General features: G+C 69.6%; 49 protein-coding genes (1 of these 49 running past the window's edge). 28 read left to right on the top strand and 21 right to left on the bottom strand.

All coding sequences use genetic code 11. From position 1 onward, the window contains the following. On the top strand, positions 1–458 hold a 458-nt coding region (locus CHC08_RS26375), incomplete at its 5' end, for a discoidin domain-containing protein (RefSeq protein WP_143653355.1). A 72-nt stretch (positions 459–530) separates the two neighbouring features. Here CHC08_RS26375 and CHC08_RS26370 read toward each other — a convergent pair. From CHC08_RS26370 to CHC08_RS26360, 3 genes are all read right to left on the bottom strand, one after another. Then, the gene (locus tag CHC08_RS26370; RefSeq protein ID WP_245878585.1) at positions 531–2,873 is read right to left on the bottom strand and encodes a molybdopterin cofactor-binding domain-containing protein; all 2,343 of its coding nucleotides are present in this window, start codon (positions 2,871–2,873) and stop codon (positions 531–533) included. After that, entirely contained in the window at positions 2,873–3,334 is a 462-nt protein-coding gene (locus CHC08_RS26365) for a (2Fe-2S)-binding protein (protein ID WP_245878583.1), read from the bottom strand. Before CHC08_RS26365 ends, CHC08_RS26370 begins: the two co-directional genes overlap by 1 nt. Before the next feature lie 189 nt (positions 3,335–3,523). Then, positions 3,524–4,759, bottom strand: a complete 1,236-nt coding sequence (locus CHC08_RS26360) for an NAD(P)/FAD-dependent oxidoreductase (protein WP_089210051.1) — start codon at positions 4,757–4,759, stop codon at positions 3,524–3,526. A 34-nt stretch (positions 4,760–4,793) separates the two neighbouring features. Between CHC08_RS26360 and CHC08_RS26355 the strand changes: the two genes are divergently transcribed. Further along, positions 4,794–5,288, top strand: coding sequence for an SDR family oxidoreductase (locus tag CHC08_RS26355; RefSeq protein WP_218825490.1), 495 nt, complete (start codon positions 4,794–4,796; stop codon positions 5,286–5,288). On the opposite strand, the gene CHC08_RS26350 is transcribed toward CHC08_RS26355, so the two are convergent. Beyond that, entirely contained in the window at positions 5,285–6,706 is a 1,422-nt protein-coding gene (locus CHC08_RS26350) for a sensor histidine kinase (RefSeq protein WP_245878582.1), read from the bottom strand. The genes CHC08_RS26355 and CHC08_RS26350 overlap by 4 nt on opposite strands. A gap of 220 nt (positions 6,707–6,926) precedes the next feature. Continuing rightward, positions 6,927–7,901, bottom strand: coding sequence for an aldo/keto reductase (locus CHC08_RS26345; protein WP_089210050.1), 975 nt, complete (start codon positions 7,899–7,901; stop codon positions 6,927–6,929). A gap of 127 nt (positions 7,902–8,028) precedes the next feature. On the opposite strand from CHC08_RS26345, the gene CHC08_RS26340 reads away from it, so the two are divergent. From CHC08_RS26340 to CHC08_RS51700, 3 genes are all read left to right on the top strand, one after another. After that, positions 8,029–8,652, top strand: coding sequence for a TetR/AcrR family transcriptional regulator (locus CHC08_RS26340; RefSeq protein WP_089210049.1), 624 nt, complete (start codon positions 8,029–8,031; stop codon positions 8,650–8,652). A 149-nt stretch (positions 8,653–8,801) separates the two neighbouring features. Beyond that, the gene (locus CHC08_RS51705; protein WP_245878581.1) at positions 8,802–9,173 is read left to right on the top strand and encodes a hypothetical protein; all 372 of its coding nucleotides are present in this window, start codon (positions 8,802–8,804) and stop codon (positions 9,171–9,173) included. A gap of 54 nt (positions 9,174–9,227) precedes the next feature. Next, positions 9,228–9,455, top strand: a complete 228-nt coding sequence (locus CHC08_RS51700) for a hypothetical protein (protein WP_245878580.1) — start codon at positions 9,228–9,230, stop codon at positions 9,453–9,455. A gap of 81 nt (positions 9,456–9,536) precedes the next feature. Here CHC08_RS51700 and CHC08_RS51695 read toward each other — a convergent pair whose 3' ends face one another. Beyond that, positions 9,537–10,172 carry an ArsR/SmtB family transcription factor gene (locus CHC08_RS51695; RefSeq protein WP_245878579.1) on the bottom strand — a complete coding sequence of 212 codons (636 nt, stop codon included), beginning with the start codon at positions 10,170–10,172 and terminating at the stop codon, positions 9,537–9,539. 54 nt (positions 10,173–10,226) lie between these two features. On the opposite strand from CHC08_RS51695, the gene CHC08_RS26325 reads away from it, so the two are divergent. Next, positions 10,227–11,195: a cation diffusion facilitator family transporter gene (locus CHC08_RS26325; protein ID WP_218825489.1), complete on the top strand. Its 969-nt coding sequence runs from the start codon at positions 10,227–10,229 to the stop codon at positions 11,193–11,195. A gap of 35 nt (positions 11,196–11,230) precedes the next feature. Here the strand turns inward: CHC08_RS26325 and CHC08_RS26320 are convergent, their stop codons facing one another. The 4 genes from CHC08_RS26320 to CHC08_RS26305 all read right to left on the bottom strand — a co-directional run bounded on the left by CHC08_RS26320 (position 11,231) and on the right by CHC08_RS26305 (position 17,136). Then, entirely contained in the window at positions 11,231–12,061 is an 831-nt protein-coding gene (locus tag CHC08_RS26320; RefSeq protein WP_089210046.1) for a class I SAM-dependent methyltransferase, read from the bottom strand. 127 nt (positions 12,062–12,188) lie between these two features. Continuing rightward, positions 12,189–12,716 carry a DinB family protein gene (locus tag CHC08_RS26315; protein ID WP_089210045.1) on the bottom strand — a complete coding sequence of 176 codons (528 nt, stop codon included), beginning with the start codon at positions 12,714–12,716 and terminating at the stop codon, positions 12,189–12,191. Positions 12,717–12,967: 251 nt separating this feature from the next. Further along, positions 12,968–13,972: a YihY/virulence factor BrkB family protein gene (locus CHC08_RS26310; protein ID WP_089210044.1), complete on the bottom strand. Its 1,005-nt coding sequence runs from the start codon at positions 13,970–13,972 to the stop codon at positions 12,968–12,970. Positions 13,973–14,292: 320 nt separating this feature from the next. Beyond that, positions 14,293–17,136: a M14 family zinc carboxypeptidase gene (locus CHC08_RS26305; RefSeq protein ID WP_218825488.1), complete on the bottom strand. Its 2,844-nt coding sequence runs from the start codon at positions 17,134–17,136 to the stop codon at positions 14,293–14,295. Between the two features lie 349 nt (positions 17,137–17,485). Here CHC08_RS26305 and CHC08_RS26300 point away from each other — a divergent pair, with 349 nt between their 5' ends. The 3 genes from CHC08_RS26300 (at position 17,486) to CHC08_RS26290 (ending at position 21,479) form a co-directional block, all read left to right on the top strand. Then, on the top strand, positions 17,486–18,205 hold the full coding sequence (locus CHC08_RS26300) for a transglutaminase domain-containing protein (protein WP_089210043.1): 720 nt from the start codon (positions 17,486–17,488) through the stop codon (positions 18,203–18,205). Between the two features lie 242 nt (positions 18,206–18,447). Then, entirely contained in the window at positions 18,448–20,016 is a 1,569-nt protein-coding gene (locus CHC08_RS26295; protein ID WP_089210061.1) for an LCP family protein, read from the top strand. A 110-nt stretch (positions 20,017–20,126) separates the two neighbouring features. Next, a complete protein-coding gene (locus tag CHC08_RS26290) occupies positions 20,127–21,479 on the top strand; it encodes a S1 family peptidase (protein ID WP_089210042.1) in 1,353 nt (450 codons plus the stop codon). A gap of 157 nt (positions 21,480–21,636) precedes the next feature. On the opposite strand, the gene CHC08_RS26285 is transcribed toward CHC08_RS26290, so the two are convergent. Further along, positions 21,637–22,026 (bottom strand): winged helix-turn-helix transcriptional regulator, encoded by a 390-nt coding sequence (locus tag CHC08_RS26285; protein ID WP_089210041.1) that lies wholly within the window; start codon positions 22,024–22,026, stop codon positions 21,637–21,639. A 186-nt stretch (positions 22,027–22,212) separates the two neighbouring features. On the opposite strand from CHC08_RS26285, the gene CHC08_RS26280 reads away from it, so the two are divergent. Next, positions 22,213–22,869, top strand: a complete 657-nt coding sequence (locus tag CHC08_RS26280) for an NAD(P)-dependent oxidoreductase (protein ID WP_089210040.1) — start codon at positions 22,213–22,215, stop codon at positions 22,867–22,869. 174 nt (positions 22,870–23,043) lie between these two features. On the opposite strand, the gene CHC08_RS26275 is transcribed toward CHC08_RS26280, so the two are convergent. From CHC08_RS26275 to CHC08_RS26265, 3 genes are all read right to left on the bottom strand, one after another. Continuing rightward, positions 23,044–24,045 (bottom strand): RNA polymerase sigma factor, encoded by a 1,002-nt coding sequence (locus tag CHC08_RS26275; RefSeq protein ID WP_275937212.1) that lies wholly within the window; start codon positions 24,043–24,045, stop codon positions 23,044–23,046. Positions 24,046–24,186: 141 nt separating this feature from the next. Then, positions 24,187–24,654, bottom strand: coding sequence for a hypothetical protein (locus CHC08_RS26270; RefSeq protein ID WP_089210039.1), 468 nt, complete (start codon positions 24,652–24,654; stop codon positions 24,187–24,189). Positions 24,655–24,936: 282 nt separating this feature from the next. After that, positions 24,937–25,911: a tyrosine-type recombinase/integrase gene (locus CHC08_RS26265; RefSeq protein WP_089210038.1), complete on the bottom strand. Its 975-nt coding sequence runs from the start codon at positions 25,909–25,911 to the stop codon at positions 24,937–24,939. A gap of 102 nt (positions 25,912–26,013) precedes the next feature. Here CHC08_RS26265 and CHC08_RS26260 point away from each other — a divergent pair, with 102 nt between their 5' ends. Both CHC08_RS26260 and CHC08_RS26255 read left to right on the top strand, forming a co-directional pair. Next, on the top strand, positions 26,014–26,559 hold the full coding sequence (locus CHC08_RS26260) for an MOSC domain-containing protein (RefSeq protein ID WP_179282219.1): 546 nt from the start codon (positions 26,014–26,016) through the stop codon (positions 26,557–26,559). A 107-nt stretch (positions 26,560–26,666) separates the two neighbouring features. Further along, positions 26,667–27,464, top strand: coding sequence for a GNAT family N-acetyltransferase (locus CHC08_RS26255; protein ID WP_089210037.1), 798 nt, complete (start codon positions 26,667–26,669; stop codon positions 27,462–27,464). A gap of 107 nt (positions 27,465–27,571) precedes the next feature. On the opposite strand, the gene CHC08_RS26250 is transcribed toward CHC08_RS26255, so the two are convergent. Next, a complete protein-coding gene (locus CHC08_RS26250; RefSeq protein ID WP_179282218.1) occupies positions 27,572–28,312 on the bottom strand; it encodes a helix-turn-helix transcriptional regulator in 741 nt (246 codons plus the stop codon). Positions 28,313–28,330: 18 nt separating this feature from the next. Here CHC08_RS26250 and CHC08_RS49750 point away from each other — a divergent pair, with 18 nt between their 5' ends. Both CHC08_RS49750 and CHC08_RS26245 read left to right on the top strand, forming a co-directional pair. After that, positions 28,331–28,519 (top strand): hypothetical protein, encoded by a 189-nt coding sequence (locus tag CHC08_RS49750; protein WP_179282217.1) that lies wholly within the window; start codon positions 28,331–28,333, stop codon positions 28,517–28,519. 371 nt (positions 28,520–28,890) lie between these two features. Beyond that, positions 28,891–29,985 carry a winged helix DNA-binding domain-containing protein gene (locus CHC08_RS26245; protein ID WP_089210035.1) on the top strand — a complete coding sequence of 365 codons (1,095 nt, stop codon included), beginning with the start codon at positions 28,891–28,893 and terminating at the stop codon, positions 29,983–29,985. Positions 29,986–30,151: 166 nt separating this feature from the next. Here the strand turns inward: CHC08_RS26245 and CHC08_RS26240 are convergent, their stop codons facing one another. After that, the gene (locus CHC08_RS26240; RefSeq protein WP_089210034.1) at positions 30,152–31,156 is read right to left on the bottom strand and encodes a ketopantoate reductase family protein; all 1,005 of its coding nucleotides are present in this window, start codon (positions 31,154–31,156) and stop codon (positions 30,152–30,154) included. Positions 31,157–31,289: 133 nt separating this feature from the next. Continuing rightward, on the bottom strand, positions 31,290–31,706 hold the full coding sequence (locus CHC08_RS26235; protein ID WP_089210033.1) for an SRPBCC family protein: 417 nt from the start codon (positions 31,704–31,706) through the stop codon (positions 31,290–31,292). Between the two features lie 139 nt (positions 31,707–31,845). On the opposite strand from CHC08_RS26235, the gene CHC08_RS26230 reads away from it, so the two are divergent. Together CHC08_RS26230 and CHC08_RS26225 are read left to right on the top strand one after the other, a co-directional pair. Further along, positions 31,846–32,259: a MarR family winged helix-turn-helix transcriptional regulator gene (locus CHC08_RS26230; protein ID WP_089210059.1), complete on the top strand. Its 414-nt coding sequence runs from the start codon at positions 31,846–31,848 to the stop codon at positions 32,257–32,259. A 135-nt stretch (positions 32,260–32,394) separates the two neighbouring features. Continuing rightward, the gene (locus CHC08_RS26225) at positions 32,395–33,030 is read left to right on the top strand and encodes a hypothetical protein (RefSeq protein WP_089210032.1); all 636 of its coding nucleotides are present in this window, start codon (positions 32,395–32,397) and stop codon (positions 33,028–33,030) included. A gap of 107 nt (positions 33,031–33,137) precedes the next feature. Here the strand turns inward: CHC08_RS26225 and CHC08_RS26220 are convergent, their stop codons facing one another. After that, on the bottom strand, positions 33,138–33,728 hold the full coding sequence (locus CHC08_RS26220; RefSeq protein WP_089210031.1) for a TetR/AcrR family transcriptional regulator: 591 nt from the start codon (positions 33,726–33,728) through the stop codon (positions 33,138–33,140). 72 nt (positions 33,729–33,800) lie between these two features. Here CHC08_RS26220 and CHC08_RS26215 point away from each other — a divergent pair, with 72 nt between their 5' ends. The 4 genes from CHC08_RS26215 (at position 33,801) to CHC08_RS26200 (ending at position 37,815) form a co-directional block, all read left to right on the top strand. Beyond that, positions 33,801–34,628, top strand: coding sequence for a class I SAM-dependent methyltransferase (locus tag CHC08_RS26215; RefSeq protein ID WP_089210030.1), 828 nt, complete (start codon positions 33,801–33,803; stop codon positions 34,626–34,628). A gap of 235 nt (positions 34,629–34,863) precedes the next feature. Then, entirely contained in the window at positions 34,864–35,508 is a 645-nt protein-coding gene (locus CHC08_RS26210; RefSeq protein ID WP_089210029.1) for a LysE family translocator, read from the top strand. A 270-nt stretch (positions 35,509–35,778) separates the two neighbouring features. Further along, positions 35,779–36,999 carry a cytochrome P450 gene (locus tag CHC08_RS26205; RefSeq protein WP_089210058.1) on the top strand — a complete coding sequence of 407 codons (1,221 nt, stop codon included), beginning with the start codon at positions 35,779–35,781 and terminating at the stop codon, positions 36,997–36,999. A gap of 78 nt (positions 37,000–37,077) precedes the next feature. Then, positions 37,078–37,815: a TetR/AcrR family transcriptional regulator gene (locus CHC08_RS26200; RefSeq protein ID WP_089210028.1), complete on the top strand. Its 738-nt coding sequence runs from the start codon at positions 37,078–37,080 to the stop codon at positions 37,813–37,815. A gap of 55 nt (positions 37,816–37,870) precedes the next feature. Here the strand turns inward: CHC08_RS26200 and cpt are convergent, their stop codons facing one another. Beyond that, positions 37,871–38,404, bottom strand: a complete 534-nt coding sequence (gene cpt / locus CHC08_RS26195) for a chloramphenicol phosphotransferase CPT (protein ID WP_245878577.1) — start codon at positions 38,402–38,404, stop codon at positions 37,871–37,873. A 194-nt stretch (positions 38,405–38,598) separates the two neighbouring features. Here cpt and recD2 point away from each other — a divergent pair, with 194 nt between their 5' ends. The 3 genes from recD2 to CHC08_RS26180 all read left to right on the top strand — a co-directional run bounded on the left by recD2 (position 38,599) and on the right by CHC08_RS26180 (position 42,322). Further along, the gene (gene recD2, locus CHC08_RS26190) at positions 38,599–40,815 is read left to right on the top strand and encodes an SF1B family DNA helicase RecD2 (protein WP_089210026.1); all 2,217 of its coding nucleotides are present in this window, start codon (positions 38,599–38,601) and stop codon (positions 40,813–40,815) included. 102 nt (positions 40,816–40,917) lie between these two features. Next, the gene (locus CHC08_RS26185; RefSeq protein ID WP_089210025.1) at positions 40,918–41,754 is read left to right on the top strand and encodes an alpha/beta fold hydrolase; all 837 of its coding nucleotides are present in this window, start codon (positions 40,918–40,920) and stop codon (positions 41,752–41,754) included. After that, positions 41,747–42,322, top strand: coding sequence for a TetR/AcrR family transcriptional regulator (locus tag CHC08_RS26180; protein WP_089210024.1), 576 nt, complete (start codon positions 41,747–41,749; stop codon positions 42,320–42,322). Before CHC08_RS26185 ends, CHC08_RS26180 begins: the two co-directional genes overlap by 8 nt. Positions 42,323–42,446: 124 nt before the next feature. Here the strand turns inward: CHC08_RS26180 and CHC08_RS26175 are convergent, their stop codons facing one another. Both CHC08_RS26175 and CHC08_RS26170 read right to left on the bottom strand, forming a co-directional pair. Then, a complete protein-coding gene (locus tag CHC08_RS26175; protein WP_089210023.1) occupies positions 42,447–43,385 on the bottom strand; it encodes a MerR family transcriptional regulator in 939 nt (312 codons plus the stop codon). 276 nt (positions 43,386–43,661) lie between these two features. Continuing rightward, complete coding sequence (locus tag CHC08_RS26170) at positions 43,662–44,141, bottom strand: hypothetical protein (protein ID WP_143653354.1); 480 nt, start codon at positions 44,139–44,141, stop codon at positions 43,662–43,664. A gap of 158 nt (positions 44,142–44,299) precedes the next feature. Between CHC08_RS26170 and CHC08_RS26165 the strand changes: the two genes are divergently transcribed. From CHC08_RS26165 to CHC08_RS26145, 5 genes are all read left to right on the top strand, one after another. Then, positions 44,300–44,755: a MarR family winged helix-turn-helix transcriptional regulator gene (locus CHC08_RS26165; RefSeq protein WP_089210021.1), complete on the top strand. Its 456-nt coding sequence runs from the start codon at positions 44,300–44,302 to the stop codon at positions 44,753–44,755. Beyond that, the gene (locus tag CHC08_RS26160; protein WP_089210020.1) at positions 44,752–45,624 is read left to right on the top strand and encodes an ABC transporter ATP-binding protein; all 873 of its coding nucleotides are present in this window, start codon (positions 44,752–44,754) and stop codon (positions 45,622–45,624) included. Before CHC08_RS26165 ends, CHC08_RS26160 begins: the two co-directional genes overlap by 4 nt. Continuing rightward, positions 45,584–46,444 (top strand): ABC transporter permease, encoded by an 861-nt coding sequence (locus tag CHC08_RS26155; RefSeq protein ID WP_089210019.1) that lies wholly within the window; start codon positions 45,584–45,586, stop codon positions 46,442–46,444. The genes CHC08_RS26160 and CHC08_RS26155 overlap by 41 nt, the downstream gene beginning before the upstream one ends. Before the next feature lie 114 nt (positions 46,445–46,558). After that, positions 46,559–46,990 (top strand): ester cyclase, encoded by a 432-nt coding sequence (locus CHC08_RS26150; protein WP_089210018.1) that lies wholly within the window; start codon positions 46,559–46,561, stop codon positions 46,988–46,990. Positions 46,991–47,481: 491 nt separating this feature from the next. After that, positions 47,482–47,698, top strand: partial view of a helix-turn-helix domain-containing protein gene (locus tag CHC08_RS26145; protein WP_245878576.1) — the 5' end (the start) only. The gene runs 1,082 nt beyond the window's last position; only the first 217 of its 1,299 coding nucleotides appear in the window; it begins with the start codon at positions 47,482–47,484; its stop codon lies beyond the right edge, outside the window.

Below are 47,698 nucleotides of genomic sequence, written 5' to 3'. Positions count from 1 at the left end.
TGAGCGTGGCCCTGACCGGCACCGGCGGCTCGGCGCCCGTCACCAACCTGGCGCAGGGCAGGTCGACCACGGAGACCAGCCATTCTCAGACCTACGGCTCGGGCAACGCCGTCGACGGCAACGCGAGTACCTACTGGGAGTCGGCCAACAATGCCTTCCCCCAGTCGGTCACCGTTGATCTCGGCTCGTCGGTGAGCGTCGGCCGGGTCGTTTTGAAGCTGCCGCCGGCCACCGCCTGGGCCACTCGTACCCAGGCGGTCGCGGTGCTGGGCAGCACCGACGGATCGGCCTTCACCGGCGTGGTCGGTTCGGCGACCTACACCTTCAATCCCGCCACCGGTAACACGGCGACCATTACCTTCTCGGCCACCAGCAGGCGCTATCTGCGTCTGACGTTCACCGCCAACAGCGGCTGGCCCGCCGGTCAGCTCTCCGAATTCGAGGTCTACGCCTCGTAAGCAATTCTCTGCCTCCGGGGGATGAAGTCCGTTCCTCCGGAGGCGGAGAGTCCCGCCCTGACAGACCACCGACTAGTCGTCCATGGCGGCGACGACGCGCTCGGCGGTGATCGGCAGATCCCGGACCCGCACGCCGACGGCGGCGGCCACCGCGTTGCCGATGGCGGCCGCGGTGGGGCCCTGCGCCGCCTCGCCGGAGCCGACCGACGGCTCGTCCGGCCGGTCGATCACCTCGACCACGACCTCCGGCACCTCGGTGAACCGGAGGATGGGGTAGCTCTCCCAGTCGTCGCTGGTGATCTGCGTGCGGTCGAACCGCACCTGCTCCTTGAGGGTCCAGCTCGTGGACTGGACCGCCCCGCCCTCGATCTGGTTCGCGACGCCGTCGGGGTTGACCACCCGGCCGACGTCGACGGCGATCGTGAGGCGGCGCACGCGGATGTCGTGCACCGCCTCCACCTCGGCGACCACCGCGCAGTACGCGCCCCTGTCCTTGTATCTCGCGAAGCCGATCCCGAGGGCGACGCCGTCCTCCGTGGGCTGTCCCGGCCAGCCGGCGGCCCGGGCGGCCCGATCCACGACCTCCCGCGCCCGCGGATCGGTGAGATGCGCCAGACGGTACTCGAGCGCGTCACGCCCGGCCGCGGCGGCGATCTCGTCGATGAAGGACTCGATCGCGAAGACGTTGAGGTAGGCGCCCAGGGTCCGCAGCGCGGACGTGCGGATCGGCGTCGTCAGGGCGCGATGCGCCCTGATGGAGCGGCGCGGGATCACGTAGAGGGGAACGGCGTTGCGCCCGGTGCCGCCGCCGCCCGCGAGCGCCGGGTCGGCGGACGGAGGCAGAGGGTGGGGCCGCTCGGTGTGCGCCGCGGCGAGCAGCCCCGGAGATCCCGCGTACCCCGGACGTGCCGTGTGCCCGTAGCTCCACACGTCGTAGGACCACGACAGGAGCCGCCCGTCAGGGGCCAGGTCCGCGGCGACGTCCGCGACCATCGCGGATCCCAGGGGACTCCAGGTCAGCTCGTCCGCCCGGCTCCACACCACGTGCACCGGCCTGCCGGGGACCGCCCGGGCGAGGAGTACGGCGTCGTAGGCGGCGTCGTCGGCGCCGTTGTGCCCGTAGGCGCCGGCGCCCTCGACATGGTGAACGGTCACGGTGGCGACGTCGACGCCCGCCGCCTGGGCGATGGCGCGGCGCAGCGGGTGGACGCCCTGGCTGTGCGACCAGACGGTGAGCCCGTCCTCGTCCCAGAGCGCGGCGCCGCAGCTCGGTGCGATGGAGGCGTGGGCGAGGAAACCACGCGTGTAGGTCGCTGACATCGAGGTGGCCGCCACCGGGGTCTCGCCGTCGGTGCCGTCGGTGCCGTCGGTGCCGTCGGTGCCGTCGGTGGTGCCAGCGGTGCCGGTGGTGCCGGCGGGTGCTGTGGTCGCCGTGGGTGCCGCGGATCCGGCGCCGCTCCCGCGCGTCGCGGCCGGCCCGGGCTCGGCGCCGTCGTCGCGGACCACGGTCGTCTCGGTCTCCGCACCGCGCAGCACCGCCTGCATCGACTCCTCCGGGGGCAGGGACTCCTCCTCCCGCCACCGGCAGGCTTGGCGCAGCGCGACGGCCGCACTCTCCGCCCCGGTCTCCGTCTCGGCCACGACCCCCAGGAAGTCTCCGTCCCGGACGACCGCGACGACCCCGGGCAGCCGCTCCACGGGCGCGGGGTCGACCTCGAGCAGTCGCGCGGCCGGAGACGGCGGCCGTACGACACGGCCGGCGAGCCGGCCGGGCAGGGAGAGATCGTGGATGAAGCGCGGCCGCCCGGTCAGCTTGTCCGGCAGGTCGACGCGGGCGGCGCTCGTGCCCACCACGGCGCGTCCGGCCACGGGCCTCGGGGAGGCGAGGCCCAGGATCTCCCGGTCGAGATCGACGCACGCCGCCAGGTCCCAGTAGGAGGTTTTGCAGGTGCCGTCGCGGTCCCGCAGGACGCCGTCCGCCACGACCATCTCGTCCGCGTCGACTCCGAGCCTCGCCGCGGCCTCCCGGAGGAACAGGGCGCGGGCCTCGGCGCACGCCATGCGCAGCGCCTCGGAATCGGCGACCGACATGCTCCCGGCGGTGAAGCCCTGATCCGGTCCGGAGGCGGTCGTGGCCGCCAGGACCAGGACGCGGTGCGGTGCGACCCCGAGCTCGTCGGCCGCGATCTGGCCCAGGGCGGTCAGGATGCCCTGCCCGAGCTCGGCCTTGCCGCTGAACACGTGGACGGTCCCGTCGCCGTGGATCGCGAGCCACTGCGACACCCGGGGGTTCGCCGTGACGCCTCGCGGCAGGGAGACGGCCGCCCCCGACGGCTCAGGATGACGGCCGGCGGGGGCGCTCCCCGTGCCGTGGGTGCTGTGATCCGGCACGGCCGGCCTGGCGGACATGGACATCACGGGTGCTCCTTCGCGGCCCGCATCACGGCACGGATCATGCGCCGCTGGGCGCCGCAGCGGCAGAGGTTGCGGTCCAGCGCCTCGGCCACCTCCCGCTCGTCCGGCGCGGGGTTGCGGGTGAGGAGCGCGGCGGCGCTGATCAGGATTCCCGACAGGCAGTACCCGCACTGGCCGGCCTGTTCGTCGAGGAAGGCCTGCTGCAGCGGGTGGGGGGAGTCGAGATCGCCGAGGCCCTCGACGGTGACGACGTCCTTGCCCTCGGCCGCCCAGAGCGGGGTGTCGCAGGACGGCGTCGGATACCCGTCGAGCAGCACGAGGCACGCGCCGCACAGCCCGGCACCGCACCCGAATCGCGGCCCCTTGAGACCGAGATCCTCCCGGAGGACGTGGAGAAGGCTCGTCTCCGCGTCGGCGCCGACCGAACGCTTGACCCCGTTGACGGTCATCTCATGCGTCACGTCGTCTCGGACCCCTCTTCAAGCGCCTTGGCACATTTCTGCAAACGATTGCTAACGATGTCGCGGGAGGACGCCACACGTCAAGGGGCCCCTGCGAACACCACTCGATCGCCGCATCTCCTCAGGGTAGATGAACGAACCCCTCGGGGCCGTGGTCGTTCCCGGGGCGGGCGCGACAGCCGGAGGGCGTCAGCCGATGACCGCCTCGTGCAGCGGGACGTCGGGATCGGCGAGCCTGTCCCGGTCGACGGTGCCGCCCGAGCCGATCAGGGCCTTGATCTGGTCCGTGACATCCCAGATGTTGACGTTCATGCCGGCCGCCACCTTGCCGTCGTCGAGCCAGAACGCGATGAAGTGGCGGGAGGCGAGATCGCCCCGGACGACGACGTCGTCGTTGCGGTCGGGCGGAATGTAGCCGGTGTACTCCATGCCGAGGTCGTACTGGTCGGTGTAGAAGTAGGGCAGCCTGTCGTAGGCGACCTCCTGCCCGAGCATGGCGCGGGCGGCGACGGCGGGCTGGTTGAGGGCGTTGGCCCAGTGCTCGACCCGGATGTGGGTGCCCAGCAGCGGGTGGTAGGCGCTGACGACGTCACCGGCGGCGAAGATGTCGGGATCCGAGGTGCGCAGATCGGCGCCGACCCGTACGCCGTCCTCGACCTCCAGTCCGGCGGCGGCGGCGAGATCGGTGTTGGGGGCCGCGCCGATGCCGACGATGACCGCGTCCACCTCCAGGCGGGTGCCGTCCGCCAGCCGTACCCCTCGCACCTTCCCGTGCTCGCCCGTGATCTCGGAGACCTGCACGCCCAGCCGCAGGTCCACGTCGTGGGCGCGGTGCAGGTCGGCGAAGACGGAGGCGATCTGGGAGCCGAGCACGCGCAGCAGCGGCTGCCGTTCGGCCTCCAGGACGCTCACCCGCACATCGGCGGCCCGGGCCGCGGCGGCGACCTCCAGGCCGATCCAGCCCGCTCCGATGATCGCGACCCGGGACGCGGTGGCCAGGGTGTCGCGGATGCGCTCGCTGTCCTGCACGGTACGCAGGTACAGCACGCCGTCCAGGTCCGCACCCGGGACGGTCAGGCGGCGGGGCGTGGCACCGGTGGCCAGTAGCAGCTTGTCGTAGCCGATTCGCTCGCCGTCGGACAGGATGACCTGATGGCCGCCCCGGTCGATGCCGGTCACCGCGGTGCCGGAGCGCAGTTCGATGTCATGATCGCGATACCAGGCGCCGTCGTGGACGATGAACTTCTCTCGTCCGGACTTTCCCTGCAGGTAGTCCTTGGACAGCGGCGGGCGCTCGTACGGCAGGTGGGACTCGTCGCCGATCAGCAGGATCCGGCCGTCGAAGCCCTGCTCGCGCAGGGCCTCGGCGGTTTTGGCCGCGGCGAGGCCGCCGCCGGCGATCACGAATGTGGCGGGTGCGGACATGACGTCATGCTCCTGTCGGGTTTATGGGTGCCTCATGGTCGGTGTCCGGTTCGACGAGAAGCCGGAACGGGACTTCGATCCGGCCGGCGAGCAGGGTGGGATCGGCTTCGGCGAGCGCGGTGGTACCGATCACCTTACGCATCATCCAGGCGCCCGCGATGAGGGACGGCAGGAGCTCGGCGCGCCCCACTACAACGCCTCCCTGGCCGCCCGGCACAACCTCGCGGTCTCTCTCGCGAGGGACCTCAAGGACTCGGGTGTGACCTCGAACGTCGTCTCGCCGGGAGCGATCCTGGCGGGGCCGGTCCAGGAGTATCTCACCGGCGTCGCATCGGCCCGTGGCTGGGGCGAGACCTGGGAGGAGATCGAACGCGCCGCCGCGGAGGACTTCGTCCCGAACGACGTCGGACGGCTGGGCCGGCCCGAGGAGATCGCGGCCGCCGTTCTCTACCTGACGGGCCCGCTCGCGGACTACGTGAGCGGCGCGACGATCCGCGTCGACGGCGGAACCATCCGCTCCGTCCACTAGCGGGAACCATCTGCTCCGTCCGGCTGCAGGGCCGGGGCGGAGACGGGGTCGGGCGCGCGAAGGGGGAGGCGCAGGACAAAACGCGCGCCGCGGGGGCTGTCCTCGATCTGGAGGCTGCCCCCGCTCGTCTCGGCGATCTGCCGGGCGATCGGCAGGCCCAGCCCGGTGCCCCCGGCGTCCCTGTTGCGGGCGGCGTCCAGCCGGGCGAAGCGCTGGAACACCAGTTCGCGCTTGTCCGGATCGATGCCCTGCCCGTCGTCGACCACCTCCAGCACCGCCATGCCGTGCGGGAAGCGCTGCCCGTCGCCCGGCGCGCGCCGTACGGTGATGGTGATCATGCTGTCGGCGTGCCGTTCGGCGTTGTCGAGGAGGTTGGTCAGCAGGCGACCCAGCCGCAACCGGTCACCGATCACCACGACACCGGGTTTGAGCGGGCATTCGCATCTTTTTCTCATGTGGTGGCGCGTCTGGCACTCCGCGGTGGCGAGTTCGGCCAGGTCGATCGGCTCGCGGGCGCCCGGACTTCCCGCGTCCAGTCGGGCGATGATCAGCAGGTCCTGGACGATCGCCTGAAGCCGCTCCAGGCTGCCCAGGATGGTGTGCCCCAGCTTGGTCACGCTGGTTTCCCGAGGCGCGAGCAGGGCGTCCTCCACCTCGGCGCGCATGGCGGCGATGGGGCTGCGCAGGTCGTGGGAGGCGTCCGAGGCGAACTGGCGCTGCTGTTCCACCGCGGCCTGCAGGCGGCCCAGCGTGTGGTTGACGCTGACGGCCAGATCGTGGATCTCGTCATCGCTGGGCGGCACGGGCACCCGGCGGCCCAGGGAGGTCGCGTTGATCTCGTCGAGTTCCGCCCGGATGGCGTTCACCGGCCGCAGGGACGCGGCGGAGATCCGGCGGCCGAGGTAGGTGACGGCCGCGGCGGACAGCAGCGCGGCCCCGCCCACCACCGCGGCCAGTCGGGGATCGATCCACCAAGGGATCACCGGGGAGGCGCTGTAGACGATCCATTCCCCGTCCGGCCGGTGAGCCCGCTGCGCGGCCACGATGTTGCATTCGTGGGCAGGAAAGACTCCGCCGCACACGATGGAGGTGGCAAGGCTCTTGTCGCCGGGGGTGAACGTCGCCATGGGCGGCTTGCCCTGAAGTATCTGGGTCGAGGCGATGACCTGGCCCTTTGTGTCGACGATTTGGAGCCTGCGGGACTGGCGCCGCGCAAGCGGGTAGTCCACCCGGCCCCGCTCCACCTGGATGGCTATGCGGCCGCCGTCCGCGACGATCTCCTCGGTGAGGGACGCCGTGGCGAAACGGTGAATGGCGACCATGAGCACCGTGGCCATCAGCGCGCACAGCAGGGCCGCCACCACTCCGGTGAACAGAGTGATACGGGTTGTAATCGAGATTCGGCGTCTCTCGTTCATCCTCCGACCCCCCCTTGGCCAGTGGACCACATAGGTCACAAGACCCTGTGAAGGGGGTGAGCATTGGCCTCGGACAGGGTTGCCCTCCGCCGCGCGACGTTCGCCGAGTGGTACCCGAACCGGCTCTCGCATGCGGAGCGCCAGGCCAGGGGTGAGGCCGGGAAGAGATTGCCCTCCGAGTGATCGTTTGAGATCTCACGCACCCGGTTGTCGTGGTGGGTCAGTCCCAGGTGGGGAGGTGCGCCTCGGGGTAGCGGGCGCCGAAGCCGCCGGACGGGAGGATTTCGGCGATGAGCTTCAGATCGGCGTCGTTGAGGGTGAGGTCGGCGGCGGCGACGTTCTCCTCCAGTCGCTGGGAGCTGCGGGTGCCGGGGATGGGGACGATGTCGTCGCCCTGGGCGAGAAGCCAGGCCAGGGCGAGCTGGGCGACGGTGGCGTCCTTGACGGCGGCCAGTTCGGCGAGCCGGTGGGTGGCCTCCAGGTTCTTCTCGTAATTGCCGGGCTGGAAGCGGGCGTCCCAGCTGCGCATGTCGGTGTGGTCGTATTCGGCGCCGGGCTTGGCCTGGCCGGTGAGGAAGCCCCGGCCGAGCGGCGAGTAGGGGACGAACCCGATCCCGAGTTCGCGCAGGGCGGGGAAGAGGATCTCGGCGTCGCGCTCGAACAGGGAGTACTCGGTCTGCAGAACCGAGACGGGCTGGACGGCGTGCGCGCGGCGGATGGTGTTCTCGCCCGCCTCGCTCAGGCCGAAGTAACGGACCTTGCCGGCGTCGACGAACTCCTTGACCGTCCCGGCCACGTCCTCGATCGGCACGCTGGGATCGACGCGGTGCTGGTAGAGCACGTCGATGACGTCGACGCCGAGGTAGCGCAGGCTGTTGTCGACGACCTCGCGGATGTGCTCGGGACGGCTGTCGACACCGCCCTGCCGGGTGCCGGTGAAGTCGAACCCGAACTTGGTGGCGATGACGACCTCGTCCCGGACCGGTGCGAGCGCGGCCCCGACGATCCGCTCGTTCTCGCCCTGCCCGTACAGCTCGGCCGTGTCGAAGAACGTCACGCCCAGCTCGTGGGCTCGGCGGATCGTCGCGGCCCCCTCCTTCTTGTCCGAGGGGCCGTACGCCAGGGAGATCCCCATCGCGCCGTATCCCAGCGCCGACACCGTCAGGCCCTGCTGTCCGAGGTCTCGCTGCTGCATGGTGCGTCCTCTTTCTCCGCGGCCGGGGCCCGCCCTCGTAAAACGGGCTCCGACCTCTGCTTTTTTTGATGTTAAAGTGTTCTTACATTAAGTAAGAATACTCTAACATCGGGGAGAGGCATCCGCCGTGAGCAGCCCCACGACACCACGACGTGGCTACCACCACGGCGACCTGCGTGCCGAGTTGATCCGCGAAGGCATCGCGCTCCTGGCGGAGAAGGGCGTCGAGGGTTTCTCCGTGGCCAAGGTCGCCGTCCGGGCGGGTGTGTCGTCGGCCGCGCCCTACCGTCACTTTCCCGATCGTGAGGCGCTGCTGGCCGCCTGCGCGGCCGACGTCATCGCCACCCTCACCGAGGTCCTCGCCCGGGCGGCAGAGGAGGCGGGGCCCGACCCGGTCGACCGGCTCGCCGCCACCGCGGGCGCCTACACCCGTTACGTCCTGGACCATCGCGCCGGCGTCGACCTCCTCTACGTCTACGTCTTCAAGGGCCCCCACCACCAGATCGTCCAGGAACAGAGCCGCCGCTTCATGGACACCCTCATGGCCCTGGCCTCGGCCGTCCTGCCCGCCGACACCTCCTGGGCCGACACCGCCGACTTCGTCTATGTTCATCTGTCCACCACGCACGGCTACGCCACCATGCTCCCGAGAGGCGCCCGCCCGCCCCGGGACACCGACGGCCTCGCCGCCCGCGCCGCCACCGCCGCCCGCGACCACATCACCGGCTATCTCCTGCGCCTGCGTGGGTGACGGAAAAGCGGACGACGGACGGCTGAAGATCGAATTTCGACGCTGAAGGAAATCTTCGCAGCGCCCCCGGGCCCGGCACGTCGAAAATCCATCTTGTATCTGTGATCCTTCGTCGGCCGTCGAAGTAATCCGCTCGTACGGTCGAGCCCATGAACATCGCGCCACATCGCGGCATCACCACTGACCTGGCAGCCGACCACGTGACCATCACGCCGAGCATTCTGTACTTCGGGACACCGGTCGTGGTGCTCTCGACCGAGAACGAGGACGGCTCGTTCAACCTCGCTCCGATGTCCTCCGCCTGGGCGCTCGGGCAGGTGGTCGTCCTGGGTCTGGGGGCCGAAGGCCAGACCGGGCAGAACCTGGCCGCCCGGCCCGACCTGGTGATCAACCTGCCGCAGCCGCGGCAGTGGCCGGCGATAGAACGCCTCGCTCCGCTGACGGGGCGCGACCCGGTCCCGGCGCACAAGCAAGGCGCGTTCCGCTTCGAGCCGGACAAGTTCGAGGCCGCCGACCTGTGACCTGAACCTTCCGACCTGGTTCGCCCGCCTCGGGTCGCCGAATGCCCGATCCAGATGGAGGCCCGCACCGTACGGGTCCGGCCCGACGCCTCCGACGATTTCCTCATCGTGGAAGCCCACGTGCTCAAGGTCCACGCGGACCCGCGCATCGTCGTGCCCGGCACCCAGCACATCGACCCAGCCCTGTGGAGCCCGCTGATCTACAATTTCCGCCACTATTTCGGGCTCGGCCCCGAGCTCGGCCAGAGCTTCCGCTCCCAGACACCGCGACCGGGCCGATGAGCCCCTCCGCCGAGGATCGGTGCGCCCACGCGCTCCTGGGGCGGAGGCGATCCTGAGCCTGGGACGGGCGAGGTGATCGCCTCAGTCCTCGTGGCGGGGGATGCCGGAGACCTCGTGATCGGCGTGAAAGAGCGCCTCCCCGATGAGGTTGCGCACATGGGAGTCGCGAGCGCGATACAGCACGCGGCGGCCGTCCCTCCGGGCATGGACCAGACCGGCGAGACGGAGTTTGGCCAGGTGCTGGGAGACCGAGGGGCGTGCGACGGAGATGGCCTCGGCGAGCGAACCCACGTCGTACTCGCCGGAGGCCAGCAGCCACATCAGGCGCAACCGGGTGGCGTCGCTGAGCATCCGGAAGGCCTCGACGGCGGCCTCCACCTGGGCGCCGGTGGGTTGCTCCTGCAACAGGTTGGCACCTAATTCGTTGTCGCGTGCATACATGACTACATATACTCCGGGCGAAGGCCACCGATCGCAAGTGAGGTAGCGATGTCCGACCAGCAGGACGCCGGTTTTTTGTCCCCTCATGGACACGACGAGTACGGCCACGGGCGTGGCCATGGGAACGAGCACGGCCACGATCACGAGCACAGCCACGATCACGAGCGCGGCCATGAGCATGAGCACGGCCACGGGCATGAGCGCGGCCATGAGCATGGGCGCGGCCACGGGCATGAGCGCGGCCATGAGCATGGGCATGGCCCTGAGCATGGCCATGGGCATGAGCATGGACGCGAAGAGCCGGTCGGAGGCGGCCGGTTCAGGCGCTTGATGACGCGAGCCGGTCACGCCCTCACGCCGCACAGCCACGACAGCGCCGACAAGACCGACGCGGCCCTGGAATCCAGCAGCCGCGGCATGCGCGTGCTGGCCATCTCCTTTGTCGTACTCACGGCCACCGCGCTCATCCAGGCGGTGATCGTGGCGTTCTCCGGCTCGGTGGCGCTGCTGGGCGACACGTTGCACAACTTCGCCGACGCCCTGACGGCGGTGCCGCTGGCGATCGCCTTCTCCCTGGGGCGGCGGATGGCCACCCGGCGCTTCACCTACGGCTACGGCAGAGCCGAGGACCTGGCGGGGATCGTCATCGTGGCCGTCATCGCGGCCTCGGCCGCGTTCGCCGGGTACGAGGCCGTCAAGCGCCTGATCGACCCCCAGGACGTGCAGGCGCTCGGCTGGGTCGCCGCCGCCGGAGTGGCCGGTTTCCTCGGCAACGAGTGGGTGGCCCGCTACCGGATCAGGGTCGGCCGCCAGATCGGCTCGGCCGCGCTGGTCGCCGACGGGCTACACGCCCGCACCGACGGCTTCACCTCCCTGGCCGTGCTGCTCAGCGCGGGCGGCGCGGCACTGGGATGGCCGATCGCCGACCCGATCGTCGGCCTGCTGATCACCGTCGCGATCTGCTTCGTGCTGCGGGACGCGGCCCGGGAGATCTACCACCGGCTGATGGACGCCGTCGATCCGGCCCTGGTCGACCAGGCCGAACAGATCCTCACCTCGACGCCGGGCGTCCGGCACGTGGGGTCGGTACGGCTCCGCTGGATCGGTCACGCGCTCCGCGCCGAGGTGGACATCGTGGTGGACCACGACCTGTCGCTGGTCCAGGCTCACGCCGTGGCGGTGCGGGCCGAGCACCGGCTGATCCACCATCTGCCTCGCCTGAGCGCGGCCACCGTACACGCCGACCCGGACGGCTCCGACGGCACCGACCACCACACCCTTCTGACCGTCCACCGATAGTCCGATTCTCTCGTTTGGAGAATTCGTGCTGCGGATCATCCCCGCCGCTGGAGCGCGTCCGGAATGTCGTGAGCAGGACCTCGACGCGCCACGCGCAACTCGGTCAGGTAGCGCTTGGTGATCTGCCCGCCGTGGCGGTCCTCGATCAGGCGCGCGATGCAGTCCAGCAGGCCGGCCCGGGCAACCGATTCGAGCGTCCGGTGGCCCGAGTAGGTGCGCAGCAGGTTCAGATATTCGGCGGTCGAGTACGTCTGCTCCCATTCGTGCCGGCGGAAGACCGGCGCTCCGAATCGGCCCGACGGCTCCGGTTCGTCGTCGTAGGGGATCTCAGCCGCGGGCTGGAGACGCACATCCGGTGGCGTCGCCGGGTCGAAGCGTTCGTAGCAGGTCTGCGCTGCGGCGAAGAAGTCCGTGCTCCCTCCCTTGACGTGGTGCGTGGCGATCGTGGCCAGCGCGCCCCCGGCGCGCAGGGCGTCCGCCGCCCTCACCATGCGCACGGCCGGATCGATCCAGTGGAACGCGGTCGCGGAGACCACCACGTCGAACGGCTCGGCAGGCGGCGGCCAGTCCTCGAACGCCGCGGTCACGACGTGGACCGACGGGAAGCGGGCCAGGTTGCGGCGGGCCATCTCCGCCATCTCCGCCCCCAGCTCCACCGCGACGATGTGGCAGCCGCGCTCGGCCAGCGGCACGGTGGCCTGCCCCGTCCCGGGGCCGACCTCCAGCACCCGGCAGCCCGGTCCGATCCCGGTCAGCTCCGCCAGGTCGTCGAACAGCTCCGGCGGATAGCCCGGACGCGCCTGGTCGTACAGCTCGGCGTCCTCGGTAAAGGACGCGCGCAACCGCTCACGATCACCCTCAGCCATGACCGCAGGCTATCGACTCCTCAGCGCTCGGTCAGGCATTTTCTCCGGCCATCCCAGCTTGGCGGGCTGCCGGCCGACACCGTGAGTTTGCTGTGATCTCCAGGGACGTGATGTCTCAGCGGACCGCTCACCCCGAAGACGCGGCACGCAGCAGCCGGAGCTGGCCGATTTCGGCGGCGTTTTTCATCAGTTCGGAGTTCACCCAGGCGATCATGTGGGCGACGGTGTGCTCGGAGTCCTTCGGCCAGGGGAACGGGGCGGCGGCGTCCAGGTCGGCGTCGGTGAGGCGATCCAGCACCGCCAGCCAGTCCTCACGGAGGCCGCGCAACCACTCGACGGCGGACCTCCCGTCACCCGGCCACGTGATCTCCACCCTCTCGCGCGGGGCCCGTCCCTGAGCATGATCGATGGTCACGCTCCACCACCAGCCGATGTGCCAGCTCACCCAGCCGATCGTGGGAACCGGGATGGGATCGGGCTCGATCTCCGCCCAGTCCGGCACCCATGTCCCGTCGACGTCGGGACGCACGGTCCAGCAGTGGGACGCGGGCGCCCACAGGAAGTCCTCGGGCTCCAGCCGCTCCAGGTGGTAGTCGAACAGCGACCAGGTCAGGTCGAACTGCCAGCGCAGCAGCTCACCTCGGGATACGCGCATCGGCTGATCCTGGCAGGTCGTCGCTCCACCTGGAAAACGATTATCCGGTGATGGGCCGGGTCGTCGTCCAACGGCCCGGCACCACTCGGCTACGGAGTCACCTGGGATCGACGCGGGGCCGGAGGTCCGCTGGTGGACAGTACCCATCCGGCGTTCGAGGACTGGCCGGCGCCGGCCGAACCGTTGGCGGAGGTCCACTGGTGGACGGTGCCCGTCCGGTGCCATGGCCGTCGCATGCCGCCGTCCCGGTCTCAGGACGGACCGCCTTTGTCGATCTTGGTGGTGTCGCGGGGTTCGACGTACGGCTCCTCGGTGGGAGGGTGTCCGGCTTCGATGGCACGGCCGCGGGCGAGCTCGGCGTCGAACTCCACGCCGAGCAGGACGGCGATGTTGGTGATCCAGAGCCAGATCAGGAAGACGATGACACCCGCCATGGCGGCATAGGTCTTGCTGTACGAACCGAAGTTGGCGACGTAGAAGCCGAAGCCCGCGGAGGCGATGATCCAGGTCGCCACCGCCAGGATGCTGCCGGGGGTGATCCAGCGGAAGCCGGGGTGCGCGACGTTGGGGGCGGCCCAGTAGAGCAGGGCCAGGACCAGCGTCACCATGATGACCAGGACGGGCCACTTGGCGATGCTCCAGACGGTGAGCGCCGTCTGGCCGATGCCGAGGAGTTTTCCGGCCTGGTCGGCCAGGCCGCCGGTGAACACGACCGCGACCGCGCCGGCGGCCATCAGGATCACCAGAATGGTGGTGATCGCGAGCCGGAGCGGGAGGGTCTTCCAGATCGGGCGGCCCTCCGGCATCTCATACATGACGTTGGCCGCTCGCATGAACGCCGCCACGTAGCTCGACGCCGACCACAGGGCGACGGCGACGCCGATGACGGTCGCGATTCCGGCGGCGCGCTGGCTGCTCTGCAAGGCGCTGAGCACGGTGTCGATGATCTGCTGAGCGGGGCCGGGGGCCAGGGCGCTGAGGTTGTCCGTGAGGGGCTTGGTGGCCGACTGGCCGAACAGTCCCAGAAGGGAGACCACGGCCAGCAGCGCCGGGAAGATCGACAGTACGGCGTAGTAAGTCAGCGAGGCGGCCCAGTCGGTGAGGTTGTCCTCCTGGAACTCCCTCACGGTGCGCTTGAGCACACCCCACCACGACCGTCTGGACAGTTCGGTCGGGCGGTCGGGAGCCCTCTCGGCGACGACATCACCCGATCCCGCGGGCGGGCGGGCTCCGGTTCTCGACGGCTGGTCGCTCATCGACGCCCTCCCCAGGCAGTGCCTCCTCGACTTCGCCGTCGCTACCCCGTCAGGCCACTCGCATGCCCTTCTCGGGCCATGTGATCTGCAGCGACGTGGCCGAGCTTGCCGTTCGGCCGGGGCGCGGGCGCGGGATAGATCTCTCCGAGGCCGGATCGCCGGGATTTCGGCGCGGACGGGGCCGCGGCCGATCTTGCCGTTCAGGTTGGAATGGCGGCCGGGTCCCGGCCCCGGGCCTCATCTGATGCGGTCCCAACGAGTGAGTTCCGGCCGGGTGATGACCCGGCCGGAACTCACCTGCCGCTAACGGGGGAGGGTGATCAGCCCACGACCGAGCGCAGCGGGACGCCGGTGCGGTCCAGCGTCTGGATCATCTCGCGGAGGAACGGGTGCTCTTCCGCCGACAGGCCCTCGGGGTTGGGAATGGTGATGTAGGTCGAACCGTCGGCCTTGGCCGAGGTCGCCGTGTCGGTGTACTTTCGGACGATGGCCTCGGTCCGCGCCTGGTCGGCGTCGGCGACCTGGATGGTGATGGGACGCCATTCGCCGCCGATGTTGGCCGGCTCCTCGACCTTCTGTGCCGCGGTACGGAGAGCGTCCACGTTGGTCGGCGGTGCCACCGTCCGCTGCTGCGCCGAGGCGGTCGCGGACGTCGGGTAGAGCAGCGCGTTCGCGACCAGGTGGAGGCCGTTGTCGTTGTAGGCGCGGAACAGCGGGTTGTAGGCGAAGAGCACGGCGTGACCCGTACCGGTCGGCTCGTCGACCAGCGCCGTCGTGCCCATGAGGGCGTCGGACTTCACGGTGTAACCGTTGGCCCAGAAGGTGTCGTCCGACGGGTAGGTGAGGATGTTCGTGCCCGTCTGGGACGGGTTCAGGATCGGGTCGCCGTTGTTGAACTGGAAGTCCTCGGCCGGACGGCCGATTCCCACCGGGTTCTCATTGGCGACGTCCACCCGGAAGTGCGAGCCGACGACCTGGTAGCCGGTCGGCTTGGCCTTCTCCGTGGTGGAGGTCAGACCCGCGGCGCGTGCGACCCGGGTGCCCTCGTTCCGCAGTCCGATGTACGTGCCGCCCGCGGACACCCAGGCCTTGAGGTTCGCCAGGCCCTGCGCGTCCAGGCCGCCGTTCGAGCTGCTGCCGTCCGGGACGATCAGCGCGGTGCGCTCGGTGAACGCCGGGGTGTTGCCGTTGATGTCGGCGGTCGTCACCGGCTTGAGGTCGAGACCCCACTGGCTGCCGAGCACGTAGCGTGCCTCGCCGTGCGACCCGGAGGCCGTCGAGATGCCGGTGCCGGCGAACAGGCCGGTGTCGGGCAGGCGAAGCGCGGTGCCGGAGGCCGACTTGGAGCTGCCCTTGACGGTGACGCCGAGCGATCCGGCCAGCTTGTCCAGGTCGTTCTGCCTCACCGCGCGGGCGGACAGGCTGATCACGCCGTTCTTGAGGTCACGCGAGAGCGGCACACCCGAGCTGAGAAGCTTGAACGTGAGCTGCGACGCGGCGGCCGAGTCCAGCGGGTAGGAGTACGAGCCCCTCGACGAGGCCGACGACTCGATGCCGCCTTCGAGGCTCTTCACCCGGTCGGTCTTCGGCGAGAGCTTGTCACCGGTGTAGATGGTGTTGATGCCCATCAGCAGCGGGTTGCTCCACGAGGAGACGTCGTAGAAGTACGGGAAGGGGGCGTAGGGGTTCTCCCCGATCAGCGCCTGGATCCAGTGCTTCTGCGGCTGGTCCATCGGGATCCAGTAGGCACCCTCGGGAACCCTGAGGTTCTTGGCGCTGCGGCCGCCGAAGATCTGGGCGTTGGGCACCGTGAGTGCCTTTTTGACCTCGTAGACCTCGACGTCCATGCCGCGCAGTCTCTCGACCAGCTTGCGGACGTCGCCGATCTGGCGGTCGGGCATCAGGAAGTACGACCGGATCTTGACGTCGGGAACCGGGAACTGGACGGTGTTGGTCGGCTGCACGACCTCGTTGGGCTCAAGCGCGCCCGAGGCGCCCTCGGCGAGCGCGGTCTGCCAGATCTTGTAGTAGCCGTTCAGGATCTCATTCTTGTTGTCGGCCGCCCAGCCGGTGGTCGCCCACTGCGTGTTGAACTGCTGCTGCACGCGGTCCTCGACCGACGAGGCGCTTCCCTTCTCGAAGGTCATGCCGGCCGCGCCGAACCCGGTGGCCGGCACCGTGTCGCCGTACCCCATGTAGAAGAGGTCGTATCGCGCGTAGTTGAAGTAGCACTCCACGGTGACCAGGTCGGTGCAGGCGCCGTTGAAGCCGAAGGCCGCCTTGTTGGCCTCACCGATGCGGTTGATCCAGTCCACCGGCTGGTCGGCGATCTCGTGGTGGATCGGGTCGGCGTTCGGCGGGAAGAAGTACTGCTGCCCGCCCATCTCGTGCGCGTCGACGAAGATCTGCGGCGGGTAGTTCCGCAGCATCGCGAGCTTGCCGTCGGTCTCCGGCTGGGTGCGGGCGAACCAGTCGCGGTTGAGGTCGAAGCCGTAGTCGTTCTGCCGGCGGTTCGCGTTGCGGCCGTCGGGGTTCTGGGTCGGCACGATGATCGTGACGGTGTTGTCGTTGCGCTTCTCAACGTCGCAGGACAGTCCGCCGGCCAGCTCGTACAGGGTCTTGAGCGAGGCGTCGGCGCCACTCGTCTCGCCGCCGTGGACGTTGCCCGCCACCCACACGATGGCAGGGGCGTCCTTGGCGATGCGCGCGGCCTTGTCCGGCCGCAGTGACCGCGGGTCACGCAGCGACTGGATCTGCTCAGCGATCTTCTTCAGCTGGCCAGGGGTCACGTTCTGCTTGTCGGACACGATGGCGTAGGGCAGCTCCTGGCCGGAGACGCTGTGCGCCATCGTTCCGGTGATCACGCGGTCGGACGCGCGCCCCACGGCGTCGACGTACTTGCGGATCTCGTCGGAGGTGACCACTCGGGGCTGGCCCTTGCCGAGGGGGAAACCGAAGAACTTCTCGGGGCTCGGTACGGAACCAAGATGGGCGTTCAGGTCGGAGCTACATTGCGTGTGGTCGCGATCCGGGTGCGAGTGGTTGTCCCGATCCGCGTTCGCGGCCTGGCTCAACGGCAACATGAGCGCGGTCAGTGCGACGACCGCGGCCCCTGCCACCTTCCTGTAGGAAGGTTTTCCGCGCCTCGCTGTGCTGGGCGGCATGTCGACTCCTCAAGGGGGCATGGGCGGCCCACCCCTTGCCCGGAGTGGGACCACCCTTGGAAACGACGCCACTGTGGCGCCAGAGGTAGACGATGCGGATGGTATAAAATCGCAATAAAGTGGTCAAGATAGCCCTAAGCGTCTGAACTATCCTGTTTTTCCGCGTAATAGCCCATTCGGGAACCGGGAACGTGTCGTGTGAAAGGCGGAGGCGATGCCGGGGACCTGGCACGAAGCCTCTCCTTCGTCGTGCGGGCGGAAGGGGGCTGTGGTATCGCGACCTTTTTCGAGCTGGCCGAAATCGTGACCAATCAGGCCTAACTTGTGATCAAGCAGACATAATCAGGAGATGACCTCACGGCTTCTGGAACCATGGCGGCGTCCCCTGACCGTCTCGCGCCGCGAGGCGGTCGATGGCAGTCGAGAGGCCACGCCCATCCTTGACTGGGAAGACCTTCGATTGCTGGACCTGATCGCCGAGATCCGAACCGCCGGCACCGTCGATGAGCGGGACCTGCTGATCGCGGCCCATCGCCTTGTCGCCGCACGGGTCCGTCCGGTCTACGGGATGGACGACCGGCAGCCGGTCTCCGTGACGCTCGCGCTGGGCCGGGGCTCGTGCAGCCAGCGGATGGCGGTGCTGGAAGCCGTGGCACGCGCCTGCGGGATCAATACCAGGGTCAGGGGTCTGCTGGTGGATGGCCGGTTCTGGTACCCCCGCTTCCCCCGGATGCACGCGCTGATCCCTCACCGGGTGGTGCTCGCCTGGCCGGAGTTCCGCCTCGACGGACGGTGGATCTCCGCCTCCGGGCTCTACGGCGATCTGGCGGCGTTGCAGACGGGGGAGGGATTCACCAACGCCGGTGGAGAGACCCTCTTCGACGCGATCGCCCGCACCGCGGTCGACTGGGACGGCGTGACCTGCTCGTCGTGCGATCTGTCGGCCCAGGTGCTGGCCGACCTGGGCTACTTCGACTCCCGCGACGAATTGTTCGAGGCGCATGGTCAGACCCTGTGCCGACCGGCCCGGACCATCGCCAACCCGATCATGAGCCGCCGATCCGCGTGACCCCCTGCCGGGCCCGGCACCGTGGCGACCTGGCGGAGAAACTCCTGCGCTTTAGTCGCAAATGAACCTAATTTCTATAACTTTCCAGGAAATATCGTTATTTGAGTATGATCATGGCGATGGCAGGGACGGTCTCGAGCGAATTCGTGTCATCACAGCTTCCGGTGCGAACCTCTTGACCCTTCGGGTGTGATGAGCAAGCTGGAGCAGTGCCGGACGTCACCGCGAAGCTAGGGGACCGCATGAGTGACCACCGGCCAGAGGCAGAAGGCCGCCGGGCCGCAAAAAAGGGTCGCCGAGCCAGGCGCGCTGTCGATGACGGCGGACCGCCTCCGGGGGACGACGCGCCGAACGGCGATCCGTCTCCCGACCAGAGCCGTACGAAGAACCGGCTGAGCGTGGGCGCGTGGATCGGTATCGCGCTGACCGGCGTCATGGTGGCCGCCACCCTCGGCGGCTACAAGATCTATTACGACCTGGACAGCAGTATCGGGCGCATTCCGGTCGATCTCGGCCCGGACCGTCCGCCCGAGACCGGAGCGCTCAACGTGCTCGTCGTCGGCTCCGACAGCCGGGAGAGCGCGGAGAACAAGAAGTACGGCCAGACGACGCTGGGCGAGCGGACCGACACGATCATCCTGCTCCACCTCTCCCCGAACCGCGACAAGGCGACCCTGCTCAGCTTTCCCCGCGACTCGATGGTCCAGGTGCCCGCCTGCAAGCACCCCAAGACCGGCGTGACGGTTCCCGCCGGCCTCAAGCAGATCAACGCGGCCTTCAACGAGGGCGGTATCGCCTGCACGTGGGCGACGATCGAGTCGCTGACCAAGATCCGCATCAACCACTTCGTCAAGGTTGACTTCTCCGGCTTCAAGGGCATCGTGGACGCCCTCGGCGGCATCGACATCTGCCTGCCCAAGGATGTGTTCGACCAGAAGGCCAAGCTCGACCTGAAGAAGGGCGAGCAGACCGTGATGGGCGAGACCGCCCTCGCCTACGTCCGCGCCCGCTACGCGCTCGGCGACGGCAGCGACACCGACCGGATCAAGCGCCAGCAGGTCTTCCTCACCCAGGTGATGAAAAAGGCCACCAGCACCGCCCTGCTCACCGACCTCGGCAAGCTGGGCGACTTCCTCGACGCCGCCACGGCCTCGGTGACGATGGACAGCGAGCTCAGCGTCGCCCGGCTCGGCGAGATCGCGGGGAGCGCGAAATCCCTGACCGAGAAGGGGCTGGAGTCGGTCACCGTGCCCTGGAAGCCCTACGCGCCCAAGCCCGCGCAGATCGAGTGGCGGCAGCCCGACGCGGACCGGTTGTTCGCGGCGATCCGCAGCGACACCGAGGTACTCCCCACCGCCGCCCCCAACGCCCCCGCCAAGCCGGCCATCAAGAACGAGCAGGTCCGGGTCCAGGTCTTCAACGGCACCGACACCGACGGCAGGGCCAGAGAGGCGGCCGACGGGCTGGCGGAGCAGGGATTCGTGGTGACCCACGTCGGTGGCGCTCGCCCGGCGACCGGCAACGTGCCCGTCACCACGCTGCGCTACGCCAAGAACGACACCGAGGGCACCGCCTACGGAGACGTGGTGGCCGCCAGGCTCTCCGGCGACAAGCGCGTCCCGGTCGCCGGCAAGGTGAAGCCGCTCAGCGTGGAGGCGTACGTGCCGGCCAAGCCGGTCGCCGAGGCCCCCACCGGCCCGATCATCCAGCTGGTCATCGGCGCCGACTGGCCGGGGGTCCGGGTCCTCAACAAGATCCCTGTCTCACTGAAGGATCAGGTCATCGACAGCAACACCAACCCCTGTGGGTAGGGGCTCACCGTAGGTCGTCGGCGCCTTTCGTAGATCGTGATAGCGCCTGGCAAGTCACGATAAAGCGGACCGTCGGACGCTCCCCGCACAAGCTACAGGGGGTGGAACCCATGAACAGATCAACGCGGCGGGCGCTGGCGGCGGCAGGGGCGGTTCTGGCGGGGGTCACGATCACGCAGGGAATCGCGCTGGCCGAGGCCCCGCACGGGGTGCGGCATCAGGCCCCGCACGGCGTGGCGATCGGCACGCGGCTGGCGGCGCAGACCGATCCCGCGGTCCAGCTGATCCAGACGGAGTACGCGGCGAGGGTGACCGTACCCACCGCGAGCGCGAGGACGTCGTTCACCGCGTTGTTCGCCAAGGCGAGGCAGCATGCGAAGGCCGGGCGTATCCCGTCCGACCACCAGAGCCAGGTGAAATGGGTGCTGCGGACGGCCCGGTCGAATGTCGGCCGCTATTTCACGCCGGCCGGGCCGGCCAGGACCGTCAAGGTGAGCAGCCTCGGGCTGTGCACCGGATGGTGGGTGACGCCGCAGGGGCACATGGTGACCGCCGCACACTGCGTCGGGGCGACCAAGGCCGAGCTGAGGAAGACCTTCGCCGCCCAGGCCCTTCCCAAGATCAACGATGGGGACGTCAAGGGCTTCCTGAAGCAGATCATGGGAATCGCCCAGCCCGATGACGAGCTGGTCAGGCTGGCCACGGCGGTGTTCACCCGTTTCAACACCGAGACGATGCGGGTGACCGGGCTCAGGCAGAACGTCGGTGTCGCCGGCGCCCTGCCCGGCGGTGGCATGGACAGGAGCGTCAAGGTCACGCCAGTGGCGCTGGTCGCCCGTGGCCGGAGCTACCCCGGGGAGGACTTCGCCCTGCTGAAGATGGCAGGCGCGAGGAACTTGCCGACCGTGCCGCTGGGTGACGACGTCGACGTGCGGGTGGGCGACACGCTCTACATCAACGGGTTTCCGGGACTGGTCAGCATCAGCACGCAGATCTTCAACCTGCGATCCAGGCTGTACCCGGCGCTGACCGAGGGGGCCTACAACGCCAAACGGACGACCGTCCTGGGCGTGCCGTACATCCAGGCCCAGGCGCCCTCGTACCGGGGCAACTCCGGTGGGCCAGTGTTCAGCCAGGAGGGCAAGGTCATCGGGACGCTGATCGCGGGATCGGTCGATCCGGCGACGGGGGAGTCGGCCGAGAACCACAGCTTCATCCTGCCCGTGAGCATCCTCAAGAGGAGGCTCGCCGCCGCGGGAGTCGACGCGTCCCGGTCCCAGACCTCCCTGGTCTACAACGACGCGCTCGACGACTTCTTCGCCCAGCGGTTCAAGGCGGCCCTGCCCAAGTTCCGTAAGGCGCAGCGGCTCTATCCCCAGCACCCCTACGTCGCCTCCTACATCGGCGACACGAAGCGGGCCATCGCCGCCGACAAGGACAGGACGCCGAAGGCCAAGGCCTAGTGCGACGTTCCTCACCGGAAGCACAGGTCGTCGTCATCGGTCCGGGACGCCGCGAGTGGGAGGCCACCCTGACGGCCTCGGGTTCCCGACCGCGTACGTCGAGAAACCCCGCACCGACCCGTGCCGGAGGAGAGGTGCCCCTTGCCGGGGAGCGGCTTTATCGGGGAGCGGCGGCGCGGTCGTGGTGCTCGCGGGCGGCCCGGATGTGGTCGCGGTGCGCGTTGGCCCACTCGTCCAGCACGGTGAGGGGAACGAGCAGGGTCCGGCCGAGCTCGGTCAGCTCGTAGTCGACCCGGGGAGGCACGGTCGCGTACGCCGTGCGGGTGACCAGCCCGTCCCGGGTCAGCGCGCGCAGCGTCAGGGTGAGCATGCGCTGGCTGATGCCCTCGATGGCGCGATGCAGCTCGCTGAAGCGGTGCGTGCGCCGGCCGAGGAGGACGACGATCAGCACGCTCCATTTGTCGCCGACCCTGTCGAGCACCTCGCGGACCGGGCAGTCGTCGATCAGCTCGAGGGTCTTGGGCACATCCGTGTGCGTGGCTGACATCAAAGTGCCTCCTTCCGGTTGTCTCCATGCTTCCGCATGATGGTGTTACACACAAGAAGTAACCATTGGAACGCCCGATGTGCGCCCCCACCCATCGAGGCGTTCCCGCCCCGGGCCGCGTACGGCCCCACCACGACGCGGGCGCGACGGCCCGCTGACACCGCTCGACACCTTAGGGAGACCCATATGGCCACGCTGGTACTTTTCGGCGCGACGGGATACGCCGGCAGCAGGATCCTGGATGAGGCGGTCCGCCGCGGACACCAGGTCACCGCGGTCGCCCGGAACACCGGCGCGATCCCGGAGCGCAAAAACGTCCGGGCCGTCACCGGTTCGCTCTACGACGCGGAGCTCGTCCGCGAGCTCACCGTGGACGCCGACGTGCTGATCAGCGCCATCCGCAGCCGTCCGACGAACGACGGGAGGTCCCTGCTGGACACGGTACCGACCCTCGTCGACGTCGCGCGGCACAACAAGGTGCGCATCGCCGTCGTCGGCGGGGCGAGCAGCCTCCTGCGCACCGAGGGGGGCGAGCAGGTGTTCATCCAGCAGGAACCCACCATCCCGCCGGAGTTTCTCCCGGAGGTCACGCTCCACATGGAATTCCTCGACGTTCTGCGGCGGATTCCCGCGGACGTCGACTGGTTCTACCTCAGCCCGCCGGTCGGGTTCGGCTCGCACGCGCCGGGCGAGCGGCTGGGCCGGTACCGCGTCGGCACGGACGTGCTGATCACCGACGAGCAGGGCAACTCCTCCATCAGCGGGGAGGACTACGCCATCGCCCTGCTCGACGAGATCGAAACGCCCAGGCACCACAACCGGCGCTTCACCGTCGGCTACTGACCGTTCCTGGGCAGGACACCCGTTCGCCGGAGACGCTTTCGCCCACCTGAAGCTCACACACCGGCTCCGCGGCCCGGGACGCGGGCGACGCGCGGTGGCGGCCGGTGCGAGCCGGTCGGCTCTCCGGTGGGCCGGGCGATCCGGCCGGCTTCCCGGCGAGGAGGCGGGGAGCCGTCAGGTCAGATAGTCGCGCAGCGCCCGGGACCGCGACGGGTGACGCAGCTTGGTCATCGTCTTGGACTCGATCTGCCGGATGCGCTCGCGCGTCACCCCGTAGACCTTGCCGATCTCGTCGAGGGTCTTGGGTCGTCCGTCGCGAAGCCCGAACCGCATGGCCACCACCCCTGCCTCGCGCTCGGACAGGGCCTCCAGGACCATGTGCAGCTGCTCCTGGAGCAGGGCGAACGCCACGGCGTCCTCGGGAGTGATCGCCTCGGAGTCCTCGATGAGGTCGCCGAACTCGTTGTCGCCCTCGGTGCCGAGCGGGGAGTGCAGGGAGATCGGCTCGCGACCGTACTTCTGGACCTCGACGACCTTCTCGGGGGTCATCTCCATCTCGGTCGCCAGCTCGTCGTCGGTGGGCTCGCGCCCAAGATCGGCGACCATCTGCCGCTGGATGCGGGCCAGCTTGTTGATCATCTCGACCATGTGGACCGGGATGCGGATGGTCCGCGCCTGATCGGCCATGGCCCGGGTGACGGCCTGCTTGATCCACCAGGTGGCGTAGGTGGAGAACTTGAAACCCTTGGCGTAGTCGAACTTCTCGACCGCGCGGATCAGCCCCAGATTGCCCTCCTGGATCAGATCCAGGAACGGCATGCCGCGGCCGGTGTAGCGCCGGGCGAGTGACACCACGAGGCGAAGATTGGCCTCCAGCAGGTGGTTCTTGGCCCGGAGTCCGTCCTCGGCGATCCACTCCAGCTCGGCGCGCACGTCGGCGAGCAGCCGCTCGCCGTCGGTGCCGAGCTGCTCGGCCGCGAACAGACCGGCCTCGATGCGTTTGGCGAGCTCGACCTCCTGCTCGGCGTTGAGCAGCGGGACCCTGCCGATCTGCTTGAGGTAGTCCTTGACCGGGTCTGTGCTCGCGCTCGCGGCCGGGGTCAGGTCGTCTTCCTCCGCGGAGGTCTTCACAGAGCTCACACCTTCCCGTGGGCCGCAGCGTAAACACCTGTGCAGATCAAGCTATGTCCTGTGACGGTGTGCTGTGGCCACAAATCAGCAGCAAGGGCGATACAGCATGGCGACCTAAGGTCGACATTCCCCTCCGTTTGACGTCGCTTCCGGGGGCGGTGGCCGGTCTCGTCCTTGGGCCGGGCACTAGACGTAGACGCGGGTGGCCGCTGTGGCCAGCTCGGGGACGGCGTCCGTCGTCCTGACGAGAACGGCCGACGCGGGGGTGCGCTCGCGCACGTCCTCGCTCCGGATCGCCATTACGGCGGGAGGGCTTCCCAGGTCACCGTACCGGGCGGCGACGGCCGCGGTGATCGCCCGGCCGGCGTCGGCGGCCGTCTCCTTCGCCGATCCCGACGGGCTGGAGGCCGACAGGTAGCCGAGCAGCGCCGCGAACCGCAGCTCCTCGGTCACCGGGAGGGGGAGCCCGTCGTCGGACGGTGGCGCGGGCCGGTCCAACCAGAACGCCGCGCCCCGCAGGAAACCCGGATATGTCACCTCACCATGCTGGAGCGTCTGCACCGCATCGGCCACCAACTGTCCGAACTCGGCCAGGTCTGTGTCCGGTGGCAGATCGGTCGTGACCAGCAGCGAAACCATCAGCGCATCCAACATGGCGGACGTCCCTCCTTGAGGTGGCTCATAGTAAAGGGCGCGACCGACAGTTGTGGAAGGTGCGGTGAATACTTGAGGCGGTCGGGGTGCGGCCGTGGCGCAAAGATCACCGCGAGCCCCGTCCTCGGACGGTCACGGTGGGTCTGGGGCGGGCGGGGCGACAGCGGTCTGGGGCGGGCGGGGCCACAGTGGTTTGGGATGGGTGAGAGCACCGTGATCGGAGTGTGCGGGCATCACGACGACGGGTGCGCACCGGGGTCACACCGGCCGGGTGTGCGGGGATCACAACGGCTTGGGGGCGGGCAGGGTGATCCTGTCGACGGCCTCGCGGCGGCGCCGTTCGGGACGCCGGTCGTAGCGGGCCGTGGTGGCGGGGGAGGAGTGACCGACGAGGGCCTGAGCCGTGGCCAGGTCCACGCCGGCGTCGAGCAGCTCGCCGATGAAGGTGCGCCGGAAGTCGTGCGGGGTACGCGGGGCGGCCCCGGCCTCGGACAGCCTCCTGCCCAGGATGTCGGCGATCGCCTGTCCCGTCATGGCCGCCGGCTCGCCGTCCCGGATCCGGAGACCCCCGAACTTGCCGATGGGGCAGAACAGGGCCCCGGCCGGGCGGCCCCGTACGGCCAGCCAGCGCTCCATCCTGCCGACGGCCTCGGCGGTGAGATAGACCATCCGCTCCTTGTCGCGCTTGCCGCGCACCCGTAGCGAGCGCGATCCGGGGTCGTAGTCGCCCAGGGCCATCCCGGCGATCTCGGCGCGGCGGCAGCCGGTGGAGTAGAGCACCGCCAGCAGGGCGGCGTCGCGGACCCCGGCGGGGGAGTCGTCGCGGTCACACGCGGCCAGCGCGGCGCCCACGACCTCGGGCGGGACATGCTGCCCCGTGGGCAGGCGGGTGTGCTCGATCGTCGGGAGGTCGGCGGCGCGCTGATACTCCTCGGCGGTCATCTGGCCGAGCCGCCAGGCCTCGCGCAGCACCCTGCGCAGCGCGACCAGATGTTTGTTGACGTAGGAGGGGGACCAGCCGCGCTCGGTCATGAGGGCGCGGATGCGCACCGTGTGCTCGTAACGCAGCAGGTGCCAGGGCTGACCGGCTCCGGAGGAGACCTCGTCGCCGGAGACGAGGGCGGCCAGCCGGTCCAGGCAGCCGCGCATGGCGCGGCGGGACTCGGCGCTGGTGAGGGAGTCGAGATACACCCGGTAGGGATCTCGTGCGGGTTCGACGGCGGGTCGGGGCGACTCGGGTACGGCGGGCGCGCTCACCGTGCCGACCCTACCGACATCCTGGAAATCTACAACGTAAAGGCGCCCGGGGTGTTCGAAAACCCGTTTTCAGCTCCGGCGGGGGCAGGGCAGGATCGTTTCATGACGAGCGGACGAGTGACAGCGGTGAGCAGCAGCGCCACACACACCTTCAGCAAGGTCTGCCTGCCGGGCATCCGGTTGCTGACCGGACTGGGGGTGGAGGGGGACGCGCATCTCGGGGTGACGGTGAAGCACCGCTCGCGCGTGGCACAGGATCCCACCCAGCCCAACCTGCGCCAGGTCCACCTGATCCAGGCCGAGCTCCACGACGAGCTGCGGGTCGCGGGTTTCTCCGTGGCGGCGGGCGAGTTGGGGGAGAACGTCACCACCCGTGACGTCGACCTGCTCGGCCTGCCGGTGGGCGCGCTGCTGCGGCTGGGGGAGGAGGCGGTGGTCGAGGTGACCGGGCTGCGCAACCCCTGCGTACAGATCGAGGCGTTCCAGACGGGCCTGCTGAAGCAGGTGGTGGGCCGGGACGAGGCCGGTGAGCTGGTCCGCAGGGCCGGGGTGATGGGCGTGGTGGTGGCGGGCGGCGAGGTGCGGCCCGGAGACACGATCGAGGTGGAGCTGCCGCCGCCTCCGCACCGGCGGCTGGACCGCGTCTAGAAAGTTCTGAGCGACGAGGGACACGTGAGGATTCCGTTGGTTTTGTCGGTCAGGTCGCCACACAGCCCCATGTCGAAGGTGACGGTGTGTGTGGTTGGGTGTTCGTAATGGACATCTCATCGCGGGCTTCGGCCTACCTCCACATCTATGACGAGCAGCTCCGGGCTCGGCCGATGCCTGGCCGTACCGCCGAGAAGATCGGGCCGATGCTGCGGACCGTGTCCAATGGGCACGGACAGGGTTCCCTGACGTATCGGGATCTGGGCGGGCTGGACGGCGCCGAACTGGACGCGTTCATCGCGCGCCAGCGTGACTTCTTCACCCGGGTCGGTCGTGAGGTGGAGTGGAAGTATCACGGCTACGACCTGCCCGCGGACCTGCCCGAGCGGCTGACGGCGGCCGGGTTCGAGGCTCAGGAGCGGGAGACCATCCTGGTGGGCGAGGTCGGCGAGCTGTCCGGGGCCGTCGTGCTGGCCGACGGGGTGCGGCTGCGGGAGGTGAGCGGGCGGGCCGATCTGGAGCGGATCCGTGAGATGGAGGAGACGGTCTGGGACGCCGACCACGGCTGGCTGCCCGACATGCTGGAGCGCGACATCGCCGGGCCCGGCGACCCGTGCGTGGTGGTGCTCGCCGAGGCGGGGGACCGCGTGGTGTGCGCGGCGTGGATGCGGTTCCACGAGGGTACGGACTTCGTCTCGCTGTGGGGTGGCTCGACGCTGAAGGAGTGGCGGGGGCGAGGGATCTACCGGGCGATGGTGGCATACCGGGCCGATCTTGCGGTGGCCCGGGGGTTCCGGCTCGTGCGGGTGGACGCCTCCGACAGCAGCCGGCCGATCCTGGCCAGGCTGGGCCTGGAGGCGATCGCGACGACGACGCCCTACGTGTGGGTGCCCCCGACCGTCTGACGGGGCGGTCAACCGGCGGGTGCTCGAACCGGCACGTCACCGATCAGGGGTGTGGCGCGTCATCGGCCGGAGACGCCCGGCTTGCGTAGAAGCTGATCGGCCGGTTGTCAGTGGTCCTGACTGGCGCGGAGGACGCCGAGAAGCGCGAGGCGGTCGGCGGTGTCCGTGCCGGGTACGGGCACGAAGAGCGCCAGGATCTGTGACCGGTCCTCCTCCAGGAGCGCTTGGCAGTCGAGTTCGAGGAGACCTGCTTCGGGGTGCTGGATGCGTTTGCGGCGGCTGCGCATGACGGCGACGGCGTGCGTGGACCACACGGCGGTGAATTCGGTGCTGTCCTGCAGCAGCCGGTCCACCAGCGCCCGTGCCCGCGCGTCGCCTCGCCGGACCGTTGCGGCGCGCAAGTCCGCAACCAGCATCCGTGACTCCTCTGTCCTGTCCTCGGGCGGATAGGCCGCTCGGGCGTCAGGTGAGGTGAACCATCGGTACACGGCGCTGCGTTCCGGCCCGTCGAGTCGAGTGTGGTCGCCGAAGACCGCTGTGGCGAGCGTGTTCTGCGCCAGGGTCTCGCCGAGGTCGGTCATCACCTGCGCCGGCATGTCGTGCGGGCGGTCCAGAAGGCCGAGGAGCACCGGGGAGACGTGGTCGTCGGCCGAGAGCCGGTCAGGCGCGGTGTACCCGGCGAGCCGGAAGAGGTGGTCCCGCTCGTCCAGGGTCAGCCGCAGCGCTCGTGTCAGGCCGCGCAGCACCGACGACGACGGCTGCGGGGCGCGGGCCTGCTCCAGGCGCGTGTAGTAGTCGGTGGAGATGCTGCCCACGCGCGCCAGGCGCTCTTCGCCGGTGCTGCGCACATCGTCCCCGGCGACGTCGTGGCCTCGGGCCGTGCGGTGCTCGAACTCGCCGACGCCGCCGAACCGCCGCTGCGGGTGCTGTTCGGCATCGGAGGCTTGGACGAGGTGCGCGAGGAGTACGCGAGCCGCCTCGACGGCTGGCAGAAGCGGGACGGCCTCTCGCGTGCCGCTCACGGTTCCGCCGCCGACGCCGCAGGCGGCTCATGACCAGCCCGGACGGTACGACGGCCGTCCCCGGCGGACGGCCGGCATGGAGGTCTCAGGGGGCCGGTCCGCTTGCCGTCTGGGCGCACGGGCTCACCCGGTCGGGCCGTTCCCAGGAGGAGGCGGGCATGTTCGACTAAGTACGCACGGACGGCGGCCTTACCTCCGCGCGCGCCTGGGAGGCCAGGTCATCCAGGGTGGAGAAGGCCGGGAACTCGCAGGCGAGGTGTTCGAGGAGCGCGTGCCGTAGGCGTGGGCGGGGTGCCCGGGTGGAGCTCGTCACGATGGAAGGCCGAGGGAATCGAGTGGAACGAATCATTCCGTTCTGATATTCTCGTGGAGATCCGGAACGGAAACCCCGCGAGAGGACATGCATGCCCGAGGTGCTCAGCAGGCGCGCGCTCAACCGAGCCACCCTGGACCGGCAGCTGCTGCTGACCAGGACGGGCCTGCCCACGCTGGATGCCGTCCGGCACCTGTACGGCATGCAGGCCCAGGCACCGAATCCTCCCTACATCGGGCTCTGGACCCGTCTCGAGGGGTTCGCCCACGACGATCTCGCCCGGCTGCTGCACGAGCGCCGGGTGGTGCGGCTGAGCCTGATGCGCTCCACCATCCATCTGGTCACCGCGGAGGACTGCATGGCCCTGCGCCCGCTGCTGCAGCCGATGATGACGCGGGCGCTGGGGGGTGCGTACGGCAGGGGAACGGCCGGAGTGGATCTGGAGGAGCTCGCCGCCGCGGGGCGGGCCCTGCTGGAGGAACAGCCCCTGACCTTCCGTGAGCTCGGGGGACCGCTGCGAGAACGGTGGCCGGAGCACGCCGCGGCCGACCTGGTCAGAGGGGTGCGCAGCCTGCTGGCCCTGGTGCAGGTTCCGCCGAGGGGAATCTGGGGTGTGGGCGGTCAGCCCGCCCACACCACCGCGGAGGCGTGGCTGGGCCGCTCCCAGGACGAGAGGCCCTCCCTGGGCGAGGCGATCCGCCGCTATCTGGCCGCCTACGGTCCCGCGACGGTGATGGACATCCAGCAGTGGTCGGGCATGACCCGGCTGGGGGAGGTGGCCCGGGACATGGGCCTGCGGGTCTTCGCGACCGAGGACGGCGCGGAGCTGCTGGATCTGCCCGAGGCCTCCCGGCCCGACCCGGACACCCCGGCCCCGGTGCGCTACCTGTCGGAGTTCGACAACATGCTGCTGTCGTTCGCCGACCGCACCCGGACCCGGATCATGGCGGACGAGTACCGCGCGCGGGTCTTCACGGTCAACGGCATCATCAAGGCGACGGTGCTGGTCGACGGGTTCGTCCGGGGTATGTGGAAGGTGGCGCAGAAGCGGGGCGAGGCGGTCCTGGAGGTGGATCTCTTCCAGCCGGTGAGCACGCAGGAACGGGAGGCGCTGGAGCTGGAGGGAACGCGCCTGCTCGACTTCGTGGCCTCCTCGGCGAAGGTCCGTGACGTCCGCCTCGGCTGAGTTCGCCGTCGGGGCATCTGTTCTGACCGGGCGCACCGCCGTGACATCCGTGTCCACCCGCCCGTGGGGAGCCCGTGACGCCGTCTCCGCCGCCTCGCCGTACAGGGCAGAGCACCCGGCGTCTCCCGGCTGAGGAGACCCGGGGCTGATCCCGCCCGGTGGCTCGTCAGGCGTCTCGGGTATCGATGAGCGCGGTCAGATCCGAGACGGTCATGCTTCCCGGCTCTCTCTGCTCGCGGGCGAACCGGTTTGCCAGCCGTTGCAGAACCTCGTTGACCGGTGTGGCGATCCCGTGCGTGCGTCCCAGAAGGGTGATCTCGCCGTTGAGGTAGTCGGACTCGATGGATCCGGAACCCCGGGCCAGGCTCTGCCACGATGAGCCGCCGCCGCGTCTCTCACCCTCGACCGGCTTCAGCTGCACCCGATCGCCTCGCATCTCCGCCTGCTCCGCCGCGCTCGCATGGTCGATCCCCGCCGCCGCGAGCACGGCCCTGCCCTCGGCCATCGCCCGCCGGTGCAGGTCGAGTGCATCGTCTCCGGTGATCGGCCCGCAGATCGCCTCCAGGGCGTTGCCGAGGTTGGACAGCAGCTTGGCGTACTTCCAGCGCATGACATCGGGGAGGACCGGTGCCAGGAAGGCCGACTTCTCCAGGTCCGCGGAGATCTTCTCCGCGGTCTCCCCGGTGCCCGACGGGTAGCGGCCGATGTGCAGGATGCCGCTCAGCGGTGAGCCGGAGGCCGCGACCCTCCCCGGTTCGAGGTGCGTCGCGGGAAGCCAGACGCACATGCCGTACACATTACGGAACCGGCGCAGGGCCAGCCGTTCGTTCTCCACCGCGTTCTGCGCGCAGACCACGGGCAGGAGTTCGGCCGCGGTGCCCCCGCCGGCCACCGGCCGCCCGGCCCAGGCGTCCAGCAGCGCGACGCTGTGCTGCGTCTTCACCGCGAGGACGAGGACGTCGCCGGGCTGGAGTTCGAGCGCTTCGGGTCGATCGACCACGGGAATCGGCAGGGTGAGCAGGTCGTGGGGTGTCGCGAGCTGCAGCCCGCTCTCGCGCAGCGCCTCGTAGTGCGAGCCGCGGGCCACGAGGACGACCTCGTGGCCCGCGGCGAACAGTCGCCCGCCGATCGTCCCGCCGACCGCCCCTGCCCCGATGATGATGTATCGCATTATCTGACCTTTGCATGGAGATCGGCGAGGTCCAAACCGCCGGCTCCCGGCCGCTCGAAACCATGCCTCGCCGCAGACGAGGCAGACCTGGCTCCCGGCCACCGATGACGGTTGCGAGAGGGCCGCCGTCCGGTCAAGCTGTGGCGAGGTAGGCGGTCAGGCCGTCGAGCAGGAAGTTGCTGCCCTGTTCGGCCTGGTCGCGCTCTTCGGCGGTGTCGCAGGTCTGGGAGAGGACGATCTGGGTGCGCTCGCCGTCGGCGGCCAGGTCGATGGTCATCAGGACGGGCTCGTCGCGGCCGGGAACGTTCATGCCCATCACCAGGCGCTTGTTCTTCACGACCTCGGTGTAGCCGCCCGACAGCGGGATGCGGGCGCCGCCGGGGATGACCATGACCGAGCTCCAGGTGCCGCCGGGCCGGGCGTCCATGACGACTTCTTCGGCGCTGGCCCAGGTGCCGTAGTTGTCGGCGACGGTCCAGGCGGCCCACACCTTGTCGACGGGGGCGTCCAGGGTGCGGGTGAGGGTGTATTCGAAACCGGGGGTGCTCATGGCGCGTCTCCTTGTTCGGTCCCTGTCGGGGTTGGGGATCAACTGATCTCAAGGTATAGTAACGATCAAATACAGTCAATGATCGTGAATAAATTTTGAGGTCGCGATGGATGCCAGCACCGGGGAGCCGGACTTGGGGATGTTGGTCGGGCAGCTGGGGCGGGCGTTGCAGGAGGAGCTGTTCACCCGCCTTGCCGAGCAGGGGCATCCCCAGGTGCGGCCGCGGCACGGTGTGGTGCTGGCGGTGCTGCCCGCCTCGGGTGCGCGGGCGACCGAGCTCGCGCAGCGGTCCGGGCAGCACAAGCAGATCGTCGGGGTCATCGTCGACGAACTGGAGCGACTCGGCTATGTGCGCAGGGAGGCCGACCCGGCCGATCGGCGTGCGAAGCTCATCGTCCCCACCGAGGCCGGCCTGGACGAGATCGACAAGGCCCGCGCCATCCTCGCCCAGATCGAACGGCGACATCACCGGTCGCTGGGAGACGATGCCTATCGGACCTTCAAGGCCACTTTCGAACACGTCACACGTTCCCAGCGCGATTGGCGGCAGTAGCGACTTTGCCGGCGAAGCCGGTGCGGCTACGCCGGCCGGCCATTGGCGGCAGACCGCTGGGTCGCAGGTCGCGGGAGACCGTGCAGGGGGTCAGGGCGGTGTCTTTCGGGGCCGCGCCCTCGCTTCGGCGGGCTCTTGCACGGCGTCACGCTGCCGGCCTCCGCGCTGACGGTGACGACTCCGGCGGGCGCGTGGATCGGTTCGCCGGTCACCGTCGAGGGACGGCTCATGCGGGCCGACGGCAAGCCGGCCATCATCCAGCCGCTCACCGTAACCCGCCGCCTGCCCGACGGCACGAGCGAGCCGCTCGACAGCGTCACGACGGGTAAGGACAGCAGGTTCACCTTCACGGACACGCCGCCGGGCGTCGGAGACGTGACCTACACCGTGCTCTGGGACGGCGACAGCAGATCCCGCTGGAGCAGTGCCTCCACCACCGTGACGGTCAGGCACATCTCCACCCTCACCCTGGACGGGCCGGTGTCCGGCACCGTCGGCGAGCCGATGGAGCTGACCGGCGTGCTGACGGCGGGCGGACGGCCACTCGCACCGGGCGCCACGATCACCCTGCAGCGCACCGCGACAGACGGCGACAGCTCCAAGACCGTCAAGCTCCCGCCTGTGAGCACGAACGCCGACGGCTCGTACGCCTTCACCGACACGCCCGAGACCGCCGGCCGGTACACCTACCTCGCAATGTGGACCGGGCACGCCACGGCCGGGGCGGCCAAGGCACTCCATCTGGTCACGGTCACGCCGGGCACCGGGTGACTCGCAGGGCGTGCCCGGCCATCGGCCGGGCACGCCCGTCCCCGCGGATCAGTGCTCTGCGGGAGTACGGGTGATAGCCGTGGTGCGTGGTTCGGGTGGGGAAACGATCAACGTGCGGCGTCGGCGATGACCGCTGTCACGAACTTGCTGACGGCTGCCGTGGTCGGCGGGCCGGAGTCGCGGTCCGCGAACAGGAGATGCCCGCCGCCGACCAGGGAGAGGGTGAGTGAGTCGATGTCGGCGTCGGCCGCGATGCGGCCCAGTTCGCGCTCGTCGGCCAGATAAGTGGAGATCGCGGTCGTGACCTGGGCGAGGATCGCGATGCCGCCTCCGGGTCTGGCGTGCCGCAGCCGTGCGCGCAGCTCGTCCCGGAAGGTGATGAGCGGGATGATCGCCATTGGTATCGGCCCGAACAGGTTGGTCAGCCCGCCGGTGAGGTTGCCGGCCACCGTGCCGGTGCCGACGGACTCCCGCAGCGCGCTCGCCTCTGTCTCGAGCTGCGCGGCCCGGTCGAGTACCAGGTCGGCGAGGAAGGCGTCGAAGTCGGTGAAGTGCCGGTGCAGGACGCCTTTGGCGCAGCCCGCCTCGTCGGTGACGGCCCGGCTGGTCAGCCCGTTCGGCCCATCCCGCAGAAGCACGCGTTCGGCGGCGTCGAACAGCTGCTGCCGCGCGTCGCGAAGGTGCACCCCAGTCGGCACTCAAAGATCCTTTCGTGCGTCGGCTCGCCGGCGCACATTGTCTAGTGGGCATGCGCCCACTAGAGTGGGCGCATGCCCATAATACCTCGAGAGCAATCGGAGCCCTCCCCACCGGAGTCGCACAAGGCCCGGCGGATGGCCGAGTCGTTCGGCGTGGACGCGCAACGCTACGAGCAGGCCCGGCCCGGCTACCCCGATGCGTTGGTGGCGCGGATCGTCGCCGGGAGCCCCGGGCCTGACGTGCTCGACGTCGGCTGCGGTACCGGCATCGCAGCCCGCCAGTTTCAGGCCGCCGGCTGCGCCGTGCTCGGCGTCGAGCCCGATGCGCGGATGGCCGACTTCGCGCGATCCCGTGGCCTGCGGGTCGAGGTGGCGGCCTTCGAATCCTGGCAACCGGCCGGCCGGGTGTTCGACGCGGTCATCGCCGCCCAGTCGTGGCACTGGGTGGATCCGGTCGCCGGCGCCGTGAAGGCGGCACGTGTGCTGCGTCCAAGGGGACGGCTGGCGATCTTCGGGCACGTGTACGAGCCGCCTCCCGAGGTGGCCGAGCCGTTCGCCGCCGCCTACCGGCGGGCGGCGCCCGACTCTCCGTTCAACGGCCAACCGGCCCGACGTCCACTCGACCTCTACCGGGCGGCATACGCGAATTTCGCCGACAGGATCCGCGAGACCGAACGGTTCAACGATCCCGAACAGTGGCGATTCGACTGGGAGCGGTCCTACACGCGTGACCAATGGCTGGACCTGCTGCCGACCACCGGCGGCCTCACCCAACTCCGTCCCGATCAGCTGGCCGAGGTGCTGGACGCGGTCGGGGGCGCCATCGACTCCCTGGGTGGGCGCTTCACGATGAACTACACCACCCTGGCCGCGACCGCCGTACGCACCGGCACCTCCTGACTCCATCCGCCCCATCGCCGCCGACCGAGAAATCCGCCCGGCCGTTCGACGTTCTGCAGGGCGCCGGCGAAGTGTGGCCGGTTCCTTCATGCCCCGGACCGTGCCTCATCGCAGACGGGGCGGACCCGGATTCCCCTGGCTGCCGCCGAGGGCCTGCTCGGGGCCGATGCGCCCGCAAGGCCATTTCCGGGAATTGGCTATTTTCCGGCCGGGGGAGAAACCAGATGATTCGACCATGGTCTCTGTCAACGCTTGTGCCGGCATCGCGGTGGTCGCCCTGGGAATGGTCCTCACCCCCGGGCCCAACATGATCTACCTGGTGTCCCGGTCGGTGACGCAGGGGCGCCGGGCCGGGCTGATCTCGCTGTCGGGTGTCGCCGCGGGGTTCCTGGTCTACCTGGTGGCGGCGGCCGCCGGCATCGCGACGATCTTCGCCGTGGTGCCCGCCGTCTACACCGCGGTCAAGCTCGCGGGCGCCGGATACCTGCTGTGGCTGGCGTGGAAGGCGGTGCGGCCCGGCGGCGAGCCGGTCTTCGCCCCCACCGCGCTCCCCGTGGATCCGCCGCGGAGGCTGTTCTCCATGGGACTCCTCACCAACCTTCTCAACCCCAAGATCGCCATCCTGTACGTGTCGTTGCTTCCCCAGTTCGTCGATCCGGCGCGCGGTGACGTCGCCGCGCAGAGCCTCGTCCTCGGTCTCGTCCAGATCGTCATCGCCCTGTCGGTCAACGCCACGATCGTGCTGACCGCCGGGTCGGTCGCGGCCTTCATGGGCCGCAGGCCGGTGTGGATGCGGGTCCAGCGCTACCTGATGGGCGCCGTACTGGCCGGACTCGCCCTCCGCATCGCCACCGATCGATCGAGCGCCGTGGCCGCGTGAAATGGCGCTCACGCCTGATCGCCGCTGAGCGGCCGTTTCCCCTTTCGTGTCACCCGGTTGTGCGCGGACATGGTTGTCCGCACAGGGGGCGCTACCCATAAACGTGCTCACTATGCATCTATGCATGGCCTGCATGTTTGGGTGTAACCTGGCGCGCAGACCCAGCCAGCGACGGGCGGCCGAGCCGTGTCCGCCCGAGAAAAGGATGTGGTGATGACGACTCCCGGCGATCAGACCGAGGCCAGGCCGACAACAAAATCCCCCACCGAGATGCGCCGTCTGCTGTCCGCGGACATGGTCGAACGGAGCGGATGCCCGTTCGACCCGCCGTCCGGTCTGCGGGAGCGGCGTGGCCAGGGACCGGTGCAGCCGCTGAAGCTGCTCAACGATGCTCCCGGCTGGTTGGTCACCGGCCTGGACGAGACCCGCGCCGTCCTGAGCGATTCCCGCTTCAGCTCCGACCGGGTGCGTCACCCCGGCGCCACCCAGCCGCAGCCGAACGGGGCCGAGCAGATGGCCGCGCGGGCCGTGGAGAGCCGCACCGACGGGATGTTCGTCTTCATGGACCCGCCGGAGCATACGCGGCTGCGGCGGCTGCTGACCGGCCAGTTCACCGTACGGCGGATGCGGGCGCTGGAGTCGCGCATCCGCGAGATCGCCGTGGAGCACATCGAGGCCATGCAGGCCGCAGGCACCGAGGCCGACCTCGTGCCCGCCTACGCGCTGCCGATTCCCTCGCTGGTGATCTGCGAGCTGCTCGGCGTCGACTACGCCGACCGGGCCGAGTTCCAGGAACGCACCGCCATCGCGCTGAACTCCAACGCCGGCGACCAGGAGCGGGCCGCCGCCGGCCTCGAGCTGTACGCCTTCATCCAGGAACTGGTGGCGGCCAAGCGAGCCAAGCCGGCCGACGACATGCTGTCGGGGCTCGTCCACGACGCCGACCCGCCGCTGACCGACGCCCAGCTGATCGACATGGCCCTCGTCCTGCTCGGCGCCGGCCACGAGACCACCGCCAACATGCTGGGCCTGGGCACCTTCGCGCTACTGGAGCACCCCGACCAACTCGCCGCGCTGCGCGCCGACCCCGCCCTCCTGGACACCGCGGTCGAGGAGCTGCTGCGGTATCTGTCCATCATCCAGATGGGGGTCAGCCGGGTGGCCACCGAGGATGTCACGGTGGCCGGAGTGAAGATCGCCGCAGGTTCCACCGTGATCATCGCGACGCCCGAGGTCAACCGCGACCCCCGCCACTGGAGCGAGCCCGACCGGCTGGACGTGCACCGGTCCCGCACCCCGCACCTGGCTTTCGGGCACGGCGTTCACCAGTGCCTGGGCCAGCAGCTCGCCCGGGCGGAGATGAAGGTCGGCCTGGGCGAACTGCTGACCCGGCTGCCCAAGCTGCGCCTGGCCGTGCCCGCCGAGCAGGTGCCGCTGCGCAACGAGATGCTCATCTTCGGGGTGCATTCCCTGCCCGTAACGTGGGCATGACCGATCCCCTTTAGTCTGAACGCCGGCCTCGACCGGCTGAGGGCCGCCGAGACGCTACGCGAACAGAAAGGGATCATCATGGTTCGCCTTGACCCGCCGGTCACGGCGGCCCGCGCCGTTCCCGCCACCGGCACGGCGGCCGTGGCCGGGCGCCGCGAGCGTAAGAAGCTGGCCACCCGGGCCGCCGTGCGGGAAGCGGCGCTGCGCCTGGCGCTGCGCAACGGCGTGGAGAACGTCACCGTCGAGCAGATCACGGACGAGGCCGACATCGCGGTGCGGACGTTCTTCAACTACTTCTCCAGCAAGGAGGAGGCGGTGGTGGCGGCCGCCGCGGCCGGCGCCGAAGCGCTCATCGCCGAGTTTCGGGCCCGGCCCGGCACCGAATCGGTGTTGCGGGCGCTTCGCGAGGCGGTGCTCGCCATCGTCGACCAAGGTGATGCCGCCAGCCGTGATTACATCAGGGCGCTGCAGCTCATCCGCAGGACGCCGTCGCTCGTGCCCCATCAGCTGGCGGTGATGGCGGCCCAGGAAAAGGCGCTCGCCGACGCCATCGCCGAACGCATCCAGCCCGGCACCGCGTCCCGGGACCAAGGCCGACCCATCCCGAGCGGGATCTATCCGGAGCTGTGTGCGGCAACGGCGCTGACGGCGCTGCGCGTCGTCATGGGGCGGTGGCTTGAACGCGCCGACGGCCCGGACGACACGCCGCCCATGGCGATCCTGTGTGACGAGATCGACGAGGCGATCGCCGAGCTGGCCGCCGGGCTGGACCGGCCCGGAACAGCGGACGCGGGTGATCCCGCCAACGCTCTCTGAGGGCGAACCCGCTGCGACTCCGCCCTTTCTCCGGCGGATCAGAGTCTCCCGCGGATTACCCGAGGTGCTCAGCGATCATGCGGGCGCACTCCATGGCCTCGGTGTGCGTCGTGTCCACCTCGAGGTCGTAGGTCACGCCATGGTGGACGATCTGGGCCTGCGACCGCGCCATTCCGGTGACGCGGTCGCCCCGGGCGGCCTCTCGTCCCGCGGCGACGGCGCTGTCGCATCGCACCCCGACCCACAGCACCCGGAGCCCGTCGAGGGCGGTCCGCCATCGGTCCTGCGAGGCCGCTCCACCAAGGAAGACCTCGTCCACGATGACGCGGGCACCCGCGTGGACCATCGCCGCGATGCCCCGGCTCCAGGCCTCGTCCAGTGTCCGGAACACGGGTCCGACCGTCACCTGCCCGTCCGGGCCGAACGCGATCCCCGCATCCGAGTCCCGCATCGGGGCGGGCAGCGCCTCCACAAACGTGTCGGCCCCGAAGGTCAGCCACGGGTCGGGCAGAATCGTCTGCAGGCAGCGCGCGATGCCTGACTTTCCCGCGCTGGAACCACCGTTGAGAACAATCACGTCAGTCGCCACCGCGCCACTGTAGAGGCATGCACGAGCCGGGTCGCAATGGTTTTCGGGGGACCTCCGCATGGAATCCAGCCGTGCCCCCACGGCCTTGGAGGACCGTACCGGGCAGGTCAACGCCGTGGGCGTGTCCCGAACTGTCGCAGCCGCCCGCTAGTGTCCTGCGATGAGGTGCTGCACATGATCCCGGAGAGCGTACGGTGACCGCGCCCGCGAAGCCGTACCCGACGGAGGTGGAAGCCTCCGTCGAGCAACTGGTGTACGTCCGCGAGGACGAATACACGGTCGCGCGGATGAGCGCCGACGGCCTGGCCGCCTTTGTCGCCTCGGGCCGCGCGCTGGCCGGGGTGCAGCCCGGGGAGACGCTGCGGCTGGCCGGGGAGTGGGACGAGCACCCGCGCCACGGCAGTCGCCTGGTGGTCGAGCGGTGCGAGCGGGTGGTCCCCTCCACCGTGCGCGCCATCACGCTCTATCTCGGCTCGGGCCTGATCCGCGGGATCGGCCCGCGGCTCGCCTACGCCATCGTCAGCCACTTCGGCGAGCGGACGCTCACGGTCATCGACGCCGAGCCCGAACGCCTGCGGGAAGTCATCAACATCGGCGCCGTGCGGCAGGAGCAGATCGTCCAGGCGTGGGCGGAGCAGAAGGAGATCGCCGCGCTGATGGTCGTCCTGCAGGGCTTCGGGATCAGCCCGCTGCTCGCGGCCAAGATCTACCAGGTGTACGGCAACGACTCGCGCGACGTTCTCACCGGCGACCCGTACCGGCTGATCGGCCAGGTCAGGGGGATCGCCTTCCACACCGCCGACCGGATCGCGCTGCGATCGGGGGTGCCGGAGAACAGCCCGCAACGGATCAAGGCGGCGATCGTGGACAGGCTGGAGACGGCCGCCGCCCGTGACGGGCACTGCTTCCTGCCGCTGCCCGCCCTCCTCGTCGCGACGGCGACCCTGGTGGAGCAGGAGGAGGAGCTGATCCGTTCGGCGGTCGACGGGCTGGTCGCCGAGCGCAGGATCGTCGTCGAGGCGTCGTCGGCGGGGCCCGGCCAGGTGGCGTACTCCAAGGAGCAGCACGGCCGCGAGGTCACGCTGACGGCGCACCTGGACAGGCTCTGGCGGGCTCGCTCGACGCTGCCGATGCGCGCGTTCGCCGAGGACGAGGGGCTGCACGAGGACCAGCGGGTGGCCGTGAACCTGGCGCTGACCAGCACGGTGTGCGTCCTGACCGGCGGCCCCGGCTGCGGCAAGAGTCACACGGTGAAGGTGATCGCGGCGACCGTGCGGGCGATGGGCGGCACGGTGACCCTGACCGCGCCGACGGGCAAGGCGGCCAAGCGCCTGTCGGAGCTCACCGGTCTGCCCGCGATGACCGTGCACCGGATGCTCGCCCAGCAGCCCGAGCGGGAGGAGGGCACGCTGTTCCAGCAGTCTCCCGCGCAGGCGGACCTGATCGTGGTGGACGAGGCGTCGATGCTGGACCTGCAGCTGGCCACCCGGCTGACGGCCGCGATCCCGGCGGGCAGTCATCTGCTGCTGGTCGGCGACAGCGACCAGCTCCCCAGCATCGGGCCCGGCAGCGTGCTGGCCGACCTGCTGCGGGTGGAGGAGGTCCCGCGCATCCGGCTGACCCATATCTTCCGGCAGGCGCAGGACAGCGGGATCGTCCAGGCCGCCCACCGGATCCGGACGGGTGAGCTTCCCGCACTGCCCGGCAGGGGCGGTTTCTGGTTCGAGGAGCTCGACGATCCGGACCAGGTGGCCGAGCGGGTGGTCCACCTGGCGACGGAGGCGATTCCCCGCAAGCAGAACATCGGCAGGGACCAGGTCCAGGTGCTGAGCCCGATGCGCAAGGGCGCGACGGGCACGGCGGAGCTCGGCCGCAGGCTGCAGGAGCGGCTGAACCCCGCACGCGAGGGCGCGGCCGAACACTGGTCGGGCCCGTCGGTCTTCAGAGTGGGTGACCGCGTCATGCCGATCCGCAACAACTACGACAAGGGCGTGTTCAACGGACAGACCGCCACGGTCACGGCGTTGAGCCCGCAGGAGCGGCTGATGGAGATCCGCACCGATGACGGGGTGAGCGTGGAATACGCCTTCGGCGAGCTGGACGAGCTGACCCACGCCTACGCGATCAGCGTGCACCGCTCCCAGGGCAGCGAATACCCGTTTGTGGTGGCGCCGATCGTGGCCGAGGCCGGGGGAGTGATGCTGCGCCGCAGGCTGCTGTACACGCTGGTCACCAGGGCGAAGTCGTGGGTGGTCCTCGTCGGCCAGCGTGAGGCGCTGGAGCAGGCCGTGCACCAGCTCGGCTACCGCAGGAACACCGGCCTGGCCCTCCGGCTCGCCCTCAGCCTGGGAGGCGCGCCGGCCACGGCGCGTAAAACCGCCGGCCTGGGGTCGGAGCCCGTCGGCGGGTAAGGCGGCCGACCGGGGGTCGGAGCCGAGCCTGACAGAGGGCTTGACGTCCACGGCTACTGTCATTAGCTTTAAGGCTATAAGCATTAGCCACTGGAGGGCGTCGTGACGCAGTACCTGGAGATCGACGGCGGGCGGCTCGCCTACGATGTGACCGGTGAAGGCCCGCTGGTCGTGCTGTCCCACGGCATGGGTGACGGCCGCCAGGCATACCGTTTCCTCGCGCCACGCCTTGTGGCGGCCGGATACCGCGTTGCCACGGCGGACCTGCGCGGCCACGGGGAGTCGACCACCGGCTGGTCCTCCTACACCCGCACCGACACCGCGAACGACCTGCTGGCCCTGATCCGCCGATTGGGCGGGTCGGCGGTCGTCGTCGGTCACTCCTTCTCCGGCGGTGCGGCCACCGCCGCGGCGGTGCTGGGCCCGGATCTGGTCAGCGCCGTCGTCGAGATCGGCCCGTTCACCCGGACCCAGAAGCTCGACCTGGGCGGCCTGCTGCGCAACGGCCGGCACCGCAAGGGCCTCATGCTGCTGCTGGGCACCGGGGCGCTGCGCAGCGTGGGGCTGTGGAGGCGTTACCTCGACCACGCCTACCCCGGCGCGAAGCCCGCCGACTACGACGAGTACATGACCGCGCTGGAGGAGGCGCTGCGCCGGCCGGGCCGGATGGCCGTGGTCAGCAAAATGGGTATGTCCGCCCCGACCGACGCGGACGCCCAGCTCTCGAAGCTCCCCGTTCCCGCGCTGGTTCTCATGGGCACGCTCGACCCCGACTGGGCCGACCCCAGGGCCGAGGCGGACGGCGTCGTCGCGGGCATGCCGTCCGGGCGCGGCACCGTCGCGATGATCGACGGTGCCGGCCACTACGCGCACGCGCAGTTTCCCGCGGAGGTCGCCGAGGTCATGCTGCCGTTCCTGAAGGATCACACCCGTGGCTAGAGCCGGCCTGTCACCGGACGCGATCGTTGATCTCGCGCTGCAGATCATCGACGAGGAAGGTCCGACGGCGGTCACCCTGTCGGCGGTGGCCGGCCGCGCCGGCGTCGCCACGCCGTCCCTCTACAAGCACGTGCGCAATCTCGCGGAGCTCAACACCCGGGTGTCCGTACGGGTCATGGACGAGCTGGCGGACCGGTTGCGCGAGGTCGTGCTCGGTCACTCCGGAGCACAGGCGCTGCGCGCCTTCATGAACGCCTGGCGCGGTTATGTCGTCGCCCACCCCGGCCGGTACGCCGCGATGATCCAGGCCTCGCGACCCGAGCTGGCCGAGGCGGGCGGACGGCTGATCGACATCGTGCTCGCGGTGCTTCACGCGTACGGACTGGAGGGAGCGGACGCCATCCACGCGACCAGGTGCCTGCGCGCGGCCGTCCACGGTTTCGCCGTTCTGGAGACCGAGGGTGGCTTCGGGCTCCCCGTCGACCTGGACGACAGCTACGAGCTGCTGACGCAAATGATCATTTCAGGTCTGCCGAAGCCCGCGCAGGACCATGCCGACGGGCGGTGACCATTCGGGATCATGCCGACGGGCGGTGACCGTGTGAAAGTCCCGCCGGGCACGCCTTCCCGGCGGACTGCTACCTGGATGTGGGCCGCTGCTCCGGCCTTCGGACCGGAGCGGGGGCCCGGTGTCAATCCGGCATCCGGGCACGCAGGGCCTGAATGAACCAGTCGAACACCGGCGCCAGGCTCTCCGGGGCGAGCCAGCCGTTGATCACTGCGAGCAGCTCAAGATACAGCTCCCTGCGAGGGTCGTTCGCGGTCTCCAGCCGGGTCAGCAGCCGGCGCCGAAGGTCGGCGTCGTCGGGGAGGCCGAAGGCGTGCGCGTACTGCGCCGTGACCGCCGCGACGACCGGATCGGCCTGGGACGAGGCCGGGTCGATGCCGGCTGCCAGGGCTGGACCGGCCTGGTCGCGGACCATCGCGGCGGCGTCGCGGCGCAGGAGCAGGGTGTCGCCCCGGGCGCGATCGGCCGCATGCTGCTCGGCCATGCGCCGCATGCCGGCGCGAAAATCCGGGTCCTGGGACAGTTCGGCCAACTCCACCCACGCCTCGACCTGCTCGGCTTCGGGGTTGTCGGGAAGTTCGGGGGTCATCGAGCGAATGATCCCGGTGAATTCGATGCCGGCGTCCAGGCCGCCGAAGGCGGTGTCGAGGAAATCGCCGATCAGACGTCGGCGTTCGTCCTCGGAGAGCTTGGCGAGCTTGTGCATGAGATCCATCTCCTTGAGGGTGGACCCGCGCCTGGCCACCGCCGTCAGCACCGCATGCCGCAGGCGCAGCGTCCGGATCTGCACCCTCAGTGCTTCGGCGTGCGCCGCGGCGACCTCGGGAAGCGAGATCTCCCGTTCCACGACCTTCCGGATCGTGGGGAGGTCCAGTCCCAGGTCGCGCAGCGTCCGTACGAGATCCAGGCGTGCGACGGCGTCGATGTCGTAGAGGCGGTAGCCGGCCGGGTTGCGGTCGGTCGGCGGCACGATCCCGCGGTCGGAGTAGAACCGAATGGCCTTGACCGTCAGCCCGGTCCGCCGGGCCAGGTCACCGATCGTGTAGAGCGTTCCGCCGTCCATGCCCCCACCTTCGCGTCTCCCCTTACCGGAGACTCAAGCCCGCCTGCCTGCCGACGGCGAACCACTCCTCATCCGCAAGCCCTGGATGCCCTGGAAGCCCTGGAAGCCCCTCGACCGTGATTCCCCGGCGGAGAACGGAGTCGTTCAGCCGTTGACGGATGACACGGCATTCCGTATGGCCCGCGTGGGCCGTCTCCCGGGGATCGCCCGGCGACCCGCTCCCCGCCTGGGCCGAGCCGGCGACCTGGACCGACGGCCCGGTCTTCCGGCCGACCGTCACCGCTTGCGGATGCCCTCGGCCACCGCCATGAGTTCGCCGGCTCCGAACCGGGCGATGTCGATCATGACGGAGACCGCGACGCCCGGCTCCACCAGCCAGAACACCCTGCCGGCATCCTTGAGGCCGGGACGGGCGCCGACCTGGACCTTCGTCCACGAGGCCGGATCGCGCTCGTGATACGCCGACATGAAGTCGCGTAGGTCGTCGAGTGTGGCCAAGCTGTCGGCGCGCACGACGATGACCATCAGGTCAACGGAATGTCCCCCGTCGGCTGTCTCTCTTTCCAACACCCTTGAGGTGAATCGGACCCCGTCCTCCGGCTCGGATTCGAAATCCGACGTGCTCGGGCCCACCTCGCGGGGAACGTGCCCGATCACGAATCCGTCCAGCACCCCGCCGCCCTTCGACGTCCGCGGTCCGTCCAGCGCCAGCACCAAACCGGCCACGACCATCAGAACCCGCATCGCTGTCATCACCCTGCGATCGTGGCACATTCCGGCGCGCCTGGACGGCGGTCTGTGAGACCGCTACGACACAACCGTGTGAACAGGCGGGGCGGTCTGTCGCTTCATGCTTTTGTCGCGAAATGACTGATTATTTCGCATTATGTCGTAAGCAGAGCTAACATTCCTACATGGGTACAGCAGACCTCCCCGACGCCCTCTCCGGCGTTCTGTTCGGCATCCAGCGGCTCATCCGGCGCAGGCTGCGCCACGGTCTGGGCAGGCCGCCGCTGCGCGGCGCCCAGGTCGAGCTGCTGCGGCTGGTCGCGGCCAACCCCGGGATCGGCGTGTCGGCGGCGGCCAAGGAGCTCTACCTGGCGGGGAACTCGGTGTCCACACTGGTCAACCAGCTCAGGGCGGCCGGTCTGCTACGCCGCGAGACCGACCCGGAGGACCGCCGGTCCGCGCTGCTGCTGCCCACCCCCGAGGCCGAATCGCAGCTGCGGGCCTGGCAGGAGCGGCGGGTCGCGCTGGTTCGCGACCAGTTGGAGCGGCTCGGAGAGGACGACCGGGCGGCGCTGGCCGCCGCGTTACCGGCGCTTTACAGACTTGCGGAAGGCCTGCAGGAGGAAGTGGAGAAACTATGAGCGACGACGCGCAGACGGTCGCCGACCCCGGAACGACGGCGGGTGAGGCTGCCCGGGACGCCGTCACCTGCAGCGACCTGAGCTACTCCTTTGGCCAGGTGAAAGCCGTGGACGGTCTCGACCTGTCGGTCGCCTCCGGCGAGATATTCGGCCTGCTCGGTCCCAATGGCGCGGGCAAGAGCACCGTCATCCGCTGCGTGACCACGCTGCTGCCGGTCCCGTCCGGCATGGTGCGGGTCTTCGGCCATGACGCGGCCAGAGAACGGATGGCGGTGCGCCGCCTGCTCGGCTACGTCCCCCAGCAGCTCTCCGCGGACGCGAGCCTCACCGGGCGGGAGAACGTCGCCCTGTTCGCGCGCCTTTTCGACGTCTCCCGCCGTGAGCGCGCCGCCCGCGTCACCGAGGCGCTGGAGGCGGTCGGGCTCGCCGACGCCGCCGACCGGATGGCGGGAACGTACTCCGGCGGCATGGTGCGCCGCCTCGAACTCGCCCAGGCGCTGATCAGCGCGCCACGCCTGCTGATGCTCGACGAGCCGACGATCGGGCTCGACCCCATCGCCCGTACCAGCGTGTGGGAGCACATCATGGCGGTGCGGGCCGCCACGGGGATGACGGTCCTGGTCACCACCCACTACATGGACGAGGCCGAGCAGTATTGCGACCGGGTCGCGCTGATGCACCAGGGGCGAATACGAGCGCTCGGCACCCCCGATCAGCTGGTGGCCGATCTGCGCGCCCGCCGCGACGACGGTTCGACGCCGACGCTGGAGGACGTCTTCAGGGACGTCGCGGGCAGCGGTCTTGACGAAGAAGGAGGGGAGTTCCGTGATGTCCGCCGAACCCGCAGAACCGCGTCCCGTGTCGGTTGACGGCCCCGGCGCCCTGGGGCTTGATCTGCTGCTGGTCCCGCCACGCGCCCGCTCGGGATGGCGCGTGCTGCCGGCCAGGGTCGCCGCGATGTGCGTCGTGGAGCTGCAGAAGCTGCGTCACGACCGTACCGAGCTCTACACCCGCGCGGTCCAGCCTGCCCTGTGGCTGCTGATCTTCGGTGAGACGTTCACCCGGATCAGGGCGATCCCGACAGGGGGCATTCCGTACCTGGACTACCTGGCTCCCGGGATCATCGCCCAGTCGGCGATGTTCATCGCCATCTTCTACGGCATCATGATCATCTGGGAGCGCGACGCGGGCGTTCTCACCAAGCTTCTGGTCACGCCGACCCCCCGGGCCGCGCTGGTCACGGGCAAGGCCTTCGCGGCGGGGGTCAAGGCGCTCATCCAGGCGGTCGTCGTGGTCGTCATCGCCGCGGCGCTGGGCGTGTCCCTGACCTGGAACCCGTTGCGCCTGATCGGCGTGGCCGCGGTCGTGATCCTCGGCTCGGCGTTCTTCTCCTGCCTGTCGATGACGATCGCCGGGATCGTTCTGACCCGCGACCGCCTGATGGGCGTCGGCCAGGCCATCACGATGCCGCTCTTCTTCGCCTCCAACGCGCTCTACCCGGTCGCGATCATGCCCGACTGGCTCCGGGCCGTCAGCACGATCAACCCCCTCAGCTACCAGGTCGACGCCTTGCGCGGCCTGTTGCTGGGCACTCCCTCCCACCTGCCGCTGGATTTTGTGGTCCTGATCGCCGCCGCGGCGATCGGCATCACGGCGGCGTCCTGTCTGCTGGGGCGCCTGGCGCGTTGACGGAGGTCTAAATCACCGACTCTTTATCCATTCTTACGGTTACCTTCTGTTATGCCCCACCTTGCCAAGGCCCTAGTAGCGTGACGTACGCACGCGAGAAAGGGGGTTCCCGCGATGTCACACGTCGTGGACCGTCTGGTAAGTGCGCTGGACGCTCGCGATCTGGCCGCGACGATGCGGTGTTACAGCCCTCAGGCGGTTGTTGTGGGACCGGAGCTTCAGGCGGAGGGCCTGGAGGAGATCGCGGCCTGCCATATGCATCTTTTCGAGGGTTTTCCTGCCTTGCGCATGACGGTCTGGGAGAAGGTCGTGTGCGGTGACCTCGTAATGATCGAGGCGTTGGCCTCGGGCACCCACGGGGGGCCGTTCCTCCTTGCGGGGGGCGAGGTGCTCCAGGCGACGGGGCGGGCCGTCAACATCCGTACGTGCTGGGTGTTCACGCTGGCGGACGACCTCATCGTCAGCCAGCGTGTCTACTACGACCAGTTGGAGGTCTACAGCCAGATCGGGCTCCGGCTCCCTTCCACCTCGGAGTCGTTCGACTAGGGTCCGTTCCGGAAGCAGATCTCCCGCCGGCGCCTCCCCGGGCGCCTCGGTCAAGCAGCCGCCAATGGCGGTTCTTCCATCACCGATAACCTGCGCGCCCCGGTTCGAGCGCTCCTCGATGAGCCGCCCGAGCGCAACCGGCGGCGCGCTGCCGCACTGACGACCGCTACGGCGCGGGGGAGGCGGGCACGGAGCCCCGGGGGGCGGCGCGTCGGCATCCGCATTACCGCATCAGCGGCCGTTCGAGGCGATGCGGAAGGGAAATGCGAACGGGTTTTGATTGGGCGAAACGTACTGACGCCGACCCGACATGACAATGCGCCCTCTCCGTGATGATCAGTAATGTAACTTGTAAGGGTCATAGCATGACATTTGATGGCGAATGCAGCCGTGGCGGGGATGGCGGGGACGGCGGGGTGCAGGGCACCGTCCCGAGTCGCAGGGCCGCTGCCGGGGCTGGATCGCCTGATCCAAGGCTTCCAAGGGGTGACGTGGCCAGCAAGGTTTTGACTGGGCCTGGGGGACGAATCAAAACGGTTCGCCGTCAACGCGGCCTTTCACAGGCGCAACTCGCTCATCCTGAATTGTCGGACAGTTATGTGTCCCTCATCGAGAGCGGTAAACGAGTCCCGACGCCCTCGGTCCTGGAGTTGCTGGCCGAAAAGCTCGATTGTTCCCTGTCCTATCTGGTCAGCGGGGTGAACGCCG

Origin of the sequence: Streptosporangium subroseum (genome assembly GCF_900188345.1) — a bacterium.
In the GTDB taxonomy this organism is placed as follows: domain Bacteria; phylum Actinomycetota; class Actinomycetes; order Streptosporangiales; family Streptosporangiaceae; genus Streptosporangium; species Streptosporangium subroseum.
This window is presented reverse-complemented; position numbering and strand designations above follow the sequence as displayed.

Excerpts from the sequence above, each read along its gene's own strand:
- CHC08_RS26310 (WP_089210044.1), bottom strand. The coding sequence starts at position 13,972 with ATGAGCGACCAGCCGTCGAGAACCGGAGCCCGCCCGCCCGCGGGATCG.
- CHC08_RS26300 (WP_089210043.1), top strand. The coding sequence starts at position 17,486 with ATGACCTCACGGCTTCTGGAACCATGGCGGCGTCCCCTGACCGTCTCG.
- CHC08_RS26210 (WP_089210029.1), top strand. The coding sequence starts at position 34,864 with ATGGTCTCTGTCAACGCTTGTGCCGGCATCGCGGTGGTCGCCCTGGGA.
- CHC08_RS26290 (WP_089210042.1), top strand. The coding sequence starts at position 20,127 with ATGAACAGATCAACGCGGCGGGCGCTGGCGGCGGCAGGGGCGGTTCTG.
- CHC08_RS26230 (WP_089210059.1), top strand. The coding sequence starts at position 31,846 with ATGTTGGTCGGGCAGCTGGGGCGGGCGTTGCAGGAGGAGCTGTTCACC.
- CHC08_RS26245 (WP_089210035.1), top strand. The coding sequence starts at position 28,891 with ATGCCCGAGGTGCTCAGCAGGCGCGCGCTCAACCGAGCCACCCTGGAC.
- CHC08_RS26305 (WP_218825488.1), bottom strand. The coding sequence starts at position 17,136 with ATGCCGCCCAGCACAGCGAGGCGCGGAAAACCTTCCTACAGGAAGGTG.
- CHC08_RS26360 (WP_089210051.1), bottom strand. The coding sequence starts at position 4,759 with ATGTCCGCACCCGCCACATTCGTGATCGCCGGCGGCGGCCTCGCCGCG.
- CHC08_RS26200 (WP_089210028.1), top strand. The coding sequence starts at position 37,078 with ATGGTTCGCCTTGACCCGCCGGTCACGGCGGCCCGCGCCGTTCCCGCC.
- CHC08_RS26295 (WP_089210061.1), top strand. The coding sequence starts at position 18,448 with ATGAGTGACCACCGGCCAGAGGCAGAAGGCCGCCGGGCCGCAAAAAAG.
- CHC08_RS26150 (WP_089210018.1), top strand. The coding sequence starts at position 46,559 with ATGTCACACGTCGTGGACCGTCTGGTAAGTGCGCTGGACGCTCGCGAT.
- CHC08_RS51705 (WP_245878581.1), top strand. The coding sequence starts at position 8,802 with ATGAACATCGCGCCACATCGCGGCATCACCACTGACCTGGCAGCCGAC.
- CHC08_RS26240 (WP_089210034.1), bottom strand. The coding sequence starts at position 31,156 with ATGCGATACATCATCATCGGGGCAGGGGCGGTCGGCGGGACGATCGGC.
- CHC08_RS26325 (WP_218825489.1), top strand. The coding sequence starts at position 10,227 with ATGACGCGAGCCGGTCACGCCCTCACGCCGCACAGCCACGACAGCGCC.
- CHC08_RS26345 (WP_089210050.1), bottom strand. The coding sequence starts at position 7,901 with ATGCAGCAGCGAGACCTCGGACAGCAGGGCCTGACGGTGTCGGCGCTG.
- CHC08_RS26155 (WP_089210019.1), top strand. The coding sequence starts at position 45,584 with ATGTCCGCCGAACCCGCAGAACCGCGTCCCGTGTCGGTTGACGGCCCC.
- CHC08_RS51695 (WP_245878579.1), bottom strand. The coding sequence starts at position 10,172 with ATGGCCATGCTCAGGGCCATGCCCATGCTCATGGCCGCGCTCATGCCC.
- CHC08_RS26235 (WP_089210033.1), bottom strand. The coding sequence starts at position 31,706 with ATGAGCACCCCCGGTTTCGAATACACCCTCACCCGCACCCTGGACGCC.
- CHC08_RS26285 (WP_089210041.1), bottom strand. The coding sequence starts at position 22,026 with ATGTCAGCCACGCACACGGATGTGCCCAAGACCCTCGAGCTGATCGAC.
- CHC08_RS26315 (WP_089210045.1), bottom strand. The coding sequence starts at position 12,716 with ATGCGCGTATCCCGAGGTGAGCTGCTGCGCTGGCAGTTCGACCTGACC.
- CHC08_RS26260 (WP_179282219.1), top strand. The coding sequence starts at position 26,014 with ATGACGAGCGGACGAGTGACAGCGGTGAGCAGCAGCGCCACACACACC.
- CHC08_RS26165 (WP_089210021.1), top strand. The coding sequence starts at position 44,300 with ATGGGTACAGCAGACCTCCCCGACGCCCTCTCCGGCGTTCTGTTCGGC.
- CHC08_RS26215 (WP_089210030.1), top strand. The coding sequence starts at position 33,801 with ATGCCCATAATACCTCGAGAGCAATCGGAGCCCTCCCCACCGGAGTCG.
- CHC08_RS26280 (WP_089210040.1), top strand. The coding sequence starts at position 22,213 with ATGGCCACGCTGGTACTTTTCGGCGCGACGGGATACGCCGGCAGCAGG.
- CHC08_RS26355 (WP_218825490.1), top strand. The coding sequence starts at position 4,794 with ATGGTCGGTGTCCGGTTCGACGAGAAGCCGGAACGGGACTTCGATCCG.
- CHC08_RS51700 (WP_245878580.1), top strand. The coding sequence starts at position 9,228 with ATGGAGGCCCGCACCGTACGGGTCCGGCCCGACGCCTCCGACGATTTC.
- CHC08_RS26270 (WP_089210039.1), bottom strand. The coding sequence starts at position 24,654 with ATGTTGGATGCGCTGATGGTTTCGCTGCTGGTCACGACCGATCTGCCA.
- CHC08_RS26350 (WP_245878582.1), bottom strand. The coding sequence starts at position 6,706 with ATGAACGAGAGACGCCGAATCTCGATTACAACCCGTATCACTCTGTTC.
- CHC08_RS26205 (WP_089210058.1), top strand. The coding sequence starts at position 35,779 with ATGCGCCGTCTGCTGTCCGCGGACATGGTCGAACGGAGCGGATGCCCG.
- CHC08_RS26160 (WP_089210020.1), top strand. The coding sequence starts at position 44,752 with ATGAGCGACGACGCGCAGACGGTCGCCGACCCCGGAACGACGGCGGGT.
- CHC08_RS26175 (WP_089210023.1), bottom strand. The coding sequence starts at position 43,385 with ATGGACGGCGGAACGCTCTACACGATCGGTGACCTGGCCCGGCGGACC.
- CHC08_RS26320 (WP_089210046.1), bottom strand. The coding sequence starts at position 12,061 with ATGGCTGAGGGTGATCGTGAGCGGTTGCGCGCGTCCTTTACCGAGGAC.
- CHC08_RS26255 (WP_089210037.1), top strand. The coding sequence starts at position 26,667 with ATGGACATCTCATCGCGGGCTTCGGCCTACCTCCACATCTATGACGAG.
- CHC08_RS26370 (WP_245878585.1), bottom strand. The coding sequence starts at position 2,873 with ATGTCCATGTCCGCCAGGCCGGCCGTGCCGGATCACAGCACCCACGGC.